This window comes from Williamsia herbipolensis (assembly GCF_000964005.1).
Lineage (GTDB): Bacteria > Actinomycetota > Actinomycetes > Mycobacteriales > Mycobacteriaceae > Williamsia_A > Williamsia_A herbipolensis.
Map to the genome: position 1 here is coordinate 1 of NZ_JXYP01000040.1, position 57,671 is coordinate 57,671.

The 57,671-nt window shown below is 69.0% G+C and carries 52 protein-coding genes and 2 pseudogenes (1 of these 54 running past the window's edge); 31 read left to right on the forward strand and 23 right to left on the reverse strand.

Annotated elements, in window-relative coordinates; all coding sequences use genetic code 11:
* The 6 genes from TU34_RS23995 to TU34_RS20670 all read left to right on the forward strand — a co-directional run.
* Positions 1-390: hypothetical protein (locus TU34_RS23995; protein ID WP_045824810.1), on the forward strand; the 390-nt coding region annotated here is incomplete at its 5' end.
* Between the two features lie 504 nt (positions 391-894).
* The gene (locus tag TU34_RS20650) at positions 895-1,539 is read left to right on the forward strand and encodes an HNH endonuclease family protein (protein ID WP_045824811.1); all 645 of its coding nucleotides are present in this window, start codon (positions 895-897) and stop codon (positions 1,537-1,539) included.
* Positions 1,540-1,541: 2 nt separating this feature from the next.
* Entirely contained in the window at positions 1,542-1,805 is a 264-nt protein-coding gene (locus TU34_RS20655) for a hypothetical protein (RefSeq protein WP_045824812.1), read from the forward strand.
* A 99-nt stretch (positions 1,806-1,904) separates the two neighbouring features.
* The gene (locus TU34_RS24155) at positions 1,905-2,072 is read left to right on the forward strand and encodes a hypothetical protein (RefSeq protein WP_203225509.1); all 168 of its coding nucleotides are present in this window, start codon (positions 1,905-1,907) and stop codon (positions 2,070-2,072) included.
* 28 nt (positions 2,073-2,100) lie between these two features.
* Complete coding sequence (locus TU34_RS20665; RefSeq protein ID WP_045824813.1) at positions 2,101-2,892, forward strand: putative protein N(5)-glutamine methyltransferase; 792 nt, start codon at positions 2,101-2,103, stop codon at positions 2,890-2,892.
* A gap of 61 nt (positions 2,893-2,953) precedes the next feature.
* The gene (locus tag TU34_RS20670; protein WP_045824814.1) at positions 2,954-4,417 is read left to right on the forward strand and encodes an SDR family oxidoreductase; all 1,464 of its coding nucleotides are present in this window, start codon (positions 2,954-2,956) and stop codon (positions 4,415-4,417) included.
* A 19-nt stretch (positions 4,418-4,436) separates the two neighbouring features.
* On the opposite strand, the gene TU34_RS20675 is transcribed toward TU34_RS20670, so the two are convergent.
* Together TU34_RS20675 and TU34_RS20680 are read right to left on the reverse strand one after the other, a co-directional pair.
* Positions 4,437-5,705 carry an APC family permease gene (locus TU34_RS20675; protein ID WP_045824815.1) on the reverse strand — a complete coding sequence of 423 codons (1,269 nt, stop codon included), beginning with the start codon at positions 5,703-5,705 and terminating at the stop codon, positions 4,437-4,439.
* Between the two features lie 73 nt (positions 5,706-5,778).
* Positions 5,779-6,711 carry an alpha/beta hydrolase gene (locus TU34_RS20680; RefSeq protein WP_045824816.1) on the reverse strand — a complete coding sequence of 311 codons (933 nt, stop codon included), beginning with the start codon at positions 6,709-6,711 and terminating at the stop codon, positions 5,779-5,781.
* 146 nt (positions 6,712-6,857) lie between these two features.
* Between TU34_RS20680 and TU34_RS20685 the strand changes: the two genes are divergently transcribed.
* The 4 genes from TU34_RS20685 (at position 6,858) to TU34_RS20700 (ending at position 10,066) form a co-directional block, all read left to right on the forward strand.
* Positions 6,858-7,319 (forward strand): MarR family winged helix-turn-helix transcriptional regulator, encoded by a 462-nt coding sequence (locus tag TU34_RS20685; protein ID WP_045824817.1) that lies wholly within the window; start codon positions 6,858-6,860, stop codon positions 7,317-7,319.
* A 59-nt stretch (positions 7,320-7,378) separates the two neighbouring features.
* Positions 7,379-9,232, forward strand: a complete 1,854-nt coding sequence (locus tag TU34_RS20690; protein WP_082080490.1) for an MFS transporter — start codon at positions 7,379-7,381, stop codon at positions 9,230-9,232.
* Positions 9,233-9,311: 79 nt separating this feature from the next.
* Positions 9,312-9,776 carry a hypothetical protein gene (locus tag TU34_RS20695; RefSeq protein WP_045824818.1) on the forward strand — a complete coding sequence of 155 codons (465 nt, stop codon included), beginning with the start codon at positions 9,312-9,314 and terminating at the stop codon, positions 9,774-9,776.
* The gene (locus TU34_RS20700; RefSeq protein ID WP_045824819.1) at positions 9,773-10,066 is read left to right on the forward strand and encodes a transcriptional regulator; all 294 of its coding nucleotides are present in this window, start codon (positions 9,773-9,775) and stop codon (positions 10,064-10,066) included. The genes TU34_RS20695 and TU34_RS20700 overlap by 4 nt, the downstream gene beginning before the upstream one ends.
* Positions 10,067-10,169: 103 nt before the next feature.
* Here the strand turns inward: TU34_RS20700 and TU34_RS20705 are convergent, their stop codons facing one another.
* Complete coding sequence (locus TU34_RS20705; RefSeq protein ID WP_045824820.1) at positions 10,170-10,382, reverse strand: TOBE domain-containing protein; 213 nt, start codon at positions 10,380-10,382, stop codon at positions 10,170-10,172.
* Between the two features lie 229 nt (positions 10,383-10,611).
* On the opposite strand from TU34_RS20705, the gene TU34_RS20710 reads away from it, so the two are divergent.
* From TU34_RS20710 to TU34_RS20730, 5 genes are all read left to right on the forward strand, one after another.
* On the forward strand, positions 10,612-11,757 hold the full coding sequence (locus tag TU34_RS20710; protein ID WP_045824821.1) for an acyl-CoA dehydrogenase family protein: 1,146 nt from the start codon (positions 10,612-10,614) through the stop codon (positions 11,755-11,757).
* Between the two features lie 48 nt (positions 11,758-11,805).
* Positions 11,806-12,567 (forward strand): SDR family NAD(P)-dependent oxidoreductase, encoded by a 762-nt coding sequence (locus TU34_RS20715; protein ID WP_045824822.1) that lies wholly within the window; start codon positions 11,806-11,808, stop codon positions 12,565-12,567.
* Positions 12,568-12,583: 16 nt separating this feature from the next.
* Positions 12,584-13,699, forward strand: a complete 1,116-nt coding sequence (locus TU34_RS20720) for a GmrSD restriction endonuclease domain-containing protein (protein WP_082080491.1) — start codon at positions 12,584-12,586, stop codon at positions 13,697-13,699.
* A 119-nt stretch (positions 13,700-13,818) separates the two neighbouring features.
* A complete protein-coding gene (locus TU34_RS20725; protein ID WP_045824863.1) occupies positions 13,819-16,746 on the forward strand; it encodes a DEAD/DEAH box helicase in 2,928 nt (975 codons plus the stop codon).
* Positions 16,743-17,513, forward strand: a complete 771-nt coding sequence (locus TU34_RS20730; RefSeq protein WP_045824823.1) for an SWIM zinc finger family protein — start codon at positions 16,743-16,745, stop codon at positions 17,511-17,513. Before TU34_RS20725 ends, TU34_RS20730 begins: the two co-directional genes overlap by 4 nt.
* A gap of 155 nt (positions 17,514-17,668) precedes the next feature.
* Here the strand turns inward: TU34_RS20730 and TU34_RS20735 are convergent, their stop codons facing one another.
* Positions 17,669-18,919, reverse strand: coding sequence for an FAD-dependent oxidoreductase (locus tag TU34_RS20735; RefSeq protein WP_045824824.1), 1,251 nt, complete (start codon positions 18,917-18,919; stop codon positions 17,669-17,671).
* A 46-nt stretch (positions 18,920-18,965) separates the two neighbouring features.
* A complete protein-coding gene (locus TU34_RS20740; protein WP_045824864.1) occupies positions 18,966-19,451 on the reverse strand; it encodes an SRPBCC family protein in 486 nt (161 codons plus the stop codon).
* Between the two features lie 29 nt (positions 19,452-19,480).
* Between TU34_RS20740 and TU34_RS20745 the strand changes: the two are divergent.
* Positions 19,481-20,039 (forward strand): annotated as a pseudogene (locus TU34_RS20745) (dienelactone hydrolase family protein).
* 50 nt (positions 20,040-20,089) lie between these two features.
* Here TU34_RS20745 and TU34_RS20750 read toward each other — a convergent pair.
* The 4 genes from TU34_RS20750 to TU34_RS20765 form a co-directional block, all read right to left on the reverse strand.
* Positions 20,090-21,961, reverse strand: coding sequence for an NAD-binding protein (locus TU34_RS20750; RefSeq protein WP_238981416.1), 1,872 nt, complete (start codon positions 21,959-21,961; stop codon positions 20,090-20,092).
* A 56-nt stretch (positions 21,962-22,017) separates the two neighbouring features.
* Complete coding sequence (locus TU34_RS20755; RefSeq protein WP_045824826.1) at positions 22,018-22,539, reverse strand: hypothetical protein; 522 nt, start codon at positions 22,537-22,539, stop codon at positions 22,018-22,020.
* 88 nt (positions 22,540-22,627) lie between these two features.
* Entirely contained in the window at positions 22,628-23,686 is a 1,059-nt protein-coding gene (locus TU34_RS20760; RefSeq protein ID WP_238981417.1) for a phosphotransferase family protein, read from the reverse strand.
* 11 nt (positions 23,687-23,697) lie between these two features.
* A complete protein-coding gene (locus tag TU34_RS20765; protein WP_045824827.1) occupies positions 23,698-24,795 on the reverse strand; it encodes a TIGR03857 family LLM class F420-dependent oxidoreductase in 1,098 nt (365 codons plus the stop codon).
* 119 nt (positions 24,796-24,914) lie between these two features.
* On the opposite strand from TU34_RS20765, the gene TU34_RS20770 reads away from it, so the two are divergent.
* Entirely contained in the window at positions 24,915-25,481 is a 567-nt protein-coding gene (locus TU34_RS20770) for a DUF305 domain-containing protein (RefSeq protein ID WP_045824828.1), read from the forward strand.
* Positions 25,482-25,485: 4 nt separating this feature from the next.
* Here TU34_RS20770 and TU34_RS20775 read toward each other — a convergent pair whose 3' ends face one another.
* Positions 25,486-25,944 carry a MarR family winged helix-turn-helix transcriptional regulator gene (locus TU34_RS20775; RefSeq protein WP_082080492.1) on the reverse strand — a complete coding sequence of 153 codons (459 nt, stop codon included), beginning with the start codon at positions 25,942-25,944 and terminating at the stop codon, positions 25,486-25,488.
* A gap of 134 nt (positions 25,945-26,078) precedes the next feature.
* Here TU34_RS20775 and TU34_RS20780 point away from each other — a divergent pair, with 134 nt between their 5' ends.
* Complete coding sequence (locus TU34_RS20780; protein WP_045824830.1) at positions 26,079-26,444, forward strand: DoxX family protein; 366 nt, start codon at positions 26,079-26,081, stop codon at positions 26,442-26,444.
* Positions 26,445-26,468: 24 nt separating this feature from the next.
* Here TU34_RS20780 and TU34_RS20785 read toward each other — a convergent pair whose 3' ends face one another.
* On the reverse strand, positions 26,469-27,944 hold the full coding sequence (locus TU34_RS20785) for a flavin-containing monooxygenase (RefSeq protein ID WP_045824866.1): 1,476 nt from the start codon (positions 27,942-27,944) through the stop codon (positions 26,469-26,471).
* A 224-nt stretch (positions 27,945-28,168) separates the two neighbouring features.
* Between TU34_RS20785 and TU34_RS24675 the strand changes: the two are divergent.
* Positions 28,169-29,065: pseudogene (locus TU34_RS24675) on the forward strand (AraC family transcriptional regulator); the annotation flags it as partial.
* A 72-nt stretch (positions 29,066-29,137) separates the two neighbouring features.
* On the opposite strand, the gene TU34_RS24425 reads toward TU34_RS24675, so the two are convergent.
* Positions 29,138-30,802, reverse strand: coding sequence for an ABC-F family ATP-binding cassette domain-containing protein (locus TU34_RS24425; protein WP_045824831.1), 1,665 nt, complete (start codon positions 30,800-30,802; stop codon positions 29,138-29,140).
* 121 nt (positions 30,803-30,923) lie between these two features.
* Between TU34_RS24425 and TU34_RS20795 the strand changes: the two genes are divergently transcribed.
* The gene (locus TU34_RS20795; RefSeq protein ID WP_052689138.1) at positions 30,924-32,273 is read left to right on the forward strand and encodes a lipase family protein; all 1,350 of its coding nucleotides are present in this window, start codon (positions 30,924-30,926) and stop codon (positions 32,271-32,273) included.
* Here the strand turns inward: TU34_RS20795 and TU34_RS22545 are convergent.
* Positions 32,224-32,712: a DUF4262 domain-containing protein gene (locus TU34_RS22545; RefSeq protein ID WP_338063022.1), complete on the reverse strand. Its 489-nt coding sequence runs from the start codon at positions 32,710-32,712 to the stop codon at positions 32,224-32,226. The two genes, TU34_RS20795 and TU34_RS22545, sit on opposite strands and share 50 nt — an antisense overlap.
* 639 nt (positions 32,713-33,351) lie before the next feature.
* On the opposite strand from TU34_RS22545, the gene TU34_RS23740 reads away from it, so the two are divergent.
* Positions 33,352-34,227: a hypothetical protein gene (locus TU34_RS23740; protein ID WP_150116641.1), complete on the forward strand. Its 876-nt coding sequence runs from the start codon at positions 33,352-33,354 to the stop codon at positions 34,225-34,227.
* A gap of 553 nt (positions 34,228-34,780) precedes the next feature.
* Here TU34_RS23740 and TU34_RS20805 read toward each other — a convergent pair.
* Positions 34,781-38,266, reverse strand: a complete 3,486-nt coding sequence (locus TU34_RS20805; protein ID WP_045824832.1) for a replicative DNA helicase — start codon at positions 38,264-38,266, stop codon at positions 34,781-34,783.
* A gap of 685 nt (positions 38,267-38,951) precedes the next feature.
* On the opposite strand from TU34_RS20805, the gene TU34_RS20810 reads away from it, so the two are divergent.
* The gene (locus TU34_RS20810; RefSeq protein ID WP_150116642.1) at positions 38,952-39,509 is read left to right on the forward strand and encodes a hypothetical protein; all 558 of its coding nucleotides are present in this window, start codon (positions 38,952-38,954) and stop codon (positions 39,507-39,509) included.
* Positions 39,510-39,516: 7 nt separating this feature from the next.
* Positions 39,517-40,566, forward strand: a complete 1,050-nt coding sequence (locus tag TU34_RS20815; RefSeq protein ID WP_082080495.1) for a DUF3089 domain-containing protein — start codon at positions 39,517-39,519, stop codon at positions 40,564-40,566.
* Positions 40,567-40,662: 96 nt separating this feature from the next.
* On the opposite strand, the gene rplI is transcribed toward TU34_RS20815, so the two are convergent.
* The 4 genes from rplI to rpsF all read right to left on the reverse strand — a co-directional run bounded on the left by rplI (position 40,663) and on the right by rpsF (position 42,438).
* Positions 40,663-41,115, reverse strand: coding sequence for a 50S ribosomal protein L9 (gene rplI, locus TU34_RS20820; RefSeq protein ID WP_045824834.1), 453 nt, complete (start codon positions 41,113-41,115; stop codon positions 40,663-40,665).
* Positions 41,116-41,132: 17 nt separating this feature from the next.
* Positions 41,133-41,393 (reverse strand): 30S ribosomal protein S18, encoded by a 261-nt coding sequence (rpsR, locus tag TU34_RS20825; RefSeq protein WP_045824835.1) that lies wholly within the window; start codon positions 41,391-41,393, stop codon positions 41,133-41,135.
* Positions 41,394-41,461: 68 nt separating this feature from the next.
* Positions 41,462-41,986 carry a single-stranded DNA-binding protein gene (locus TU34_RS20830; RefSeq protein ID WP_045824836.1) on the reverse strand — a complete coding sequence of 175 codons (525 nt, stop codon included), beginning with the start codon at positions 41,984-41,986 and terminating at the stop codon, positions 41,462-41,464.
* A 167-nt stretch (positions 41,987-42,153) separates the two neighbouring features.
* Positions 42,154-42,438, reverse strand: coding sequence for a 30S ribosomal protein S6 (gene rpsF / locus TU34_RS20835; protein ID WP_045824837.1), 285 nt, complete (start codon positions 42,436-42,438; stop codon positions 42,154-42,156).
* A 195-nt stretch (positions 42,439-42,633) separates the two neighbouring features.
* On the opposite strand from rpsF, the gene TU34_RS20840 reads away from it, so the two are divergent.
* From TU34_RS20840 to TU34_RS20850, 3 genes are read left to right on the forward strand one after another with little or no spacing between them, the layout of a single operon-like run.
* Positions 42,634-44,676, forward strand: a complete 2,043-nt coding sequence (locus TU34_RS20840; protein ID WP_045824838.1) for a phosphotransferase family protein — start codon at positions 42,634-42,636, stop codon at positions 44,674-44,676.
* A 3-nt stretch (positions 44,677-44,679) separates the two neighbouring features.
* Positions 44,680-46,104 (forward strand): membrane protein, encoded by a 1,425-nt coding sequence (locus TU34_RS20845; protein ID WP_045824839.1) that lies wholly within the window; start codon positions 44,680-44,682, stop codon positions 46,102-46,104.
* A 14-nt stretch (positions 46,105-46,118) separates the two neighbouring features.
* Complete coding sequence (locus TU34_RS20850; RefSeq protein ID WP_045824870.1) at positions 46,119-46,700, forward strand: GNAT family N-acetyltransferase; 582 nt, start codon at positions 46,119-46,121, stop codon at positions 46,698-46,700.
* Here TU34_RS20850 and TU34_RS20855 read toward each other — a convergent pair.
* The 3 genes from TU34_RS20855 to TU34_RS20865 form a co-directional block, all read right to left on the reverse strand.
* Positions 46,693-48,324 carry a glycosyltransferase family 87 protein gene (locus tag TU34_RS20855; protein WP_045824840.1) on the reverse strand — a complete coding sequence of 544 codons (1,632 nt, stop codon included), beginning with the start codon at positions 48,322-48,324 and terminating at the stop codon, positions 46,693-46,695. The genes TU34_RS20850 and TU34_RS20855 overlap by 8 nt on opposite strands.
* A 14-nt stretch (positions 48,325-48,338) precedes the next feature.
* Positions 48,339-50,501, reverse strand: coding sequence for a transglycosylase domain-containing protein (locus tag TU34_RS20860; protein WP_045824841.1), 2,163 nt, complete (start codon positions 50,499-50,501; stop codon positions 48,339-48,341).
* 113 nt (positions 50,502-50,614) lie between these two features.
* Positions 50,615-51,019: a DUF5318 family protein gene (locus TU34_RS20865; protein WP_045824842.1), complete on the reverse strand. Its 405-nt coding sequence runs from the start codon at positions 51,017-51,019 to the stop codon at positions 50,615-50,617.
* A 219-nt stretch (positions 51,020-51,238) separates the two neighbouring features.
* Here TU34_RS20865 and TU34_RS20870 point away from each other — a divergent pair, with 219 nt between their 5' ends.
* From TU34_RS20870 to TU34_RS20885, 4 genes are all read left to right on the forward strand, one after another.
* The gene (locus TU34_RS20870; RefSeq protein ID WP_045824843.1) at positions 51,239-51,835 is read left to right on the forward strand and encodes a PadR family transcriptional regulator; all 597 of its coding nucleotides are present in this window, start codon (positions 51,239-51,241) and stop codon (positions 51,833-51,835) included.
* Positions 51,828-52,925, forward strand: a complete 1,098-nt coding sequence (locus TU34_RS20875) for an inositol-3-phosphate synthase (protein ID WP_045824844.1) — start codon at positions 51,828-51,830, stop codon at positions 52,923-52,925. The genes TU34_RS20870 and TU34_RS20875 overlap by 8 nt, the downstream gene beginning before the upstream one ends.
* Before the next feature lie 144 nt (positions 52,926-53,069).
* Positions 53,070-53,633, forward strand: a complete 564-nt coding sequence (locus tag TU34_RS20880) for a dihydrofolate reductase family protein (protein ID WP_045824845.1) — start codon at positions 53,070-53,072, stop codon at positions 53,631-53,633.
* Positions 53,630-54,553 (forward strand): NADP-dependent oxidoreductase, encoded by a 924-nt coding sequence (locus tag TU34_RS20885; RefSeq protein WP_045824846.1) that lies wholly within the window; start codon positions 53,630-53,632, stop codon positions 54,551-54,553. The genes TU34_RS20880 and TU34_RS20885 overlap by 4 nt, the downstream gene beginning before the upstream one ends.
* Positions 54,554-54,645: 92 nt before the next feature.
* Here the strand turns inward: TU34_RS20885 and TU34_RS20890 are convergent, their stop codons facing one another.
* Positions 54,646-55,878 carry a lipase family protein gene (locus TU34_RS20890; protein WP_045824847.1) on the reverse strand — a complete coding sequence of 411 codons (1,233 nt, stop codon included), beginning with the start codon at positions 55,876-55,878 and terminating at the stop codon, positions 54,646-54,648.
* 98 nt (positions 55,879-55,976) lie between these two features.
* A complete protein-coding gene (gene dinB, locus TU34_RS20895) occupies positions 55,977-57,227 on the reverse strand; it encodes a DNA polymerase IV (protein ID WP_045824871.1) in 1,251 nt (416 codons plus the stop codon).
* Between the two features lie 110 nt (positions 57,228-57,337).
* Between dinB and TU34_RS20900 the strand changes: the two genes are divergently transcribed.
* Positions 57,338-57,671, forward strand: the beginning of a protein-coding gene (locus tag TU34_RS20900; RefSeq protein WP_045824848.1) for an LLM class F420-dependent oxidoreductase. The gene runs 479 nt beyond the window's last position; only the first 334 of its 813 coding nucleotides appear in the window; it begins with the start codon at positions 57,338-57,340; its stop codon lies beyond the right edge, outside the window.

Genomic DNA, 57,671 nt, shown 5'->3' on the forward strand with positions numbered 1-57,671 from the left:
GGACGCATCGCCCGCCCCGCCACCCCGGTGGACCCCCACACGCCGACGGTCGCCTACAGCGCGAACAACCCGTCGACCAGCCCCCTCGAGGGGCAGCCCGCACCCGCTGCGGCAGCACCGGCCGCCCCCACCGGGTCGCGCTGGTCGCGCGTCCGCTCACAGGCCGGCGCCAAGCCCTGGCTGCCGCTCACCGCGGTCGGTGTCGGCGGGGCGCTCATCGGCGCCGTCGTGGTGTCGGCGATCTTCCTCGCCAACCCGGTGGAGCAGAACGTGAACAACGCATCGTCGTCGAGCGCTGCCCCGCTCCGGTGGCGACCAGCCGCAGGCACCCGATGCCTCCGGCGCACCGTCGGCACCGGGTGGGTCGGGAGCACCCGCGGCCCCCGGTGACGGCGCCGGCCCCGGCGGCAAGGGCGGACCCGCGGGTCCCGACGCCAAGGGCGGCCCGGCCGGACCGGATGCCAAGGGTGGCCCCGACGGCGCGAAGTGCGCCCCGGGTGGTCCCCCCGCCCCGGGCGGACCCGACGCGAAGGGCGGCCCCGCCGGACCCGACGCCAAGGGTGGACCGGATGCGAAGGGCGGACCCGCGGGTCCCGACGCCAAGGGCGGCCCGGCCGGTCCGGACGCCAAGGGCGGACCCGACGGCAAGGCCCCGACCGACGGTGGGCAGCGTCCGCCGGCACCGAGCGGCGCGCCTGCACCTCCCGCCGGTTCCTGAACGACCGTCATCGACCACCGCGGGTGGCGCTCGTCGCACGAGCGTCACCCGCGGTCTCGTCGATCGACCGTAATGTTTAGTTAGCGTCACATCTGTGTCGCGGTCGCGTCGCGTCCACCCGGCACCCCTAGCGTCACCCCTCGCGGGGGTTCGGGGGCGAGCCGAGAGACCAACAGATGTTTGCGCACAATCGAATTCGAACGCTGATCGTCACCGCTGCGATCGGCGCCGCCGCCGCGGGTGTCGTGACCGCGCCCGGTGTCGCGGGCGCCACCCCGCCGGCGATCCCGTCGGCCGCGACCGCACGGTCGGAGTTGGCCGACCTGCAGGTCGCCACCGAGGGCTCGATGAGCGGGTACTCACGCGACCAGTTCCCGCACTGGATCGCGCAGTCGGGCACGTGCGACACCCGCGAGACCGTGCTCAAGCGCGACGGCAGCGGCGTGACGACCGGCTCGGACTGCTCCCCGACCGCGGGCAGTTGGTACTCGCCGTACGACGGCGTCACCATCGCCGAGTCGTCCGGTGTCGACATCGACCACGTGGTCCCCCTCGCCGAGGCGTGGCGCTCCGGTGCGGCGTCGTGGACCACCGCCCGCCGCCAGCAGTTCGCGAACGACCTCACCAACTCTCAGCTCATCGCGGTGTCGGCGAGTTCGAACCGCTCGAAGGGCGATCAGGATCCCTCGACCTGGCTTCCGCCGGTGTCGGCGTATCGCTGCACCTACGCCCGCATGTGGGTCGGGTCGAAGCACGCCTGGGGCCTGAGCCTGCAATCGTCGGAGAAGTCCGCACTCACCACCCTGCTGAACGGCTGCTGACCATGACAGGTGACATCGCTCCGGGGGAACTGTCCACCATCGTGACCGCCGCACCGGGTGGCGTGATGACCGACGAGGTCGGCGTCATCACCGGCTCGGTCGAGATCGCCTGTCGCTGCGACGACGGCGACCGGGGCATCGCCCGTGTCCGGTACCAGGACGCCGGCGAGTGGTACACGATCACCGACGTCGCCCGCGCCCTCTCGGGCCCCGATGAGCTCCCCGACTTCCACCGCTCGGTCGTCGACCGCTTCGCCAACCCCTGACCCACCCGAGTGCGGGGTCGGCGGCGGGAGGCGACGTACGGTGGGGCTGGCCGTGACACGGTGAAGCAGCGCAGACGCCACTCGAGGAGGCCGGCGACCATGAGCGATTTCCCGCACGACAACGAGACCCCCATCGGCGAGACGAAAGAGATCGCCGAGGAGGAGAAGGCCTACGCCGCGTCGCAGGAGCCCACCGACGACGACTCCGACACGACGAAGCCCGACCACGCGCTGGGCGGTTCCGAGGGGACGACCGACGGAACCTGACCGCGACACCCCCCTCGATCACCCCGCACTGGTCGCTGCGCTGCAGCGGGCCGGATGCGTGTTCGCCGACGACGAGGCGCGCCTGCTCACCGACGCCGCGGACTCGCCCGGCGCACTGCGCGCGCTCCTCGATCGCCGGATCGGCGGGGAACCACTGGAACACGTCGTCGGATGGGTCGCGTTCGACGGATTGCGAATCGGTGTGCGGCCCGGGGTGTTCGTGCCCCGGCGCCGCACCGAGCTGCTGGTCACCATCGCCTCGGCCCGGCTGGCACCTGACTCGGTGTTCGTCGAGATGTGTTGCGGCAGTGCCGCGGTCACGCGGGCGGTCACCGAGCGCACCGGTGTCCGATCGGCCACGGCGTGCGACATCGATCCCGTCGCGGTCGCCTGCGCGGCGGACAACGCCCCCGACGCCCACATCGTCTGCGGCGACCTCTTCGACCCCCTGCCCGGCGACCTCGCCGGCCGTGTCGACGTCATCGTCGCGAACGCCCCGTACGTGCCCGGGAACGCGATCGCCTTCATGCCGCGCGACGCCCGCGACCACGAACCCCGTCACGCGCTCGACGGCGGCGACGACGGTCTCGCGATCGCCCGCCGCATCGTCGCCGACGCACCACGGTGGCTTACCGACGGCGGCACCCTGGCGATCGAGACCTCACGCACACAGGCCCCGCATCTCGAGGCCGCGTTCGCCCGGGCGGGACTGACCGCCACCACGGTCACCGACGACGCCGTCGACGGGTGCGCCGTGGTCGGTGTCCGTCGCGGCGTCGGTTCGCCTCTTCGGGCCGGTCGGCCCGACGTCCGTCCGTAGGCTGGACGCCGAAGGCCATTACGTCGCGCCACCGCGCGAAGGCCACGACAACGGAGTAATCATGAATCCTCGGACCTGCCTGGTCACCGGCGCCACCGGATACATCGGCGGCCGCCTCGCGCCCCGGCTCATCGCCGCGGGCCACACCGTGCGCGCCCTGGCGCGGACGCCGGAGAAGCTCGCCGACGCCCCCTGGGCCGGCGACGACGTGGTGGTCAAGGGCGATCTCTCCGACCGCGACTCCCTCGACCGGGCTTTCCAGGGTGTCGATGTGGTCTACCACCTGGTCCACTCCATGGGCCTGTCCGAGGACTTCATGGCCGAGGAGCGCGAGTCGGCCACCAACGTCGCCAAGGCCGCGCAGCACGCGGGCGTCTCGCGGATCGTCTACCTCAGCGGCCTGCACCCGACGGGCAAGGACCTGTCGCAGCACCTGACCTCGCGGGTGGAGGTCGGCGAGATCCTCATGGCCTCGGGCATCGAGACGATCGTGCTGCAGGCCGGTGTCGTGATCGGCACGGGTTCGGCGTCGTTCGAACTGATCCGTCACCTCACCGATCGCCTGCCGGTGATGACGACACCGCGCTGGGTGCACAACAAGATCCAACCGATCTCGGTGCACGACGCGATGCATTACCTCGTCGAGGCCGCCACCGCCGGTGTGCCGGAGAGCCGAACGTGGGACATCGGCGGCACCGAGGTGTTCGAGTACGGCGACATGATGCAGATCTACGCCGAGGCCGCCGGACTGCGCCGGCGCCGGATGATCGTGCTGCCGTATCTGACCCCGTCCATCGCGAGCCGCTGGGTGCGCCTGGTGACGCCGGTGCCCGGCGGTCTGGCCCGTCCACTCATCGAGTCGCTCGAGTGTGACGCGGTGATGCACGACCACGACATCGACACCGTGATCCCCCGACCCGAGGGCGGACTGCAGACCTACCGCGAGGCTCTCGACGCCGCGCTCGACCGGGTCCGTCGTGCCGACACCGACAACGACTGGTCGAACGCCGACGCCTCCGTGGCGGCCGCCGAACCCCTTCCGTCGGATCCCACGTGGGCCGGCGAGGACGTGTTCACCGACACCCGCTCGCTGTCGAGTTCGGCGACGCCCGAGGCGCTCTGGGATGTCGTCGAGGGTCTCGGCGGCGAGAACGGCTGGTACTCACTCGAATCCGCCTGGACCGCGCGCGCACTGATCGACTCGGTGGCCGGTGGACCGGGCGTCCGCCGCACCCGCCCCTCGGGCACACCGGAGGTCGGCGACGCCCTCGACTGGTGGCGCGTGGAGGCCATCGAGCCCGGTGCGCTGTTACGTCTGCGCGCCGAGACCAAGATGCCCGGCACCGCATGGCTCGAGTTGCGGGTGGTCCCCGACGGCTCCGGGTCGCGGCTGGAACAGAAGACCATCTTCTACGCACGCGGCCTGGCAGGCCTCGCGCACTGGTACGGACAGCTGCCGTTCCACAAGGTGGTCTTCTCGCGCATGCTGCACAACATCGTCGCGAAGGCCGAGTCGCGCAGCTGATCTCGGACCTCGACCTTCCTCAGACCTCGGCGGCCGGGTCCCGACGCGCGAGGCGCTGCACCACCATGCGGTAACCGACACCGACGATCACCACACCCACCCCGACGGCGATCGACATGACCGGCAGCGTCGCCACCAACACCACGCAGCCGACGGCGCCGAGCGCCTGGAGTGCGCGCGGATAGCGTCGGTCGTGGCCGCGCTGGGTCCATGCCGCGGCGTTGGCGATCAGGTAGTAGAGCAACACCCCGAACGACGAGAACCCGATCGCGTCACGCAGATCGACGGTCAGCACGAGGACGACGACGACCGCGGCGAGCGACACCTCGGCCCGCAGCGGGACCTGGTGCCTCGGCGCGATTCTCGACAATGCCCGCGGGAGATCACCGTTGCGCGCCATCGCCAGTGCGGTGCGTCCGATCCCGGCGATGAGGGCCAGCAACGCGCCGAGCGCCGCCAGCGCGGCACCGACGCGGACCGGTGTCGCCCACCCACTTCCCCCACCCGCGGTCGCCAGATCGGCCAGCGGTGATCGGCTCGACGCGAGATCGTCGACACCGAGCACGGCCAACGCGGCGATCCCGACGGCGACGTACACGACGAGCGTGATCCCGAGCGCGGTCACGATCGCGCGGGGGATGGCCCGCCGCGGATCACGGACCTCCTCGCCGAGGGTCGCGATGCGGGCGTAGCCGGCGAACGCGAAGAACAGCAGCCCGGCCGACTGCGCGATGCCGTACCACCCGTGGCCGAGCAGATCACCGGTCAGATTCGACGCATCGGGGTCACCGCCGGCAACACCGACCACGACCACCGCGACGAGAACGGCCAGCACCACCGACACGATCACCATCGTCGCGGTGGCCGTGCGGGTCACACCGAAACAGTTCACGGTGGCCAGCGCGATCACGGCGGCCGCGGCGACCCAGGGCGCCGCCCCGGCCGGGACGGCATAGGTCGCGAACGTCAGGGCCATCGCCGCGCAGCTCGCGGTCTTGCCGATCACGAAGGTCCACCCGGCGAGGAACCCGGCCCAGTCGCCGAGTCGCTCGCGCCCGTAGAGGTAGGTGCCGCCCGACAGTGGGTACTGCGCGGCGAGTTGCGCCGACGACGTCGCGTTGCAGAACGCCACCACCGCCGCGATCGCCAGACCGATGAGCAGCCCTGATCCGGCGACCGAGGCGGCCGGGCCGAAGGCCGCGAAGATCCCGGCGCCGATCATCGACCCGAGGCCGATCACGATGGCGTCGCCGGTGCCCAGCCGCCGCGCCAGCCCCGCGACGGTCATCGGCGGTCCAGACGACTCCGCCCCGGTCACGTCGATCGCGATCGATGTGCCGGGGCGGAGGTGCGTCGGTGGGTCAGGCGCCGAGCGCCGGGCCGAGCGTCGAGAACCACGACTCGTGCAGGCGGGCCTGCCAGTAGTCCCAGAAGTGGACGCCCTCTGCGGTGATCTTCACGACCGGGTTCACACCGTTGCGGCGCAGGGTGTCGACGTACTGGACGCTCGCGATGGACGCGGCGACCTCGAGCGGGACGAGCTGCGCGAACTTCACCGGGTCGGAGACCGGGTTGATGTTCGAGCCGCCCGAACCGGACGAGATGTAGACGCGCTTACCGCGCAGCTTGCCGGCGTTGAGCGCCGGGTCGTTGGCGAGCCACTCGCCGCCGGGCCACACGCCCCACATGTTGTTCACGTCGCCGCCGACCTGGCCGACGGCCACGCCGATGCCCTGGGCGAAGCCGGGCTCGCTGGCGACGGGGTAGCCGCTGTACGAGGCGACACCGCGGTACATGCTCGGGTGGCGGGTCGCGAGGTTGAGCGCGCTGGTGCCGCTCATGGACAGACCGGCGATGGCGTTGCGGCCGGCGGGGCTGCCGAAGTTCTTGGCCATGTAGGCGGGGAGCTCGCGGGTGAGGAAGGTCTCCCACTTGTTCAGCCCGAGGCCCGGATCGCGACGCTCCCAGTCGGTGTAGAAGCTGCCCGCACCGCCGAACGGCAGCACGACGTTGACGTTCTTGTTGGCGAAGAACCGCACGATGTCGGTGTTGATCAGCCAACCGTTGTCGTTGTTGGGGGCGCGGAGACCGTCGAGCAGGTACAGGGTGGGCGCGCCCTGCTTACGGTTGAGGATCTGCACCGGGATGGTGCGCTGCATCGCTGCGGAGTAGACGGCGTTCGAGGCAGGTCGCGCCTGAGCGGGTGCCGCGGTGACGACGGTGGCGAACCCCGCAATGGATGCGGTTGCCAGAACGCCGGCCAACAGGCGGGTTCGGAGGCTGCGAATCGACATCGAATCTGGTCCTTAGGTTCTCGCGAGGCGGTAGACCCCAGCACAGTAACAGCCGGATAACGGGTCGGCAGAATCGCTGGTCTGCTATCGGACATATCGCTTTTACGATTCGATTACTTAGTACTACGCAACTAATATCCTTGCTCATGACCTCCGTTCACACCGCTGCCACCGGCACCGGCAGCGCGGTCGACGTCTACACCGCGCTCGCCCGGATCTCCCGAACGCTCCGCCACGAGGCGGGTTCGGGATCGCTCACGCTCGGCTCCACGTCGGCGCTCTGGGTGCTGGTGTCGAGCCCGCCGATGCGCCTGTCGGAACTGGCGGCACGTGAACGCGTCACCGCGCCGACGATGTCGCGGATCGTGAGTGGGCTCGAACGCGACGGGATGGTGGCCCGCACCGCCGACCCGCTCGACGGCCGGGCCAGCCTGATCACCGCGACCGACGCGGCGATCGAGCTCATCACCTCCACCACCTCGCGCCGTGCGCGACTGATGGAGGAGGCGCTCTCCCGCCTGTCCCCCGACGACCGCGCCGCCGCCGAGCGCTCCATCGCCCTGCTCGCGGAGTCGTTGATCGAGACGGTCCGGCCCCGACCCGACTGACCTACGGCGCAACCGCACACCACCGCTTCGTTCTTCACCGCGAGAGATCCGAGGAAGCCATGACCCGCAGCTCCACCCCCGTGCTCGACAAGGGCGCCGCACCCGAACCCTCGGGCCGCCGGCGCGTCCGTTCGCTCGAGGAACTCGGTCCGCACTACAAGTGGATCGCCCTGTCCAACACCACGTTGGGGATGCTGATCGCCACGATCAACTCCTCCATCGTGCTGATCGCCCTGCCCGACATCTTCAAGGGCATCAAGCTCAACCCGCTCGAGCCCGACAACACGAGTTACCTGCTCTGGATGATGATGGGGTTCCTCGTCGTCACCGCGGTGCTCGTCGTCAGCTTCGGTCGTCTCGGCGACATGTTCGGCCGGGCGCGCATGTACAACATCGGGTTCCTCGTGTTCACCGTGTCGTCGGTGTTCCTCGCCGCGACGTGGTTCGACGGCAGCAAAGCCGCGATCTGGCTGATCTTCTGGCGCGTCATCCAGGGTGTCGGCGGCGCCTTCCTCATGGCGAACTCGTCGGCCATCCTCACCGACGCCTTCCCGGCGCACCAGCGCGGACTCGCGCTGGGCATCAACGGTGTCGCGGCGATCGCCGGATCGTTCCTCGGCCTTCTCGTCGGCGGCGTCCTCGCCCCGATCGACTGGAACCTCATCTTCCTGGTGTCGGTCCCCTTCGGCGTGGTCGGCACCGTGTGGGCCTACATGAAGTTGCACGACACCGGAGTTCGGCAGAAGGCATCGATGGACTGGTGGGGCAACCTCACCTTCGCCGTCGGTCTGATCGCGATCCTCGTCGGCATCACCTACGGCATCCAGCCCTACGGTTCGTCGAACATGGGCTGGACGAGCCCGATGGTGTTGAGCTGCCTCATCGGTGGTCTCGTGGTCCTGGCGGCGTTCGCGGTGATCGAGACCCGTGTCGCCAACCCGCTGTTCAACCTGTCGCTGTTCCGCAACCACTCGTTCCTCTACGGCAACCTCGCCAACCTCATGGCGTCGATCGGCCGGGGTGGTCTGCAGTTCATCCTGATCATCTGGCTACAGGGAATCTGGTTGCCGCAGCACGGATACGACTACACCCGCACCCCGCTCTGGGCGGGCATCTACATGGTGCCGATGACGATCGGGTTCCTGCTCTCGGCGCCGGTCTCGGGATACCTGTCCGACCGCGTGGGCACGAAGTGGTTCACCACGAGCGGGCTCGCGATCACCGCCGCGACCTTCTTCGCGTTGATCGTGATCCCGGTCGACTTCAACTACTGGGCCTTCGCGGTCATCCTGCTGATCAACGGCGTCGGCATGGGACTGTTCTCGTCGCCCAACCGCGCCGAGGTGATGAACAGCCTGCCCGCCAACGCACGTGGGTCGGGCGCAGGCATGATGACCACGTTCCAGAACGCCGCGATGGTGCTGTCGATCGGCCTGTTCTTCAGCCTGATGATCGCAGGTCTGTCGAGCGACCTGCCGTCGGCGATGCACGGCGGCCTGGTGGCCAACGGTGTCTCGCAGGCCGACGCGAACTCGGTCGCGAACCTGCCGACCGTCGGCATCCTGTTCGCCGCCTTCCTCGGGTACAACCCGATCAAGGAGCTCGTGGGTCCGCACCTGTCGACGCTGTCGCAGACCAACCAGGACACGCTCACGGGGCTGAAGTTCTTCCCGCACCTCATCTCCGAGCCGTTCTCGAACGGGCTGTCGGCGGCGTTCACCTTCGCGATCGTCTGCTGCATCCTCGGTGCGATCGCCTCGGTGTTCACCGGGCGCTCGGGCGACAAGGCCGAGGTCGAGGTCGCCCCGGAGCAGCGGTCCGACCACCGCGAGACCGTCGGCGAGGAACTCGCGAGTGTCGGCTTCGGCGGGGTCGCGGGTCGCGACTCCGAACACGCCGAGGCGCGACGGTAGCCGATCTCCACGGGGAGACCTCTTGACTTTCCTGGTTGGAAAGTAGAAGCTACTTTCCAACCAGGAAAGAGAGGCTCCCATGAACGACATCGATCCCGAACAGGCTCGCGCAGCACTCGATTCGATCGGACGGGCACGCGACCACGTGGCCGCCGAGATCGGCCTCCCCCGCGCCTACTGGTGGATTCTCGCTGCGGCGTGGCTCGTCCTCGGTGTGATCGGGGCCTACGGTCCGGCCTGGGCGGCGACGGTCGCGACGATCGCCTTCGGTGTCGGGCACTCCATCGCGGCGTCGCGACTGCTCGAGGGACGGCGCCGCACCGCGCAACTCCAGGTCAGCCGCGAGGTCGCCGATCGGCGTGTGCCGGTGGTCGTCGTGGCGATGCTGCTGGCGCTGGTCGCCCTCACCGTCGCCGCCGCGCTGGCCCTCGACGCCGACGGCGCCCGCCACCCGCAACTGTGGGCGGCGGTGTTCGTCGCGGCGGTGGTCGGTTTCGGAGGACCCGAGATCCTGCGCACGCTGCGGCGCCGGCTGGGCGCATGACCGACGCGCGCTTCGACGAACTCATCCACCCCAGCACGCGGCTCACACTGATGGCTACGCTCGCCGCCGCCGACTGGGTGGAGTTCTCCTACCTCCGCGAGCGGCTGTCGATGTCGGATTCCGCTCTGTCGAAACAACTCTCGACTCTCGAGGGCGCCGGATACGTCGCCACCGAACGACCGACCACCGGTTCCCGTCGCACGGTGCGTGCCCGCATCACCGACGGTGGGCGCACCGCGTTCCGCGGTCACGTCGCCGCGCTGCAGGCGATCGTGGGCGGGGACAGCTGAGCGGCGACCGACGGCTCTGCTGAGAACTGCCCCGTGGCGGTGCCTCGAGGGGAATGTTCCCTCGGAGCGCCACCACGGGGCAGTTTTCAGCAACCACCGGCGGTCACTCCACGCCGATGGTGACCTCGGTCGACTTCACGAGCGCGGTCGCGGCCTGCCCGACGGTGAGGCCGAGTTCCTCGACGGCCTCCTTCGTGATCGACGAGACCACGGTCTGGCCGCCCGGTTCGAGCGCGATCTTCACCGTCGCCATCACCGATCCCAGGGTGATCTCGGTGATCACACCGGACAGCTGATTGCGCGTGGACAGTCTCATCGGTGTCGTTTCCTCTCGTCGCGTGGGAACCACGAAACCGCAGTTCACAGCGGCAATCTAGCAACCCCGAGACGGCCTCGGCCATCGTCTCCGCTCACGCGGGCACCGCGCGGTGCAGCGACCGCATCTGCGCGATGGCGCTGCCGTTTTGACGCTGGCTCCTCGGTCGCGCAGCATGGTCATACATGTGGTTACCCGTCGGTAACCCCGTGTCACCTCGAGGAGAACCATGCGCAGGACCCTGTACGGACCCGACCACGTCGCCTTCGGTGAGTCGGCCCAGGAATTCGTCGACCGCTACGTCATGCCGCGGCACGAGTCGATCATCGAGCAGCGCTACATCGACCGCGAGATCTGGAAGCGCGCGGGCGAATCGGGCTTCCTCGGTCTCGAGGTCCCCGAGACCTACGGCGGCTCCGAGGCCGGTGACTACCGGTTCAACGCGATGTTCACCGAGGTGCTCTCGGGCGTGAGCGCCGCCCTGCCGTCGGCGTTCGGCATTCACGTCGACATCGTCGCGCCCTACCTCACCCAGCTGACCACCGAGGAACAGCGCGAGCGGTGGCTGCCCGGTTTCTGCACCGGCGACATCGTCACCGCGATCGCGATGACCGAGCCCGCCGCCGGATCCGACCTCGCCGGCATCAAGACCACCGCCCGGCAGGAGGGCACCGACTGGGTCATCAACGGGTCGAAGACTTTCATCACCAACGGCTACAACGCCGATCTCGTGGTCGCCGCGGTCAAGACCTCGCCGGAGAAGAAGTCCAAGGGCATCACCATGTTCGCGATCGAGAAGGGCATGCCCGGGTTCGAGCGGGGCCGCAAACTCGACAAGGTCGGTCAGCCCGAGTCCGACACCGCCGAGCTCTTCTTCTCCGACGTCCGCGTTCCCGCGGAGAACGTGATCGGCGAGGTCGACCGCGGCTTCATCCACATGATGACGTTCCTGCCGCAGGAGCGCCTCAACTGCGCGGTGTCGAACCTGGCGCACGCGAAGGCGTTGTTCGGCGAGACCCTCACCTACGTCAGCGAGCGCAAGGCCTTCGGCCAGGCCGTCGGGTCGTTCCAGTTCAACAAGTTCACGATCGCCGAACTGGCCACGAAGATCGACGTGACGCAGGCGTTCGTCGACGCGTGCGTGAGCGCCCACGCCGACGGTGAGCTCTCGGCCGCCGACGCCGCCAAGGCGAAGTGGTGGACTGCCGAGATCCAGAACTCGATCCTCGACACCTGCCTGCAGCTGCACGGCGGCTACGGGTTCATGAACGAATACCGCATCGCCCAGGCGTGGAAGGACGCGCGCGTCACCAAGATCTGGGCCGGCTCCAACGAGATCATGAAGGAGATCATCGGCCGCGATCTCGGTTTGTAGTCTCCGGTAGCGTCCCTCGCAGGGGCCCGACCACACGAGGAGACATTGGTGTCCGTTCTCGACATGTTCCGACTCGACGGCAAGGTCGTCATCGTCACCGGCGCGTCCGCCGGTCTCGGTGTCGCGTTCGCGAAGGCGTCGGCCGAGGCGGGCGCATCGGTCGTCCTCGCCGCGCGCCGGGTCGAGAAGCTCGCGGAGACGAAGTCGCTGGTGGAGTCGGCCGGCGCGAAGGCGCTCACCGTCGCCACCGACGTCGCCGATCCCGAGGCGTGCGCCGCGCTCGTCGACGCCGCCATGGCGGAGTTCGGTCAGGTCGACGTGCTGATCAACAACGCCGGCGTCGGGACCGCGGTGCCCGCGACGCGGGAGACCGTCGAGCAGTTCCGCTCGGTCATCGACATCAACCTCAACGGCTCGTACTGGACGGCGCAGGCCGCGGGCAAGGTGATGGCCCCGGGCAGCTCGATCATCAACATCGCGAGCATCCTCGGCATCACCACCGCCGGTCTGCCGCAGGCCGCCTACGCCGCCAGCAAGGCCGGCGTCATCGGGCTCACCCGCGACCTCGCCCAGCAGTGGGGGAGCCGAAAAGGCATTCGCGTCAACGCGATCGCGCCGGGCTTCTTCGCCTCGGAGATGACCGACCAGTACCACGACGGCTACCTCGAATCGCAGCAGCCGCGACAGCTGTTGGGCCGCACCGGCGACCCGGCCGAGCTCGCCGCCACCGCGGTCTGGCTCGCCTCCCCCGCCGGCGGGTACGTCACCGGCCAGACCATCGTCGTCGACGGCGGCGTGTCGATCACCTGACACGCAGGGCCCACCGATGACCGAACCCGACTGGACCCGCCCCTCCGGCTACAAGTCCGGCCAGGGATCGCCGCCGCGCCGGCGGCGTCGATGGCCGTGGATCGCGGTCGGGGCGATCGGCGCGGTCGTCGCCGTCGGGTTGATCGCCCCCGATGACACCAAGCAGTCGTCGGACCAGGCCGCAGCAGTGGTCGCGACGCCGTCGTCCGGCGCCGAGTCGAGCGCTGCCCCATCGAGTTCGGCCCCGGTGATCACGACCTCGAATACGCCGGCACCGGCGCCGTCGAGCGCGGCGGCCGTCGGGTCGACCACCCAGGCCCAGGCGGCCCTGACGCAGCTCGACGGGTTGGCCGTGAAGGGCCGTGCACCCAAGACCGGTTACAGCCGAACCCAATTCGGGCAGGCGTGGAGCGACGACGTCGACGTCGACGGTGGCCACAACGGCTGCGACACCCGCAACGACATCCTGCGGCGCGACCTCACCGCCATCACCGTGCGGCCGGGCACACGAGGATGCGTGGTGCTGACCGGGACGCTCGCCGACCCGTACACCGGGACGTCCATCGCGTTCACCCGCGGCGCGCAGACCTCCGACGACGTCCAGATCGACCACGTGGTCGCGCTGAGCGACGCGTGGCAGAAGGGTGCGCAACAACTCTCGGCCGCCAAGCGTCGCGACCTGGCCAACGACCCCCGCAACCTGCAGGCCACCGACGGACCCACGAATCAGCGCAAGGGCGACGGCGACGCCGCCACCTGGCTGCCGCCCTCCCGGGCGTTCCGCTGCACATACGTGAGCAGGCAGGTGCAGGTGAAGTCGGTGTACGGACTCTGGGTCACCCAGGCCGAGAAGGACGCGATCACCCGCGTGCTCACCACCTGCGGCGCGGTTGCCGCCCCGGCCCCGGTTCCGGAGACCCGCACCCAGACGCCGGTGCCGCGACCCGTTCCCCGCTACACACCGCCGCCCCCTGCGCCGGCCGCGCCGGCAATTCCGGACGGGGGCGACGTCTACTACCGGAACTGCGCGGCCGCCAGGGCCGCGGGCGCCGCTCCGATCCGAGCCGGCGAGCCCGGCTATCGCGCGGGCTTGGACGGGGACGGCGACGGGACGGCCTGCGACAGGGGTTGATCGCAGAAGATCGACCGACATCGTCCGTCCTGACCGACAGCTCCGGCACATTGCCGGAGCTGGGCCCCGGCTCGGACGATCTCGGTCATGACGATCCGGCGTCGGTGGCCCGTGCCAGGATGGAATCCGTGACCTCCGCCGGATCGACGCACGCACTGTGGCGTCCCGGCATCGGATTGTCGCTGTGGTTCACCGACTCCGACGGGGCGCCCACCGCCACCCCGGACGAGGCCTCGATCCCCGGGCCGGTCGCCGATATCGTCTCCGGCCGCACCCTGCGGCGCACCATCACCGTGCACGGCCCCGGCGAGGGCACGGTGCGTCAGGTGGCGTCGTTGACGCTGGGGCCGGCGGCCGCGACCGACCTCCTCGACGCCCCCGGCCTGCCGTCGTCCGGTGAGCTCGGCTACTACGCGTACCTCGCGGCGTCGGTGCGGCGCTTCGTCTCGGCCGGTTCGGTGACGCCGGCGCTGGCGTGGTCGGCGGGCAGTTGGTCGACCCGATGGGCGCCGCTGCCCGGGATCCCGTGGCGAGCGTGGATGTCGGGGGCGGTCTCGGTGGCACCACCGGTGGTGATCGCGAACGGCGGCGCCGAGGCGGTGGCCGACTTCTGCCGCGAGATCACCGACCACGAGTGCCGACGACGCTGTGACGGCCTGTCGCACGGCGTGTTGCGATCGTCGCTGGTCCGCTCACTGCTGCCGGGTTCCGACGACGAGCTCCCGATGTCGTCCGACCGCGCCTCGGCGGCCTCGACCGCATGGCAGGAGTGGGCCGACGGCGTACGGGAGAACGAGAGCGCGCTGGTGCTCCGCCTCCACGAGCCCGAGTATCCCGATGACGACGACCCGTACACCGTTCCCGACGATCGGTGGCGGTTGCAGGTGTGTCGTCGCAGCAGCGACGGCCTCGACGTGCCCATCGATCTGCACCGGCTCGGCCCGCACGAGCTCGACGAGGTGACCACCGAGATCGCCGGTGCCGTAAGGGCTTTCGCCGGACTGTCCCGTGCCGGCCACGATCGCGCCACCCTCGACTTCCTGCTCGACACCGACCTCGTCACCGACCTTCTCGACACCGGGGCCGAGCAGCTCGGGCGCGCGGGCATCGTCGTGCTGCTGCCCCGCACCCTGGCGGCGGTCACCCCGGCGCTGTCGCTGCGGGGCCGCACCGGCGTCGGCGCCACCGTCGAGCGGACGGTGATGGTGGGGCTGTCGGAGATCCGGGAGTTCCAGTGGCAGTTGGCGATCGGTGAGGACGTTCTCGACGACGGCGAGCTCGCGTCCCTCGCCGAACAGAAGGGCGGTCTCGTCCGGGTGCGGGGCGTCTGGATCCGCGCGGAGGGATCCGCGCTGAGCCGGGCCGCGGAGTTCATCACCACCCAGCGGGCCCTGGCCGCCTCCGGCCATCCCGCCGACATGGGCGAGCTGTTCGGACTCGTCACCGGCGGTGCCGACCGCCTGGGCGTGCCGGTGACGTCGGTGTCGGGCCTGTCGTGGCTCGACGAGGTCGCGGCCGGCGGCACCCTCACACCCGAGCCGCTCGACGCCCCGTCGACGCTGGCCGCCGAACTCCGGCCCTACCAACACCGTGGGATGGAATGGCTTGCACACCTCGCGTCGCTCGGCATCGGCGCCGTTCTCGCCGACGACATGGGCCTGGGCAAGACCGTCCAGGTGATCGCGCTGCTGTGCAGTGAGCGCGAGGCCGTCGCTGCGGATGCAGTCGTTGACCGCCCGGGGCCGACGCTGATCGTCTGCCCGATGTCGGTGGTGGGCAACTGGGAACGGGAGATCGCCCGCTTCGCACCGCATCTGCGCGTGATGGTGCACCACGGCCCGGGCCGTGCGCGGCGTGACCCCTTCACCGCCGCGGCACTCGACACCGACGTCACCGTCACCACCTTCGCGATCGCCACCCGCGACGCGGAGTCGTTGCGAACGGTGGCGTGGCGCCATGTCGTGGTCGACGAGGCGCAGCACATCAAGAACGTCGCCACGGCCGCGTCACGCGCGGTCCGCAGCATCGATGCGCGGCAACGGATCGCGCTCACCGGCACGCCGGTGGAGAACCGACTCGAGGACCTGCGTGCGGTGATCGATCTGGTCAACCCCGGTCTGCTCGGGTCACCGTCGGTGTTCAAGGCACGATTCGCCGAATCCATCGAGCGCGAGCGCGATCCGGAGGCCGCGCGCCGACTGAACGCGATCACCTCGCCGTTCATCCTGCGTCGGGTGAAGACCGATCCGACGATCATCGCCGATCTGCCCGAGAAGACCGAGCTGACCGTGCGCGCCAACCTGACCGTCGAGCAGGCGGCGCTCTACCGCGCCGTCACCGACGACCTGATGCAGGCGCTCGGTCGGGAGCAGTCGATGGCCTCGGGCGACGAAGGACACCGGGTGCGAACGGTTCTCGCCGCGCTGACCCGGCTGAAGCAGGTGTGCAACCACCCCGCGCATTTCCTCGCCGACGGATCGGTCCTGGTCCGGCGGAACGCCCATCGGTCCGGCAAGCTCGAGTTGCTCGGCGACATCCTCGAGAACATCGTGGCCGACGGTGAACGCGCCCTGATCTTCACCCAGTTCACGGCGTTCGGCGAGATGCTCGCGCCGTGGTTGTCGAAGGTGTGCGGCGACGACGTGTCGTTCCTGCACGGCGGACTCTCGCGGACGGCCCGCGACCGGATGGTCGCCGAGTTCCAGGACGCGGCGGGCCCACCGGTGCTGATGGCGTCGCTCAAGGCCGGCGGGACCGGGCTGAACCTCACCGCCGCGAATCACGTCGTGCACCTCGACCGGTGGTGGAACCCCGCGGTGGAGGCCCAGGCCACCGACCGCGCCTACCGCATCGGACAGACCAAGCGGGTCGAGGTGCGCACATTCGTGTGCGTCGGGACGATCGAGGAGCGCATCGACGCGATGATCACCGACAAACGCGCGCTCTCCGATCTCACCGTCACCGCCGGCGAGAGCTGGCTCGGAAAAATCGACGACGACCAGTTGTACGACCTCATGCGCCTGCGCGACGAGGCGGTGGGCGAGTGAGCCCCCGGAAGAAGGACGCACCCGTCCGCGGATACGGGCTCACCGCGTGGTCGCGAGCGGTGCTCGCCGTCATCGACCGCCCCGAGGACACGCGTCGGGTCGGTAAGGCGCGCACCTACTTCCGCGAACGCACGATCCTCGACGTGCGCGTTCGACCCGGCACGGTGACCGCCCTCGTGCAGGGCAGCCAGGTCGAACCGTTCGAGACCTCGCTGACGATGCGGACCGTCGAACCCGACACCGTCGTCGCCCTGCTGCGCGAGAGGGACGCCACCGACGACCTGTTGGCCGTCGCGCGCGGTGAACAGCCGCGGATCCTCGGTTCGCTGGTGCTGCCCACCGAGCCCGCCGACGTCCGAGGTGACTGCAACTGTCCCGACGAGGAGCCGCGCTGCATCCACGTGTTGGCGCTCGGGTACGAGATGGCCGCGCAGATCGACAAGACGCCGTCGATCGCGCTGACGATGATGGGCGCCGAGATCGCCACGCTCCTGGCCCATCTGCGCGACGACACCGACGAGCCGACCCGACCGGTCCACGTCCGCACGCCCGAGGTAGTCGACTTCTACGGTTCCGGGTTCACACCGCCGCCCCTGCCGAGCCCGCCGTCGATCGACGTGTTCGCCGATCTCGACGTCGCCGGCCTCAACCGGGCGCTGCGGATGTCGGGCGTCGGTCCCCTCGACCTCGGCGAGGTCACCGACGAACTCGCCGAGCTCTACGCCCGCCTCATCCGCACCCCGCAGACACCCCCGTCGGGCACCTGACCACCCCAGTTGGGCACGTAACGACCGCAGTTGGGCACGTAACCCCATCGGTTGGGCACCACGTGTCCTCAGCCGCCCAACCGCGGTCCTTACCTGCCCAATCGGGGTCGTTACGTGCCCAACTGCGGTCGTTACGTGCCCAACTGGGGAAGGGGTCAGGCGATGAGTCGCGCGACCCGCGCGGCGGCGCGGCCGCCGGAGACGAGCGCGCCCTGGATCGACGGGGTGTCGCGGTGATCGCCGGCGAACACCAGCCGCTCACCCACCTGCAGCGGTCGCCGCAGGGGTGTTCCGGGTTCCTGTCTGGGCAGGGCGCGCCGGATGTCGTGGCGTGTGATGACCCGCCACGACGCGGTGGTGGTGCCCCAGAGGCGATCGAGTTCGGCACGCACCTGCGTCTCCGGCGCGGGGCCGGTGTCGTCGAGCAGGGTCGTCGCTTGCACGAGGGTCTTCCCCGGCGGCGCGTATCCCGCTGCGATGGAACTCATCTCGGCCGTGTTGACCACGACACCGCCTACACCCGACACCCGGAGGAAGGTGTCGGAGGCGAGGCCGTCGGCCTCGAACCACCACGTGGAGAGCCCGCGCATCGGTGACGTTGCCGAGCCGCTGAGGCTCGCCGCGTCGACCGAGTCGGTCGCCACCACCACCGCCCGTGAACGCACGACCGCGCCGTCGGCGGTCCGGACCGAGGGGTCGGCGCCGTCGGAGATCTCCTCGACGCGGGTCGAGAAGGCGATGTCGACACCGGCGGTGCGGGCGAGCTGTTCGGGGAACGCCTGCATGCCGGCGTTCGGCACGCCGGGTGTCGCCAGGAGGAAGCTGCGCAGCACGAGGCGGACGTAGCGGTCGGAGGTGTCACCGACGCCGTCGGCGAGGACACCACTGAGGAACGGCGCCAACAGCGAGTCGCGCAACGGTCCGCGCAGTCCGAGTCGATCCCAGTCGTCGGCGAGCGCGGCGTCGGGTGCGGCCGCCAGACGACGCACCGGTCCGACCGCGGGCAGCGCCCATCGCACCGCACCGGCGACCGCACGTGGTCGCAGCAGGCCCACGCCGAAGGCCGAGCGCACCGTCTCCGGCAACAGTCGGGGGTGTCGGGTCGGATCGGCGATCGTCCGCGCGTCGCCCGAGTCGTCGACGATCCGCACGCCGCGACCGGCCACCCGCAGGGCGAGCGCGTCGACGTCGACGTGCCGCTTCACGGCCGGGTACGAGGGGTTGAGCAGCTGAAAGCCGCGGTCGCAGCGGAATCCGTCGATCACGTCGGTACGGATCCGACCACCGGGCACGGCGTCGGCCTCGAGCACGCGGACGGACAACCCGCGCAACCGCAACGCCGCGGCACACCGCAGACCGGCGATCCCCGCCCCCACCACGATCACGTCCGCATCGATGCCACTCATGCCTCATCGATACCACCTCCCCGGAACGTGAGCCGGTCGCGCGGCGTCAGTTCGGGGTGATCAGTCGCTCCAGCTGTTCCAGGCCACGACGCGCGTAGCCGAGCCACACCCATCCGAGTGCGACGACCAGCGGTCGGACCAGGGCAGACCTGGGATACAACGTCCATGACCAGGTCACGACTGTCGATCCTGTCCCGGTGGCGTCGAACCGCCACCGGCCGTCCACATGGTCGACGAGGGGCGCCATGGCCCCGGTGATGTCGGTCAGCCGGTACTCGAAGGATCGTGGCGCGTCCGCGGAGACCAGCTCCTCGCGCATCGACCCTCCTCCGGTGAGGAGCACCGTGCGTCGCTGCGGAGCCGACGTCCACTCACCGGTCTGATCGCGCACCTCGCGGATCGGCGGGATGGGTCCGAACCAGCGACAGAACAACGCCGTCAGGTCGATCGGGATGGTCGCGGCGAACGCCGCCGACGGGCTCACCGGTATGTCTCGAGATCGCTGAACGACGACAGGATTCACGAACGCCATCATCCCCGCGGGCGGGTCACGGCGCGCCGGTGTTCGAGTACAGCGGACAATGTGCTCGACAGCTCTGGAGGCCTCCTGCCGCATCCGCACCGGCTCCTCTCATCCTGCTGGGCCAACCCGGTGGACTCGGTAATGGGTCGGATGTACCCGCGTCTCGTGGCACGAGCGCGCAGCGCCGCGGCGCACGGTTTCGCGGCGGTCTCCGTCGAGCTTCCCGGAGCGGGCGACCGAACCCCGCTGCCCGGCGCGAAGCGAGCCCGAGCGGATCTCACGCGTGCGATCGCCGCGGGGGAGCAACCCGCGGACGAGATCGACCCGCGCATCGCAGCCGCTGCGCTCTTCGCGGGAAGCCACGTTCCGGAGCGGACAATGCACGAGGCCCGGCGGGTCACGATCCCGCTGCACGTTCTCCTCCAGTGGAATGACGAGGGCAATGACCGAGCGCGGTCTCTCGATCGGTTCGACGCCTTCGGATCGACGCGGAAGACCCTCCACGCCAACATGGGTGGCCACACAGGCGTCCGGCAGTTCGCGGGCGACGATGCGACCCGCTTCTTCGTCCGCCATCTCGGCGCAGCCCGCGGTTGAGATGGGATCCGGACGACTGCACGATCGACGACGATGCGGACCCGGCGGGTCTACTGCCCGATCGACGGCGAATGCGGGGTGTCGATGACGGCGCGTTGGTGTTCGAGCACGGCGAGAAGCTCCTGGTAGGGGCCGACGACGAAGGCGTCGTCACCCGACGCGAACTTCGTGCCCCGGCGCGGCGGGTACTCGAGATCGCCCGCCCCGCTCGCACCGGACGCACGGCGGATGGCGATCACGCGGGTGTTCGCCGACAACTCGCGCATCTCGACCCCGACGAGTCCGCCGTCGGCCCGGATCCGGACCCGACCGACCATGAACGACGTCGACTGCACAGAGAACGTGCCGAGGATCTCCAGACCCAGCGCGGCGCCGATGAACCAGGGCGCGGCCAGCTCCGCGGTCGAGCGCACATGTCGGAAACCGAATCGCGCGGCGACGGCGTCACCCATGCCGCGGTCGAACACCCGCAGGACCACGGGGACGCCGCGACGGGACCCGTCGGCGAAGCGGTCGCCGAGCGCGCCGCGCACGGCGATGCCGGTCTCGATGTTGATCACGTCGTCGCTCGTGAGAACGGCGACGGCCGCCGCGCGATGCACGCGCGCGTCGGAGAGCGTCTCGGCGACGGTGGCGTCACCCACGATGACCGGTATCCCCGCCTTGGCGGCGGCGGAGAGGAAGCGGTTCGACGACGACCGTTCGATGACCACCACGTCCCGCCCGCGCGAGCGGAGTTCGCGGGCGACCCGGATCCCGAACGCTCCCAGCCCGATCACCACGACGTGTCCGGTCATGAACCGCGCACGTCGTCGTCCGGCCGCCTCGGCGATGCGTCGGGAGATGAGCAGTTCGGCGAGGAACGCCATGATCATCGCTGTCGTGGTGAGGCCCGCGAACATGAGGATGATCGACCAGATACGCAGAGCCGGTGGCTGATCGGCGAAGTTGAAGTCGCCGTACCCGACCGTGGCGACGGTCTCGGTGCTGAAGTACACGGCGTCGAGAACGCTCATGCCCGGCTTCTGATATCCCAGTCGCAGCACGGTGGTCGACAACGCGAGCAGGAAGAACAGCACGCCGATCATGCGGAAGAAGTTGGGGTTCGCATCTTCTCGGAATCCACGGACGGCCGCGCGCACGCGCTGCGGCCGCGACGGCCGACGTGCGGGCGCGACCGGGGTGTCGTCGGCGGCCGTGGCGATGCCCTGGGCGGCGAACTCGTGGGCGGTGCCGAGCAACGTCACGACATCGCCTGCGAGAACGGGGTGATCACGCCCCGGGCAGAGCACAGTCGCCGGTGTGGCTGCCTGCGACATCGCCGAGGTGTGGGTGGAGACCGCCAGCGGCGCGAGGTCTCCGAAGCGTTCGCGCAGCGTGCCCGCCCGGCCGACGGTGACGGTGGTCGCCACGAAATCGATGCCGGCGGCGTCGATGTGGTGGTCGCCGATGCCGAGGCATGCCTCGATCACCGAGGGCGCGGCGAGGTCGGCGACGTCGAGTACCGACCCCGGGGTCGACCCGTCGTCCATCGCGCCGGCGACCGTCGCGTTCGAGAGCTGGGTGATCACCCGGACGTCGGCGCGCAGTTGCCCTGCCACCAGGGCGGTCTCGAGGTTGTGGAGCTCGTTCTCCTCGACGCACACCACCGCGACGGCTCCGGCGATCCCGGCGTCGACGAGCGCGTCGGCGACACCGACGACCGCGGTGTGCACCGTGATGCCCCATCGGGCGACGGCCGCGTCGAGGGCGGGGTCGGCGGTGCGCACCACGACGACCACCTGTTCGCCGGCGTCGAGGAATCCGTCGATGATCGGCACCGCGATGCCGGCGAAGCCGCACACGATCACGTGCCCGGACGGCGACCCCTCACCGGCCGGCGACACCGTGTGCGGCCCACGCTCCGGTTGCCACTGCGCCACGTGCCCACCTCCGCCGTCACTCCCGGTGGAGTGACCTTACGACGGAACGTGGGTGATCAGCGCGGTGTGGAGGACGATTCGGCGATATCGAGCACGTGGGTGAACGCCAGCAGCGACGGGTCGTGACGCCACAGGAAGGTCGCCGCCGCGCGCGAGAGGGCGAGCGAGTCGCAGCGCCACGGCGCGATGTCGGCGCAGCAGGCCCGGCCGGTGAGCACGAGGGTGTGCAGACGCGGCGTGCCCGCGAGATCGGTGTCGCAGTGGCTCAGCAGGTGCCGGTCGCGCGTGGAGGCCAACGCGCCGAAGGTGAATCCCGTGAGGTCCGACGCCTCGAGGGCGGTGCGGAGCTCATCGGTGACGGCGTAGAGGTTGCGGGTCGCGACGACCGCGGTCGTGATCGGGTACTCGATCGCGACGTGACCCGACAGGGCGCGCGGCGGGTTGTGGGTGCGATCCCACGACGCGGTGAGCAGCCGGATCGGTGCGGGCGGGCGGAGCCGGAAGTGCCGCGGGCCGTCGGCGGCGGCGAGGACGCGGTGGATGTTCGGCGAGACGGCGGGGGCGACCGAAGATGTCATGTCTCATGGGTACGCGGACGCCGACGCCTCCGGGAGGCGTCACCGCGTAAAGAATCCGCGGTCGACGTCAAGAATCCGCAAAGCCTGTTCAGCCGTAACGGGCGAGGTCGAGCGTGCCGAGGTCCCGGATCGCCGCGCACGAGCGGCGCATCATGGTCGCGAACATCTCGTCTCCGCGCGGGGACCGGGTGCCGTACGCGCAGCCGAACACCGAGACCAGCGGTCCCTGGATCATCGCGAACCGGTAGTCGTCGTGGCATTCGTCCCGGTCGTGGTCGGTGACGCCGTGCCCGAGCAGCGCCTGGTGGTAGGCGTCGACCAGATCGGTCTCCGCCGCCCTCCGCGCATCCGGCTCGAGGGCGGTGCCGACGAAGAACGCGAGATCGCGCGCGGGGAGACCGATCCCGACGGTCTGCCAGTCGACGGCCAGTACCTCGGTGTCGCCGGCGTCGAACATGAGGTTGTCGAGACGGTGGTCGCCGTGGATGAGCGCGAACCGTTCCGGACGCGCGAGGCTCCACCGCTCGATGACGTCGCCGACCTCGCGCAGGGTCTCGACGTCGGCGGCGGTGAGCTGCTCACCGACCGCATCGAGGAACAGATCGACCGTCGAGGGGTAGAGCTCCGCCAGCATCGCCGCCTCCGCGGGACCGTTCACGGTGAGTGCGGGGACATCCGGCGCGGTCGGGGCGAGCAGTGTCGGGTCGCACCACCGGGGGCCGTGCAAACCGGCGAGATTGCGCACGGCGACGAGGGCCGCGGCGGTGGAGCACCCGGCGATCTGGTCGCCCTGGTGGTGGGCGTAGAGGTCGGTCAACACCAGGGTGAACTCGCTGCCGGTGTCGTTCATGACCGCGAGATGGCATGCGGGGACGGCGATCTCGACCGTGTCGGCGAGGTGGGCGTAGAAGCGGACCTCCGCGGCGTAGGCCCCGGCGAGCATCTCGCGTGCGGCGGGGTCGGCGGCGGGGAGTTTCGCGACCACGGCGCGTGGCACCACACCTGCGTCGACGCCGGCTCCGGTCATCGTGATGCGGTGGCACGACGCGATCTGTCCGGTGCCGATGCGGTGCGCCGTCGCGGTCTCGATGGGTGCGCCGAACAGGTCGGTGAGCCAGTCCGGCGTCATGGCGTCGACGTCGGTCACGAGGGGGACGGTCATCGCAGCCGCCCCGGGTTCGCTGCGGCGCGGGCGCACTTCTGGGGTGCGAGGGTCGACCACGACGGCAGCAGCGGCGCGATCTCGGCCGGTGTGGCGCCGTGGAGGATCACGCTGTCGACGCCGGCATCGAACTGGTCGAGGATCCGGCGGGCGCAGTGTGTGGCCGATCCGGTGGCCGCGGCCGAGGTCCACTCGGCCGGGAGCAGCGTACTGAGATGGGCGATGTCGTCGGGTGTGGCGTCGGCGTCGAACGCGCCACGGAAGGCCTGCACCCGTTCGTCGGCACGAAAGTCCGCCAATCGCTGCCGATCCCACCCGTTGGTGCGTACGAGCAGATCGCCATAGCCCTGCAGATAGGTGGCGAGCCGACCGACGATGCGGCGGGTGCGGTCGGGCTCGGGCACCCAGTCGCCGACGGTCGCCAGTACCGACCAGATGCGGATGGCACCCGGATCACGTCCGGCACGCAGGGCGGCGTCGCGGATGACACCCACCTGCCGCGCGACGGTGTCGTCGGTGAGGAAGGTGTGCAGGACGACCCCGTCGGCGATCTGTCCGGCGAGGCGCAGCGTCGCGTCGCCGATCGCGACGAGCACGATCGGGATGTCCTCGTCGGCGTCGATCTGCAACCGCAGGAACGGGAACCGGCCGGCGGGCCCGTCGTGGTCGATGATCGACTCGCCCCGCCACAACCGCCGCAGCAGGTCGACGGCGTCGGTCATCTGCGCGGAGGTGATCCGCGGCAGGTTCATCAGGTCGAACAGGACGTCGAAGCCGCGGCCGAGGCCGAGCGCGAACCGCCCGCGACTCATGCGGTGGGCGGTGACCGCCATCGTCGCGGTCACCAGCACATGGCGGGTGTTGTGGTTGGTGGCGGCGGTCGCGACGCCGATCCGCTCGCTCGAGGCGGCGGCCGCGCCGGTGAGAACGCCGGCCTCCTTCGTCGAATACCGCTCGGAGAGGAACACCGATCCGAGTCCGAGGTCGTCGGCGGTACGCACCTCGTCGAGAAGATCCCGCGGCGAGTCGGTGTGGCCGGCGAGACCGTAGAAGCCCAGTTCCGCGTGCTGGGGACGAGGACCGTCGATGGACACCCCGTACCTCCGTTCTCGTCACGTCCGACCGCGCATCGGACCCTGGACAAGCGACTGGACAGGAGTCTAGCGATGTCGGGGGCGAGCCACGGGCCTTTTCACGCGGGCACACTGGAGCCATGCGCACCGTCGGCCGTCCCGCCCGCAACCGATCGGCGTTCGCCGCCGCCGTCCTCGCCGTGATCGGCGTGATGCTGATGGCGGCGTGCGGGAGCGACCCCGGGCCCGCGGCCACCCACAACGCCACCGACGACGCCTTCGTCACCGCCATGGCCCGTCATCACCAGCGGGCCATCGAGGTCGGACAGCTCGCGGCCGATCGCGGAACCGACCCTCGGGTCGTCGACTACGGGAAGCTCATCGTGTCGCAGCAGACGCCGGAGCTGCAGAAGCTGAACGGGTGGAGTGGCCACTGGGCGCTGCCCTCGGCCGCCGCGGGCGAGGCGATGCCCGACGGGTACATCACCGACGCGACGTTGGCCGGGCTGCGAGCCCAGTCGGGGGTGGCGTTCGATCGCGCGGTCCTGCTCGCGTCGGCCGACAGCGAGACCGGGGCCGCGGCGATGGCTCAGCGCGAGCTGGCCGCGGGCGTGTACGACCCCGCCCGCGAACTCGCGACCTCGATCGCGACCGCGCCGACCACTCAGATCCCGAAACTGCGCGCCCTCGCAGCACAATTGGGCTGACGCGTCACCCCTTGAGCTGCGGGATCGGCCCTGCGAGCTCTTCGAGGGCCACCGCGAGGGCCTCGGCGTCGACGGCCCGCAGCGGATCGAGCACCCGCGCACGCACGCTCGCGAGGTGCGCGGGGTAGGCACGCTCGAGTCGCGCGAACCCGGCGTCGGTGAGCACGGCGCTCATCCCCCGTCGGTCGCACCCGTCACGCATCCGCGTGGTGTCACCGCGTACGGTCAACGCCGCGATCAGCCGCGTCATCCGGCTCGCCGACAGCCCCACCAGCGATGCGAGCTCGGTCATACGACATCGCCTCTCGGGCGACTCGGACAGGATGACGAGCACCTGGTACTCACCCAGGGTGAGGCCCGACTCCCTCTGCAGGTCGGTCTCCAGATCGCGGGGCACCACGACCAACGCCCGCGCGAGAGCACGCCACACCCGGCCCTCGACATCGTCGAGCGGTTCGGTCACTCCCACCACCTCCGGATCGTCGACCTGCGGTGCCGATCGTACTTGCGTGGGCAAGTATTTCCTGCGACAGTACTTGCCTACGCAAATACATGTGGTCGTGATCCCACGACCGACGTGCCGTCGACAGGAGTCCCATGTTCATCACCGCCGTCATCCTCAGCGTCGTGCTCGCCCTGGTCAGCCTGGGTGCGGGCGCGCCCAAGGCCCTGCTGAAGGGACCGGCGGTCGAGCAGCTCTCCGGACGGGGGCTCAGCGCGTCGCTCATCCGGTTCATCGGTGGAGCCGAGGTCGCCGGTGCGGCGGGCCTGCTGATCGGCCTCGCCTGGCATCCGCTCGGCATCGCCGCGGCGATCGGACTGCTCATCGTGTTCATCGGCGCCACGGTGTTCCACGCCCGCAACGGCGACTATGCCAACTCCGAGACCCGCGGCGCATCGCTGCCGTCGGTGGTGCTCGCGATCGTGTCGCTCGCGGTCATCATCACCCTCGCCGCCGCCTGACCGCCGCGGCGCCGCCGAGTCGGGTCAGGCACTCCGGTCGGTCGGGGTCCACTCGAACTCCGACTCGTCGAGCGAGCGCATGACCCGGATGTAGTGGGCGGTCGACGCCGGCCAGTTGTTGGTGTTGCGACCCGAGGCCGTGCGGTACCAGCTGGTGCAGCCCTGCTCCCACACGGTCTTCGACAGCGCCGATTGCAGAGCGAGATTCGACCGCCGCTCGACGTCGGCGCGCACCTGCACCGCTCGCGCCCGGCCGGCGTCGAGGCGTTCGACCGCCTGCACGACGTACTTCATCTGCGCCTCGAGCATCAGGATGATCGAGGTGTGGCCGAGGTTCGTGTTCGGTCCGTAGAGCAGGAACATGTTGGGGAACCCGTGCACGCTCACCCCGAGGTGGGCCTGCGCGCCGTCGTCCCACTCACGGTGCAGGTCTCGGCCTTCTGCGCCCGTGACCGTGATCCCGCGCAGGAAGTCCGTCGCATGGAAGCCGGTGCCGTAGACGATGGTGTCGGCCTCCACGGTCGACCCATCGGCGAGACGCACGCCGTCGGGGGTGATGCGGTCGATGCCGGTGGTGGTGACGGTGACGTTCGGTCGGTCCAGCGAGGCCAGGTAGTCGTTGGAGATGAGGATGCGCTTGCAGCCGATCGGATGATCGGGGGTCACCGCGGCCCGTGTGGCGGGGTCGGTGATCTGGCGCCGCATGTGCAGCCGTGACCGGAGGCCCACGATCTTGAGCAGCGCCGGGATCCTGGTGAACCCGATCGACCGTGGCTCCAGCGTCGCCCAGGTGAGCCAGCGCGAGAGTCGTTGCAGCGCAGGCACTCGCGCGAACAGTGTTCGAGCCCACCGGGGGTAGGCGTAGTCCGCCTTGGGGATCACGAACGGGGCGCTGCGCTGCAGCAGCGTGAGATGGCCGACATGCTCGGCGAGGCGCGGCACGAACTGGATCGCCGAGGCACCGGTGCCGATGACCGCGACCCGCGCGCCGGCGAGGTCGGCGTCGTGATCCCAGCGCGCGGAGTGGAACAGGTTGCCGCGGAACGACTCCGCGCCCTCGATCGCGGGGATCGCCGGGTTGCTGAGCTGTCCGCACGCGAACACGACGACGTCGTGCACGGTCTCGGTGCCGTCGTCGAGACGGACGGTCCACGACGCGCTCGTGTCGTCGAAGGTCGCCGCGGCGACCCGACTGCGGAAGCGGATGTGCGGACGCAGCGCGAAGGTGTCGGCGATCGACCGGAGATAGTCGAGGATCTCCGGCTGCGGCGCGAACCGCCGCGACCACGTCGCGCTCGGCGCGAACGAGAACGAATACAGATGGGAGGGCACGTCGCATGCCGCTCCGGGGTAGGTGTTCTCCCGCCAGCATCCACCGACGTCGTCGGCCGCCTCGAACAACACGAAGTCGTCGTGGCCGGCGCGGCGCAGGGTCGCGGCCATGCCCAGGCCCGCGAAGCCGGTCCCGATGATGGCCACCGACTGTCCTCGAACGCTCATCTGCTGCACCCTCGTCACGTAGACGACACCGCGTCGTGCGATGTCCCCTTCGAGGCTAGCCATCCGCGACCCGCCCGAACATGCGATTGGCGGCCAAGAAGTTACTAGAGTTGACCACCATGACCCGCCCCGCCGACGACGCCACCTGGACGGTGTTGCGGTCGGCGCCGGGATCGAGGCTGCTCCTGGACTTCGCGGCCGAGCACGGGATCGGCGAACAGGAGATGCTGGCCGCCGCCGGGATCGACGGCGACGACGTCGTCGGTGCGATCACCGCCCAGCAGGAACTGTCGATGCTCGCCACACTCGCCGACCGGCTCGGTGCGGTCGAGGGCCTCGGCGCCCTGCTCGGACAGCGCTACCACCTCACCACCTACGGGCTGTGGGGCTTCGCCATGATCAGCAGCGCGACGCTCCGCGAGGCCATCGCCGTCGGTCTCCGACTGGTCAATCTCACCTTCGCGTTCTGCCACATCCGGCTGCGTGACGCCGACGGACGCGCCGCATTGGTCCTCACCGTCGAACACGGCGTACCCGACCGGGTCCACCGCATCGTCTGCGACCGCGACATCGCCGCCATCCGGGTCATCGCGCACGAGATCATGGGACGCGAACTGCTCGCCGAGGAGGTCACGTCCACCTTCCCCGAGCCGACCGACACCTCCGCCTACGAGTCCGCCCTCGGTGTGACACCGCGGTTCGACGCAACCGAGAACGCGATCTGGTTCTCCGCCGAGCTGCTCGACACGCCGCTTCCGCAGGCCAACGCGTTGGTCGCCGCCGAGATCGACGAACAGTGCCGAGCGCTCCTGCAGGAGCGCAGGGTCCGCGTGGGAACGGCGGCGCGCGTGCGGGACCTGGTGTCGGGGGCGCCGTCGCAACCCCTCACCCTGTCCCGGGCCGCCCACGAGCTCCACACCTCCGAGCGGCACCTGCGTCGCCAACTCGCGCACGAGGGAACCACGTTGCGGCGCATCGTCAACGAGGTCCGTGAGGACATGGCCGATGAGCTGCTCTGCGTCACCGGCCTGTCGGTCGCCGAGACCGCACGGCGGCTGGGCTACGCGGAGGTGTCGAGCTTCTCCCAGGCGTTCCGACGCTGGAAGGGCATGAGCCCGAGGGCATACCGCCACCTGCAGGCGGCGGCTGTGGGGGCAGGGGCTGTGGGGGCGGCGGCCGTGGGCCGGCTCCGATCAGCGCTCGCTGACCCGGCCGTCGAGCACGGACCACGAACGGTCGCAGCGCACCGTGTCGAGCATGCGCCGGTCATGGGTGACCAGCAGCAGTGTGCCCTCGTAGCTGTCGAGCGCCTGCTCGAGTTGTTCGATGGCGGGCAGGTCGAGGTGGTTGGTCGGTTCGTCGAGCACCAACACGTTCGTACCGACGGCCTGCAGCAGTGCGAGGCCGGCGCGGGTGCGTTCCCCCGGCGACAGGTCGTCGACGGCGCGTTCGACGTGGTCGGCGCGCAGTCCGAACTTCGCAAGCAGGGTCCGCACCTCGGCGGTGGGCCAGTCGGGTACGTGGCTCTCGAACCGGTCGACCAGCGGTGTCGCGCCGGTGAACTCCGCACGGGCCTGATCGATCTCGCCGATCGCGACGTTCGCACCGAGACTCGCCCGACCGGAGTCGGGGGACTGCCGACCCAGGAGCAGACGGAGGAGGGTTGATTTCCCTGCCCCGTTGGGTCCGGTGATGCCGATGCGTTCGCCGGCGTCGACCTGCAGCGACACCGGGCCGAGGGTGAAGTCGCCCTGGTGCACCACGGCCTCGCTGAGAGTCGCGACCACCGAACTCGACCGCGGTGCGGCGCCGATGGTGAAGTGCAGCTCCCATTCCTTGCGGGGTTCGGCGACCTCCTCCAGGCGCGCGATCCGGCTCTCCATCTGCCGTACTTTCTGCGCCTGCTTCTCGCTCGATTCCGCGGCGGCCTTGCGACGGATCTTGTCGTTGTCGGGCGACTTCTTCATCGCGTTGCGGACGCCCTGACTCGACCACTCGCGTTGTGTCCGTGCGCGATCGACGAGGTCGGCCTTCTTCTCGGCGAACTCCTCGTACTCCTCGCGGCGGTGCCGGCGGGCGGTCTCGCGTTCCTCGAGATAGCTGTCGTAGCCGCCACCGAAGACCGTCGTCGTGTTCTGGGCCAGATCGAGTTCGAGCACGCGGTTCACGCTGCGGGCGAGGAACTCCCGGTCGTGGCTGACGAGGACGACCCCGCCCCGCAGCTCGCGGACGAGCGTCTCGAGGCGTTCGAGGCCGTCGAGGTCGAGATCGTTGGTCGGCTCGTCGAGCATCACGATGTCGAAGCGCGACACCATCAGTGCCGCGAGCCCGACGCGTGCGGCCTGACCACCCGAGAGCGAGGTCATGGTGGTGGTCGCGGGATCCACGGCGTGCGAGTCGAGACCGAGATCGGCCAGGACCGCGGGCAGTCGCTCCTCGAGGTCGGCGGCACCGGTGGCGAGCCAGTGGTCGAGCGCCACCCCGTACGCGTCGGCCGGGTCGACACCGGGGGTCGCCGCAGCCGGGTCCGACAGCGCCGCGGCCGCGGCATCCATCGCCGTGGTCGCCTCGGCACAGCCTGTCCGGCGGGCGATGTACGCCGCCACGGTCTCACCGGGGACACGGTCGTGCTCCTGCGGCAGCCAGCCGATGAACGCGTCGGCCGGGGCCAGGCTCACCGCGCCCTCCAGCGGTTCGAGGACCCCGGCGAGGATGCGCAGAAGGGTGCTCTTGCCTGCGCCGTTGGCCCCCACGACACCGACGACGTCGCCGGGGGCGACCGTGAGATCGAGGCCGTCGAACAGCGTGCGATGGGCGAAACCGCCGGCCAGGTCTTTCGCCACGAGCGTTGCGGTCATGGTCCCATCCTCACACCCGTTCGCCGGGCCATCACACAGCGATCGCGGTCAGGGGCGTGATGTGGGTTACCGTCGGACAGCCGACACGACCGAGTGTCCGATACACACCGAGGACGTACCCATCTCCGTTCACGACTCCGCCGCCGCCTCGCCCGAGCGCCCGTTCATCGCCTCGCACGACGACACCGCAGCGCACCGCAGGCCGCTGTTGCCCGCCGACGACCCGTTCTATCGCGCCCCCGGCGGGTTCGAGGACACGGTCCCGGGCACCGTTCTGCGCTCCCGTGACGTGACCCTCGCCTTCCTCGGCGTCGTCCGACAGCCGATCCGGGCCACCCAGTTGGCGTTCCGATCGACCGACTCCCAGGGCGACCCGATGGTCGCGGTGACCACGGTTCTCCTCCCGCCCGGACGGGAGCGGGGCGCGCAGTGCCCGATCGTGTCCTACCAGTGCGCGATCGACGCCATCACCGGCCGGTGCTTCCCCTCCTATGCGCTGCGTCTGCGGGCGCGGGCCGTGGGCGCTCTTCCCCAGTTCGAGTTCCTGCTCATCACCGCACTCCTCGCCGAGGGGTGGGCGGTGTCGGTCCCCGATCACGAGGGTCCCCGGGGTCTGTGGGGCATCCCGCGCGAACCCGGCCACATCGTGCTCGATGGTGTCCGGGCGGCACTCGACCACGCGCCGCTCGGTCTGCGCCACGACGCGCCGGTGGGTTTCTGGGGGTACTCCGGCGGCGGACTCGCGTCGGCGTGGGCCGCCGAGATGTACGCCGAGTATGCGCCGGAACTCAACGTCGTCGGCGCCGTACTGGGTTCGCCCGTCGGCGATCTCGGGAACACCTACATCCGTCTCAACGGCGGACTGTTCTCCGGGTTGCCGGCCCTCGTGGTGGGGGCCCTGCAGCACGTCTACCCCGATCTGCAGCGCATCATCGACCGGCACACGACACCACGCGGCAAGATCGCGCTGGCGCGTCTGCAACGCGCGACCACCGTCGAGGCGGTGCTGCGCTTCATGTTCACCGACATGGACGACATGCTCGACCGGCCGCTGGCGGAAATTCTCACCACGCCCGAGGTGCGTGCGGTGTTCGACGAGATCCGGCTGGGCCGTTCGGCACCGGCCATGCCGGTCCTCATCGTGCAGGCCGTGAACGATCGCATCGTTTCGGTCGACGACATCGATGCGCTCGCAGCCGCATACGCCGCGGGCGGCACCAGCGTCACCTACCACCGCGACCGGTTCAGCGAGCACATGCTGATGCACCCGATGGCGGCGCCCACCGCGCTGCGGTGGCTGCGTGAGCGCATCGAGGAACGTCCGATCGACGAGAACCGACAGCGCACCACGTGGCCGACGCTGCTCAACCCGAGCACCTTCCGCGGCATGCTGCGCCTCGGCACAATCGCCGCGCGCGTGATCACCGGCCGCACGATCCCCCGCCGCGAGCTGTCGGAACTCGACCGCTAGAGCTGCCCTGCGGACGCTCATCGCGGCGGTGGGCCCTTGAGTGGCTGCACGAACGGGTCGAGGGCGTACCCCGGCTGCCACGGGAATCGGTTGCGCCGGTCGGGAACACGACCTGCATCGCCGAGAACGCGGCATACAACGACCTGGTCTGGAACATGTCGGTGGTGTCGTCGGCGTCGATGACGACGACGTCGTGCTCGGCCAGTACCGCCGCCAGGGCGGACCCGTGCGTGATGTTCTCACCGGTGACTATCCGTTCGGCGACGGAGTTGACGACCAGCCCCGAGATCCGTTGCGGAAGTCCGTACACCATCAGTTCCGGCCGGCCCGGCGACGTCAGTCCGGTCGTGTAGGCGAAAGGCGGTTCATCGCGTTCGGTTCCCGCCATCACGGCCACAACATGCCAACCACCCTGTGCCACAATACGAAAGCACCTCACCTCGCAATGGGGTGGGAGCTCGCCGTGACTTCATGTCATATGGTCAATCATCCCGCGGCGGTCGCGATCGTCACGCCACCTCCGGGGACAGAACCGGACACACCGAACCACCCCTCGACGCGAGCACGGATATGGTTCTCGGCGGACCTCCTAGGTGACCTGCACGCCGCGGGCGTCGAGATCGACGCGTACCGCATTCGCTTCCAGAGGGAATCGAACTTCGACGCGAGCGCAGTGCTCACCACGACCGGCACGCCGAGAAGGCGATGCGCGCAGCGATCGACTGCCACGTTCCCAAGATCGAAAGTTGCAGATGGCATTGAAACGGGCAACCGCGGCAGATCCTCCGAACAGAGGATTGTCGCAAGTCGCGCACTCGGTATTGCATAGCTGCAGATCTCTGGCTTGTGACCTTATTGGTCGCCGGTGGCTGATGCCGGCTCGAACTCACTTTGGGGAATTATGAAACGTCTGTCCGCTACATGTCTCGGGCTTGTGCTCGCATCGACGGTCACGCTGTCGGGGTGCGGGTCGAGTGGATCGGACAGTGCGGGTCCCGGTGGAGGAGGCTCGAGCGCAGTTGCTCGCACTGATGACCAAGGCAGGTCCGGGTCAAGCGAACCGCAGCCAGAGGAGAGCTTGATCCCCGGACAGGTTGCGGTGCCGGCCGATTGTGCGGATTCGCGACTCGCGGCCAACCTCTCGTTCGCGCAGTACTCAGAGATAAGCGGCGACCCGGACCCGTACAGCAATGGCGTGCTGGCGAATGTGGTCGACGCGACTCCAGTTGGGGGACAGGCGAAGTTTGCCCAGGCAGCGTGCGCTGCCCTGGCAGCTGAGCGCTCAGCCAACCCAGTGTCGGCGGAGGCAGGCAAGGCACTCGATCAGGAGGGTGCCACCCTTGAGTACGGGTACGGGTTCGTTTGCGCGCTTGGTGATCCCAAGGGCAGGTTCGGCGGACCGGGATCATCTGCGCCCGCCAGCTTGGAGGGTTTGCAAGGCTCCATCTCGGCCGACATGCGAGAGACTCCCGGCTACATGGATTCGTCCAATCAGGACGGAATGCTCAATCGGCTATTGGCCTCCGACCAAGCTGTGTCGCTAGGTCGAACTGAGCCAGCGATAGCGGCGGCATACAAGTATCTGTGTCCGCAATTCACGCGATACCAAACCGGGCCGTCGCTGAAAGAGGAACTGGCCAAGCAATCCGATTTATTGAAACAAGCAAAGAAGTTAAATATCTGCGGTGCAGCGATTTTGGATCGAACGCGCGGGTACGTGTACTACCCTGCGAACGTCGTAGACAGCTGTGAGGCAGCGTCCAAGGTGCTCGTCGACTCGTACCCCACGATCGAAAGTCCCAACGCGCTCACGCCGTATCGTGGCAAATACTCGTGCTCGAAGTCGGACGCCGAGACCGAGCAGGCGTCGGGGATTGCTTATCGTTGCGCCGACGATCGCGGAACTATTGCTTGGCGTCGCGCGCTATTCATCGCCAGCCCTTCCGGCGGTTGACTTCGTCCAGTCTTCGTCTTCTGCTGGAATTGCCTCAGCCTGCTGCCGGTTCAGTTGCTTTCCGCTACGGGCCGACGTGGCTGCCGGTCAACGCTAATGACGGAGGCAGGTGATAGCAGACCCTTGGACTAGTCGGTATCAGGCGATGGGTTACCGCGGCAAAGGCCTACTGGCGAATGACCGCTGGTGTGGGTTGACGACTCGCGTCGTCTCGGCGGCGGCGCGCATCCATTCCCAAGAGACCAGCTGCCTGGGCCCATGTGTAGAGCACACCGTTGCGGCACCAGGACGACCACCAGCGCTGCTTTCGCCCGCGACGCACGCTCGAAGACGAGCCAGGAGGCACGCACTTGCCAGTCTTCAGCTGACCTGATCGGCGCGACGATCCCGACGCAACTAAGTCCTGCGATGCAGCAAGTCGAAGACGCCATGTTCGCTCTCTCTGCCCTCACGGCGATTCCGCATTAACCGAAAGGTCGCCGATACTAGGAGCGCCGTGAACAGCCCCGCCGACACCGCACGGGGCATGCGGCGTAAAAATTCACGTGATGGGTCAGCCGCGGGCCATGTTCACGAAACGGCTGAGGTGCAGCTGGTGGGCGACGGTGATGGTGGCGGTGGGGCCGTTGCGGTGTTTGCCGAGGATGATGTCGGCCTCGCCGGCGCGGGGGTCGTCGCGTTCGATGGAGTCGGGACGGTGCAGCAGGATCACCATGTCGGCGTCCTGCTCCAGTGAGTTGTGGACCGACACTCCGTCAGCGACGAAATTGTGTGTGCCGGGCACTGTTCCGTCAAACACTTCCTGGTCGCCCAGGCTGGTGATCTCCGCGATCTCGTCCCAGTAGACGTCGTTGGTGGCGAGCATCTCGATGTCGGCGTCGTCGAGAATCTGAGCCACACGCGCCAGACGTCCCCGGCTCGGCGAGTGCTTCCAGATCGTCGAGCCACAGAACCGCGAACCCATCGCCGCCGAGAACTCGCGATGCGTCATCCCGCGGTCAACGAGCAATTCCCGCACCCGGTTCCAGACATCGCGAGGAACCGTGTCCGAGTTGGTGTTCGCCTGCACCGCCGCCAGCCGCAGGAGGCACTCGTCCACCTTGACGCTGCGCGCGCCGTGAACGCCGATCTGGCTCAGGAACACCATCTGACTGTCGACGCCATAGATGAGGACGTGCCAACAGTCCCGATACCCGGGCTTCTTGGCGCACTTGACCCGTGAATAGATCCCGAACCGCAGGAGCGCCTGCATCAGATCGTCTGCGAGTCGACGCGAGGTACTCGCGTAGTAGACCCGCGCCTGACCGACCTTCGCATCCCACCGAACCGACCCGTCCGTCGCCCACAGGTGACGGATGAAGAGCGCGAGCTGATCGTTGGGGAGGGCGAACACCGACGGCGGCAGGAACTTGTCGTAGCTGCGGAGACCGAACAAGCCGTGGCCGTCGAGCCACGCAGCGACAGGATTCCGCCGGCCGTGAGTCAGATGGAACGGCGCCGGCAGACGGAGTGTGGTGACCCGTGCGGCGGCGTACTCGTCGCGGATCGGTGTGATGCCGAAGTGACCTGCCGCCTCCGACACCGCCGTCAGGTTGGCCTCGTCGACACTGGCGTACCGGATCGGCTGGCGCTTCACACACGAGCCGTCACCGATCATGTGCGCAAGCATCACGATCTCCGCCTCGTGCATCCGCTCGGTGTGCACTGGTTCGGGCACCGAACGCGGCGCGGCCACACGATCACCGACCGCGAGCTCATCCACCGGGATCCATCCGTCAACGGTCATCAACGGATGATTGCCGGTCGCGCACACGACGCGACCCGAGGTCATCCGCACCTCGAAGACCTCTTTCACGCCGCTGGAGAAGACCGCGGTCATCGGGCGCGCGACCACGCGCATCCGCTCGTCGAGACTCCAGACCAGCGGTCGCTCACCACTGGCGAGAAGTTCTCCGAGGGTGGTCTCGCCGCCGGTGTCCGCGCGCAGGATCCGCGTCGACGCCGGCAGGCACCCCGACTCACGAAGGTCCGACACCTGCGGGCGCTTGTCGGTGCGTTGCTCGGGGCCTCGGTTGAGCTGGCTGATCGCGACCACGGGAACCTCGAGTTCCTTGGCCAGCAGCTTGAGCTGACGGGAGAACTCCGAGACCTCCTGTTGCCGCGATTCGACCTTCTTGCCCGACGTCATCAGCTGCATGTAGTCGATGACCACCAGCCGCAGGTCGTGACGCTGTTTGAGGCGACGGGCCTTGGCGCGGATCTCCATCATCGTGAGGTTCGGTGAGTCATCGATGAACAGTGGCGCCTCGCTGATCTCACCCATGCGGCGCGCGAGGCGGGTCCAGTCGTCGTCGGTCATGCGGCCCGAACGCATGTCGGCCAGCTTGATGTTCGCCTCGGCCGAGAGCAGGCGCATCACGATCTCGGTCTTGCCCATCTCCAGCGAGAACATCGCCGAGGTCATCTGGTTCGCGATCGAGCAGCTGCGCAGGAAGTCCATGGCGAGGGTCGAGTTGTGGGTCGGCACCATCGACTCACCGGCGAGGTACATGTGCGCGTCGTTGTCGACCTGCACGCACCGGACCGGCACGCTGTCGACGGCACGGATGTCGACGATGCGGCGCAGACCCGACGGACGGCGCAGCTCCTTGTGGCGAATCGCCTTGCGGTGCACGGTGAAGACGTCGTCGTCGGCGTCGACGCGCAACCACCCGGTGGCGGCACGACGGTAGGAGTAGCCCAGCCCCGCCACGAGATCGGCGATCACCGCGCTCATGTGTTGGGTGGCGGCGGGAACGGTGATCCAGCCGTCCTCGTCGACGATGCCGCGGGCGTCGAGCAACCCGGCGAGCAGAGCCCGCCGTTGGGCGATCGAGCCGCGGAGGTACTCGTAGGGGATGCGTCCACCCAGATCCGACATCAACGCCATCACGTCGACGGGGCCCTCGGCGTCGATGCGCATCGCGATCTCGGGATCGTCGAAGGCCATGCCCGCCAACGCCGCAACGGTGTACGGGCCGTAGCCGAAACGGCGCCGCGGGAGCTCCAACGGCTCGGCGTTGCGCACCGACACCGCGCCGATCTGACCGATGAGCGCACAGGTGGTCTGTACCGAGCGCACACCGTCGGACTCGGTGAGCCACTGGTGTTCGGCGTCGGCGACGAGCACCGAACCATCGGAGAACTCGACCTCGTAGCAGGGACGTTCGGTCATCACGTCGGTCGCGGCCACCACACGGGTGGGCGTGCCGCTCGCGTCGATCAGCGAATCGCCGACCTTCACCTCACCCATGGTGGTCCAACCGTTGGGCGTGGGCAACGGGGTGTCGAGGGCGAGTGCCTTGCCGACACCGGGACGCGCGGCGACGATGATCATCTGCCCGGCGTGCAGTCCGTTGGTGACGGCGTCGAGATCGGTGAAACCCGTTGGCACACCGATGGATATACCACCGCGGGAGGCGATGGAATCGATCTCGTCCATCGTGGGCTGCAGCAGTTCCTCGAGCGGGACGTAGTCCTCGGCGGTACGCCGCTCGGTGACCTCGTAGACCTCGGCCTGCGCGCGGTCGACGACCTCGGCCACGTCCTGACCGTCGTCACCGCCGTAGCCGAACTGCACGATGCGGGTGCCGGCCTCCACCAGACGCCGCAGGATCGCCTTCTCGGCGACAATCTGCGCGTAGTAGCCGGCATTGGCGGCGGTGGGGACCGTGGAGATCAGCGTGTGCAGATACGGTGCACCGCCGACCCTACGGAGCTCTCCGGCCCGTTCGAGCTCGGCGGAGACCGTGACGGCGTCGGCGGGTTCACCCTTGCCGTACAGCTCCAACACGGCGTCGTAGACGGCCTGGTGGGCCGGGCGGTAGAAGTCGCCCGGACGCAGCACCTCGAGGACGTCGGCGATCGCGTCCTTCGACAGCAGCATCCCGCCGAGCACGGACTGCTCGGCCATGAGGTCCTGCGGCGGCTGCCGGCCGAAGTCCTCCGAGGGCGGCGGCTCGTCGCGCGGCGAATGCCCGCGATCGTCCACTACTGCCACGACTCATCCTCCCGACGTCTCACTGCGCTACCACTACACCGGCGGGGTCCCGCCGTGGGCGATCATCGTCGCCCCCCACCTCGAGGTCACCTGTGGGTGAGTAGTACACCGCCGGTCCGACAGCTCCACACGGGAGAACACCCCAGCCCTGTCGACCGGGTCACGAAAGCGGTCGGAGCGGGCGGGCGAACAGCGGCTACAGGCACGGTGAGAGACATTAGGGCCGGTTGTGACCGGCCACAAACCGGCCTGTGGACCAACTTGTGAACTACCTGTGGACCGAGTGGGCATAGATGCCGTGTTCCTGTGCATGGAGCTGGGGAACACGAACGGCGCCGCTGTGGTCCGCGCTGGTCATCACGCACTTTTGGCCCTCAGGTCATGTGGATCGAATTCTTTTCGGCGTGTCGCGATTTGCGCGTTTTCGGGCGTGTTCGCCGAAACGCAACTGCGAGCGTCGGTCGATTGGGTGAACCGTGCACGAATGGCAGGTTGCGCGACGGTGGTCGACACATCGCCGGTCACGGCCCCTCTCCCACACAGTACGCGCGTCCTGCGGGCATCCGGCAACCCCGCTGCCGAAACCGTGACGCCCGTATGGTTTTCGTCAACATCCGCAGGTCACCGCGTAGAGAACTCGTCATCGCGGGGCGGCCGGCGCGTGCACGCGGGTACACCGGTGGATGTGACACTCACCGACATCATGCCCACGTTGCGCATGTCGATCCCCGATCCCATCGACCTCCGTCAGTGGCCGCCGGGAACCTCCGTGACGATCGATGACGTTGCGGTACAGGGCTTCTCCCTGTCCACCGCATCGGCGCTGTTGGGCAGCCCGATGCGCTGGGCGCCCGACGATCGCTCGACGACGATCGTCATCGTGTGCTCGGTGAGCGCAGTACTCGACGACCCGGTGGATCCGATCCTGTTGCTGGACTGCGATGTTCGCCGCGGTATCCCCACCGACACCGACGCGCCGGTCACCGACATCGCCTGGGATCACGCGCGTCTCATCGGCCGGGTGTCGGTGGCCCACAAGCACCGGGTGCAGCTGCTGGGCGACGGGACGCACTCACGACTGCCACACACTCTCGCGGCCGACACCGACACCGCCGCGGTCACCGCACCCCTCCCGAAGGACCTCGCCGTCGGCGACCGCATCGCAGTGCCCTGCACGGTCGGCGCCACACCGCCGCGCACATCGGCCGAAGGGGTGGTGGCGCACACGGCGCGTGCGGTCTAATCGACCGATGGCCCGTCTGCGTGTGATCCGCTCGTCGTTCGGCATCGTCGCGGTGCTCGCAGTACTCGCCACCGTGCTCGGTGTGGGGGCCGCCGCGGCCGCACCGAGCGCGAGCGGGTCCACGGTGTGGCTGTGTCGTCCCGGTCAGCCCGGCGACGCCTGCGGGGGCCGATCGGGCGCGCCGATCGACTGCTTCTACGTCTATCCCACCGTCTCCCTGCAGCTCGGCCAGAACGCGAACCGCGTGATCGGGCCGGAGGAACGGGTGATCGCCGCCGAGCAGGCCGCACCGTTCGGCGCCCGCTGCAACGTGTGGGCGCCGATGTACCGCCAGAGCACGCTGCGCGGACTCTTCTCCGCCGGCAGCGGTCCGCAGCGCAATGCCGCACTCGCCGTGGCGTTCTCCGACATCCGCGCGGCGTGGACGGACTACCTGGCCCACCACAACGCCGGCCGGGGCGTGGTCCTCATCGGCCACTCACAGGGCACCCTGATGCTGCGTGCACTCATGCGCGAGTCCATCGACGGCACGGCCACCCGTGACCGCATCGTCTCGGCGATCCTGCTCGGCGGCAACGTGCTCGTCCGCTCCGGCGCGACCACCGGCGGTGACTTCTCGACGATCCCGCTCTGCACCGCACGAAGCCAGTTCGGCTGTGTGGTGGCCTATTCCACGTTCGGCAACACGCCTCCCGCCGACACCCGCTACGGCCGGGTGCCAGCCACAGGCAGCGCACCCACGCCCGGTGCGCCGTTCCCCACGGGCCCCGACTTGTCGGTGGCGTGCACCAACCCGGCCGCCCTGGGCAGCACCGCGACCGCACCGATCCGCGGCCTGATCGCCGGGCGCGAGGTCGACGGCTACCGGGCGCGCTGCACCACCGGGGCCGGTCCGCACGTGCTGCAGGTGAGTGGCGCCGCGCCGGTCCCCGCCTCCGCGCTGCCGCGACTGCCCAACCCGACGTGGGGCACGCATCTGCTCGACGTCAACCTCGCGCAGCGCGACCTGATCGACCTCGTGGGTGCGCAGACCGCCGCCTACCTCGCCGCCCGCTGACCCGGCATCGGGAGATACGGCGCCGACAGTCACCACACAGAACGCACTCGGCCCCCGACACCAGGTGTCGGGGGCCGGGGCGTGTGGTGCGTGGGGTCAGCCCGCGACGACCGTGAGGTCGACCGACGCCGAGACGTCGGGGTGCAGGTTCACGACCACCGGGAAGCTGCCGGTGGACTTGATGTGTCCCTTGGGCAGCTCGACCGAGCGCTTGTCGACGGCCGGGCCACCCGCGGAACGGATGGCGTCGGCGACGTCGGAGACGGTGACCGAACCGAAGAGCTTGCCGGAATCGTGGGTCTTCACGGTCAGGGTGACCGCGTCGAGGCCCTCGATGGCCTGCTTGAGCTCGTTGGCGTGCTCGAGGCCGCGCACCGCACGGGCCTCCTGCGAGCGACGGATGCCGTCGACCTGCTTCTGGGCTCCGCGGGTGGCCGGGATGGCCAGGCCGCGGGGCAGCAGGAGGTTCCGGCCGTAGCCGTCCTTGACCTCCACGGTGTCGCCGGCGACGCCGAGGTTGTCGACCTCGGTGGTGAGGATGAGTTTCATTGTGTTGTCCTTTCCGCTCAGCGGGCCGTCGAGGTGAACGGCAGCAGCGCCACTTCGCGCGAATTCTTGACTGCGACAGCGACGTCTCGCTGGTGCTGCACGCAGTTACCGGTAACCCGACGCGAACGGATCCTGCCGCGGTCGGACAGGAAACGACGCAGCAGCGACGTCTCCTTGTAGTCGATCTGAGTGTCTTTCTCCTTGCAGAAGGAACAGGCCTTGGCCGTGACGTCCTTCTCGGGACGGATCGTGCGTCCGCCTCCCGATGCCTTGGGCATGTACGTACTCCGCTGTCTCGCTTGCCGAGAACCACCGGTGGGACGAGGTCCCGCCCGGTGGTGACTCGTCAGAAGGGTGGTTCGTCGTCTCCGCCGCCGAACGATCCGGTCGCGGGGGCGCTGCCCCACGGATCGTCGTTCTGCGCGGCGCCGCCGCCGCCGCCGGAGCCGCCGCGGTTCCCACCGCCACCGCCCGACGACATCGAGCCGCCACCCCCGCCGCCGCCGCGCGATGCGCGGTTGACCTTGGCGGTGGCGTACTTCAACGACGGACCGACTTCCTCGACCTCGAGTTCCACGACCGTGCGCTTCTCGCCCTCGCGGGTCTCGTACGAGCGCTGCTTGAGCCGACCGGACACGATGACGCGTGCGCCCTTGGTCAGGCTCTCGGCCACGTTCTCCGCCGCCTCGCGCCAGATGCTGCACCGCATGAACAGTGCTTCGCCGTCTTTCCATTCGTTGGTCTGACGATCGAACATCCGCGGGGTGGAGGCGACGGTGAAGTTGGCCACCGCAGCCCCGGACGGGGTGAAACGCAGCTCGGGATCCGCCGTCAGGTTTCCGATGACGGTGAGGATCGTGTCGCCGGCCATGTCTGCTCCCTAAACGTGAGTGTGGTTGTCGAAGTCGATGCGCACCGATCGCGGTGGCGTCGTGATGACGCCGACCCTATTGATCGGTACCGACATACGACGCGGCTTCGCGCGATCCGGTTCCGTCGAGACGAGAACCGGTCACGCGAGGCTGCCGAGTCGGGTGTCTACTTGGCCTTCATGACCTTGGTGCGCAGCACCGACTCGTTCAGCTTCAGCTGACGGTCGAGCTCGGACACCGTCTTGGGCTCGGCATCGATGTCGATGACCGCATAGATCGCTTCGGTGTGCTTGTCGATCTCGTAGGCGAGACGACGCTTTCCCCAGATGTCGACCTTGTCGATCTTCCCGCCGTCCTTGCGGACAACGTTCAGAAATGTGTCGAGCGAGGGGGCAACGGTGCGCTCATCCAGGTTCGGATCGAGGATCACCATCAATTCGTAATGACGCATAAGACCACATCACCTCCTATGGGCTGATCGGCCACGGACTGTCCGTGGCAGGAGGGTCGCCTGCGTCGGCAACCGGCCCAGGCTACCGCAGGCACCCGTGACCAGCGAAATCGTCGACGGTCGCGTGCGAATCGATTCACGGACGTATCCGAATCGGACTCTGACAACCGTCGGGCAACTCCTAGAGTCGTACCGATGGCGTGGTGGCGGATCGAGGAGCTGACGGCCCCGTGGCTCTCCGAGGCCCTGGGCGCCCCCGTCGCCGGTGTCGACGTCGAGCCGTTCGCCCGCTCCGGCGCCACGGTCACCGTGCGCGTCGCGATCGATGCCCCCGACGCCCCGGACCTGCCGGCCTCGGTCCTGGTGGTCGCGGCCGCACCGTCGTGGCAGGGCACCGACCAGCCCTTCCGCCGGCTCGTGGCGTTCCACACGCTGCCCCGGACCGCGGCGATCCCCACGGTGGCTAGGTGCCTCGCCGCCGAACTCGACCACGCGACCGGTGACTTCTGGCTGGTACTGCACGACTCGGGTCGGGCCACCGTCGGTGACGAACTCGCCGGCATCACCCGCGGCAAGGCACAACTGGTGATCGCGGCGCTCGCCGACGTGCACACCACCCTCGACGACCGCGCGGTGGTGCCCGGCACCATCACCGAGCCGATGCCGATTGATCGACGGGGCCTCGGCGAGCTGTACGTGCGGTTCGTCGAGAACTTCGGCGAGCAGATCGCGCCCCACGCGCTCGGCGTCGCCAACCGGGTCGTCTCCTCGGTCGAGTCGATGATCGCCCATCAGCGCCAGTCGACCTCCCCGCAGGCGGTGGTGCACGGCGACTTCCGTCTCGGCAACGTCCTGTTCGGCTGGTCGGGGACGCGGAGGCCGATCACGATCGTGAACTGGCAGCACGCGCACTGGGGGTCGCGCGCCACCGACCTGTCGACCTTCCTGGGTACGGCGCTCGACCCGAGGATGCGACGCGAGTTCGGCGTCACCCTCCTGTCGGCCTACCACCGGATCGTCGGCGGCGACCTCGAGGCGCTGCGGCGCGACGTGCGCGACGCGGCCTTCCACTGCGTCGTCAACGCCATCACCTCGTGGGCCGATTCGGTCGGTGCACGCACCGCCGACACCGAACGCCTCTGGCTGACCCACTTCCATCGGGCGTGCGGCTACCTCATCGATCTCGAGTCGACGACGAGTCCGCACGCCGCGACCCTCGCCGCGGCCACCGATCTGTCCCGGGCCGGCGCGCGGCGTCACCCGGCTCCCCGGGGTGTCCCGCCCGACGACGAGTTCGGGGCCGACGGGGACTCGCACACCGTCGTGTCCCCCGTCGACGAGGGACCGCACCCGCCGGCGCCGGGCGACGGGTGGAACGAGACCTGGTACCTCGACGTGGCCGACCCGACCGCCGGTGTCGGGGCCTCGATGCGGTTCGGTGTGGGGCCCGACAACCCCACCGGGTGGTTCAGTCTCACCGTCTGCGGACCCGACCTGCCGACCATCACGCTGTCGGAACCGAGCATCGACATCGGGCGGGTGCTCGCCGGTGCACCCGGCACGGTGACCTGCTCGGTGGTCGATCCGCTCGCGCACATCCACATCGGCGTGGACGGCGTCGGACACGTGGTGCCCGATGCGTCGGTGGCCCGGTCGACGATCGGCGGCGAGGTCGGTGTCCGGCTCGACCTGCACTGGTACACCTCGGCGCGGCCCTATCAATACGACCTCACCCGGGTGTACGAGGTCGGCTGCATGGTCACCGGATCGATCACGCTGCGCGGCGCGGGACTGCCCGACACCCCGATCGCCATCGACGGGCCGGGTCAGCGCGATCACGCCTGGGACGCGCAGAACTGGTGGCACACCGAGTGGTACTGGCTCGCGGCCCGCTTCGACGACGGCTCCCACGCGCACGGCGTCGACATCCGGCTCCCCGGGCTCCCACCGGTCTCCACCGGCTACCTCCAGACTCCCGGGGCACCGATCGTCGCGATCGACAGCTGCCGGATGGTGGACGCCGACACCGACGGCCATGCGATCACCGCGATGACGTTCGCCCTCGAACCGGGCTCGCTGACGGTCACGTTCCGCGCCCTCGGGCAGGGACCGCAGCTGCTCCGCCAGACCTCCGGAGCGGTCGCGGTCATGCCCCGGGCGTGGGGCGAGTTCACCCGGTCCGACGGTCGCCGGGGAGTCGGCTGGGTGGAGTGGAACACGGGATCACCTAACCTGTAGCCCATGCCCGCGATGTCCACGTCCGATCGGTGGCGCCTGCGATGGCACGCCGCGAAGGGCAACCTCGCGGTCGTCCTGCTCGTCCTCGTGGTGCTCAGCCTGGTGTTCATGTGGCTCGGCTACCTAGGCAAACTCGACTGCGGCGGCGCGCCGTACTTCCCCGACGGCCGCAGCAAACACTGGCCGGTGGGCAAGAACGAACTGCTCATGCCGTGCTACTCGGACCTGCAGTTCCTGTGGGTCGGACGCGACATCAACAACCACGTGTTCCCCTACATCCACGGCGGCATCACCGACGACGGCGTGCTGTACGGCGGGGTCGTGGAGTACCCGGTGCTCTCGGGGCTGCTGATGTACCTCGGTGCGATCGGCGCCCACACCGACACCCAGTTCTTCATGCACTCGGCGCTCATCCTGCTGCCGTTCGGCATCCTCGTGACGGTGCTGCTCGGCCTGCTGGTCCGCTGGTGGGCGCTGCTGTGGGCCGCGACGCCGCCGCTGATCCTCTACGCGTTCCACAACTGGGAACTGCCGGTGGTCGCCACCGCGGTCGGCGCCGTGGCGGTGATGGTCTCCGGCGCGCAGACCTCCCCGCGGACGGGCGCACCACGCCTGTCGTTGCGGACGAGCAGCGTGATCGCGTCGGTGCTGCTGGCGATCGGCTTCTGCCTCAAGCTCTATCCGGGCCTGTTCGTGCTCCCTCTCGCGGCCTATGTCCTGACCCGGGGCACACCACGCGACGCCGCCGCGCTCGGCCGCCGGGCCCTCGACCGCGTCGGGGCGGCATGGGTCATCGGCGCCGCCGTCGTCACCGTGGTGGCCATCCAGCTGCCGTTCATGATCGGCGGATTCGACGGGTGGAAGGCGTCCCTGTCGTTCCAGGGGCGCCGCAAATCCGACGTCGACACCAACTCTGTCTGGTACTGGGGTGTCCGCCATCTCACCGGCGGGATGAACTCCACCTACAACTCGATCGTCGGTGTCGCGTCACCCCTGCTGATCCTGGCGTCGTTCGCCGTCGTGATCTACCTCGGGGTACGGGTGTGGCGCAGCGGTGAGGCCTACCCGTGGATCGGCGTCAGCGCGGCCATGTTGGCCGGTTTCATGCTGTTCCACAAGGTCCACTCGCCGCAGTACACGCTGTGGATCCTGCCGTTCTTCGTGCTCCTGCGGGTGGCCTGGCCGATCATCGCGCTCTACCTGCTGGCGGATCTGTCGTTGGACCTGACCATCTTCCGGCTCTTCGGCATCTACACCTCGGGATCGCCGATGAAGTGGTGGGTGATGGGTGGCGTGCAGTTCGGGGTGTGGACGCACGCGGTGTTGCTGGCCATCCTCATGGTCGCCTTCGTGCGCGCGCCGCTGCGGGTACGCACGCCGAAACCCGATGGCTTTCTCGAACGGGTCCCCGCTACCGTCGCCGTGTGACTGCGCACAGCGACATCTCCACCTGGATCGGCGCCCCGACTCTGCCCGGCACCCGTGTTCGGTTGCGCCCGTTGACCGACGACGACGCCGCAGAGCTGGCCGCGGCCGTCGACGAGCCCGACGCCTTCCGCTGGACCACCGTCCCGGGCGACGAACCCGCGGCACACGGTTACATCGCCACCGCCGACGCCGATCCCGCGCGGGTGGCGTTCGCGGTGGTCGACACCCTCGACGGCACCGACGCGATCGTCGGCACCACGAGCTTCTACGACATCGACCCCCGCAACCGCTCGGTGGCCATCGGCTACACCTGGTACTCGCGTCGCGTCCAGGGCACCACGGTCAATCCCGAGTCCAAACTACTTCTGCTGCAGCATGCTTTCGAGACGTGCGGCGCCGTGCGGGTGGTGTGGCACACCGACGAGCGCAACGCCCAGTCGCGTGCGGCGATCGCGAAGCTGGGCGCCCAATTCGAGGGCCTGCTCCGCAAGCATCGCCCGCTCCCCGACGGATCGTGGCGCACCACAGCGCAGTTCGCGATGACCGACGACGACTGGCCGACCGCGCGCTCGGGTCTGCGGGACCGGATCAGCTGACCGCGTCGGCCTTCGCGCGGCCTCGGGTGGCCGGGGCCGCGGCGCGGGGCCGCAGACTGATCGTGTCGACGGCGTCGTCGAGGACGCCGCCACCCGGGTCGTCGTAGAACTCGCCGTCGGGTCCCCTGCGCACCAGATCGCGCTCGGGGTGGTAGATCTCCCAGATCACGACCGCGCACAGTCCGATCACGGTGAACGCACGGATCACCACGGCTCCCGTGAACCATTGATCGGGAAGCCATTTCACGTCGGCGGGGAGATAGAGACCCATCCGTGGGATCCACACGAGGGCGTCGAGGACCATCCACGCGACCAGCAGACGGGTGCGCGGGAGTGCCAGTACGGCCAGTGGCACGAGCCACAACGAATACTGAGGACTCCACACCTTGTTCACGAGCAGGAACCCCGCGACGGTCAGGAACATCAGCTGCGCCAGACGCGGTCGCCTCGGGGCGTGCAGTCCGACGAACACCACACCCACGCACACGGCGACGAACGCACCGAGGGAGATCCCGTTGACGAGGTCGGACCTGCCGTTCGCGTCGGCATCCCACGCGTACCCGCTGACCTTGCTGACCACCGTGAACCAGGTGTCGGGGTCGGTACCGCGATCGGAGTTGTAGCGGAAGAACTCCCACCACCCCGTCGGGACGGTCACCATGAACGGCAGGTTCACCGCCAGCCACGCCGCGACCGCGACCGCGACGGTCACCGCGAACTCGCGGATACGACCCGCCCGCAGACACAGCACCGCCAACGGGATGATCATCAGACCCGGATACAACTTGGCCGCGACGCCTATCCCGAGGAACAGCCCTGTCGCCCAGGGGTTCTTGCGTGCCCAGGCCAGCATCGCCAGCGCGAGCAGCGCGGTGGCGATGGCGTCGAAGTTGGTGAAGATGTGCACGATCACCAGCGGCGACAGTGCCGCGATGGCGGCCGACCAGATCCGCACACCCGCTGTGAGAGCGGTCGCCCAGATGGTCAGCAGCCAGAACAGCGCGAGACCGAGGGCGACGACGTTGAAGAACAACACGACGTCGAGCGCACCGGGCACGCCCCAGTTGTCGTGGGCCCACCGCCAGCCGTGCGAGACCTCCATCGCGGCGTACATGTACATGCCGGTGAGCACCGGGTACTCCATGTAGCGCGTCTCGGTGGAGCCGTCGGGACGCTTCTGCTCCCACGACGACTTGTACGGCAGCGCACCGGTGTCGAGCCGTTCGGCGGTGTAGAGCGGGATCGTGTCGGAGTAGCACAGCGCGATGTACTGCCGGTGGTTGCTCCAGTCCAGTTCGAATCGCTCGGTGCCCGAGGCGGCCGACCCGGCGGCGGGCGCCTGCTGCAGACACCCCGCCTTCCCGTACCACCCCAGCGCCAGGGCCACGAGGGCCATCAGCAGGATCACCCGCAGCGGGGTCAGGTAACGCGACCGGCCGACCACGGCGTGCAACCCCAGCGGGCCGCCCACGGCGATCGAGGCCTCGCGGGCGACGGAGTCGGTCCGCGACGGCAGATCACGAGAGGTGTTCTCCCGCAGATCGTCCGACAGGCGGGTCGGCGAATCCCAGAAGTCGGGATCCGTCGACTCCGGTGTCCTCGGATCGGTCTCGCGATCGCCCATCGGCCGGTGACCCGTCAGGGCCCGTTACCGGCGCCGGCGGGATCCTGCGGTGTCGGGGTGATCACGGTCTCCGTCGGCGGACCGGGGAGCGGGATCGTGACACCGGGGGCCAGCGTGGCCGACGGCGGCGCGAAGGTGGTGACCGGCGCTTCCGGTTCGGTGGTCTCGCTGTCCTGTTCCCGCGACCGGCGCGTGGCGGTGGTGCGCGGCGCCTCCTCGGGGACGCCGGCGACGCCACCGATGGCGGCCGGTGTCGGGAACTGTTCGATCGGCTCGTCGGCCAACGCCCCGTCCATCGCGGCCTGCCAGATGTCCGACGGCAGGCCCGATCCGTAGACGATCGCGCCGTTGTAGTTCTTCAAAGCCACACCGGCGTCGGTACCGACCCACACCGCGGTCGAGAGCTGCGGGGTGTAGCCGACCATCCAGGCGTCCTTGTTCTGGCCGGTGTCGCCGAGCTGGGTGGTGCCGGTCTTGGCCGCCGACGGCCGCTGACCGTCGTCGAGGGAGTGACCGTTGGAGTACGCCGCGATCGGCTGCATCGCGGCGGTGGTGTTGTTGGCCACCGCAGCGGAGAAGCGACGCTCGCCGCTGTCGTTCTTGCGCTCGTAGAGCACCGTCCCGTCGGAGGTCTCGACCTTCTGCACGAAGTGCGGTGCGTGATAGACGCCCTGGTTGGCCAGGGTCGCGTACGCCGAGGCCATGTCGATCACCCGCGAGGGGTACTGGCCGAGCACCACGCCACCCTCGACGCCGGTGCCGTCGGTGTTCTGCAGCGTCTTCTTGATGTCACCGAAGCTCTCGGCGACGCCGGCCTGGTGCGCGGCGTCGGCCACGGCCTGGGCCTGTCCGTCGAGATCCATCATCAGGCGGTAGTAGACGGTGTTGAGCGACATCTTCAACGCGGTCGCGAGGTTGCACGAGCCGCAGCTCTCGCCGTCGGAGTTGGTGACGGTGAGGCCACCGGGCGCGTCGAACGGCGCCGAGGAGTACACCTTCGACAGCGGCACGCCCTGTTCGAGCGCCGCGATCAGCGCAAACACCTTGAACGACGAACCGGTCTGCAATGCGGCCTGCGCGTAGTCGTAGCCCTGACCGTTGTTGCCGCCGAAGTAGCCCTTCACCGCGCCGGTGTTCGGATCGATCGACACGACCGCGTCGCGGACGTTGCTCGGCTCACCCTCGAGTTGGCCGTTGGCCGCCGAGACGACCGACCGCTGCACCTTCGGGTCAATGGTGGTGGTGATCTTCAGACCCTCGGTCTGGACGTCCTGCTCGGAGATGTTCAACGAGCTGAGCTCGGCGAGCACCTGCTGCTTGATTAGCCCGTTCGGTCCGGTCGTGGTCGTGCCCGAGGAGTCGCGCGGGGCGGCGACCTTCGGGTACTGCAGCGTCGCCTCGTCACTCGGGGTGAGTGCACCGATGGTGACCATGCCGTCGAGGACGTAGCGCCAGCGCGCCTGCGCGGCCGCCAGATTGGTCGCCGGGTCGTAGAAGGACGGCGACCGGATCGACGACGCCAGCACCGCGGCCTCGGGCACGTTGATCTGGGTGATGTCCTTGTTGAAGTACGCCCGCGCCGCCGCGGAGATGCCGTAGGCACCACGACCGAAGTAGATGGTGTTGAGGTAGGCGGCCATGATGTCGTTCTTGGTCCACTCGTTGGACATCTTGGTCGCGATCGCCAGTTCCTTGAACTTGCGGGTGTAGCTGCGCTCGTCGCCGACGAGCGCGTTCTTCACGTACTGCTGGGTGATGGTCGATCCGCCGCCGGCGTCGTCGTTGTTGGTGATCTGACCGATCACCGCACGCGCCAGACCGGTGGGCGAGAACCCCGCGTTGGTGCGGAACTGCCGGTCCTCGGCCGCGATGACGGCGTCCTGCACGGCCTTGGGGATCTTGTCGATCGTGACGTCGGTGCGGTTGCCCTCCGGCGGCACGATGCGGGCGATCTCGCCGCCGTTGGCGTTGAGGATCGTGGCGACCTGGTTCTGCTTGATCGAGTCGGGACCGGGCACCGAGGCGCCGAGGTAGGTGAAGAGGAACACCACGGCCATCACCACGACCCCGAGGGGGACCAGGCTGCCGAGGATTCCGAGGGTCCACGCCACGACATTCAGCCGCGAGCGCTTCTTCTCGCGGACCGTGCGCGGCTGGGCGCCAGTTCCGTTGCTCACAACACCGTCTCCATACTCATAGTTCGAGCCCGCCACCGACGTCGGGGCGGGCAGGTCGCCGCGGTCGTCCCGCGGCGGTCACATCGTTCGGGTCACCGTGGCCGTTTCCGGCGTCACTCGCCGGTACCGGCCACCCGCCGCGACCGGCGGGCGCGCGGTCGTACGGGCAGCCCGGCAACGAAGGACTGCACCAGGTGGTTCCACCGGCAGCTCCGGCAGACCTCCACCACGTGCACCGAGAACTCCTCGGTGCTCGCGGCCAGGCGCGTGATCTCCTCGGTCGACCGGGCCGAGCCGTTGACGGTACCCATCTTGTCCCCGAACACCCAGGAGACCAAGGTCAGCTGCTCCTTGCGGCACACCGGGCACAGCACGGTGCTGGGGCGGCCGTGGAACTTGGCGGCACGCAACAGATACGGGTCCGCGTCGCACACCGCACCGACGGCGGTCCGTCCGGCGTAGACCTCGGACAGCAGGGATCTGCGCTGCAGCGCGTAATCCACCGTCTGTCTCTGCACAAGCACGATCTCAAGAGTACGTGCAGCCGCGCGGCTGCCCACGGGTTCGGGTGCACCCGGCCACCAGCGCCGGCACGACCCTTGCCGGACACCCGCACACCCGGTCGCGGTAAACCCCAGTTCACACGCGGTTTCCTATCCCGATTATATCGGCGCGATACATTGCGGGTAGTGTCAGTGCCACACGTTCGTTCGACAGGTCGGGAAAGGGGTCACGCAATGCTCGAGTTGGCGGTGTTGGGTCTGCTCCTCGAGGCACCCATGCATGGCTACGAGCTGCGCAAGCGCCTCACCGGACTGCTGGGCGCATTTCGCGCCTTCTCCTACGGATCGCTGTATCCGACACTCCGCCGGATGCAGACCGACGGCCTCATCGAAGAGGACGCCGGACCGCAGGGAACTCTCAAGCGACGTGCGCGCAGGGTCTACAAGATGACCCCCGCGGGACGGGAACGTTTCGCCGAACTGGTCGCCGACACCGGTCCGCAGAACTACACCGACGACGGCTTCGGGGTGCATCTCGCATTCTTCAGCCGCACGCCGGCCGTGGCTCGCATGCGGATTCTCGAGGGTCGTCGACGCCAGGTCGAGGAACGCCGTGAAGGACTGCGTGAGGCGGTGGGTCGGTCCAACCGGGCCGTCGACCGCTACACACGACAGCTCCACCAGCTGAGCCTGGAGTCCAGCGAACGCGAGGTCCGCTGGCTCAACGAGCTCATCGCCGCCGAATCGGCGGCCGAGCCCGATTCCCAGCTGCTCGAACCGGATACAACATCAGTTTCACCACAGAAAGAAGGAGATCCCGACCATGGGTGACACAAACTCAGTCCGCGTGGCCATTGTGGGTGTGGGTAACTGCGCCTCATCCCTGGTCCAGGGCGTGCAGTACTACAAGGACGCCGACGAGACCGCCACGGTCCCCGGCCTCATGCACGTGACCTTCGGCAAGTACCACGTCCGCGACGTCGAGTTCGTCGCCGCGTTCGACGTGGACGCCAAGAAGGTCGGCTTCGACCTCTCGGAGGCGATCTTCGCCTCGGAGAACAACACCATCAAGTTCGCCGATGTCGAGCCCACCGGCGTGACCGTGCAGCGCGGCCACACCCTCGACGGCCTGGGCAAGTACTACCGCCAGACCATCACCGAGGCCGACGGCGAGGGCGGCGACGTCGTGCAGGCGCTCAAGGACAACAAGGTCGACGTCCTCGTGTCCTACCTGCCCGTCGGGTCCGAGCAGGCCGACAAGTTCTACGCGCAGTGCTGCATCGACGCGGGTGTCGCCTTTGTCAACGCCCTGCCGGTGTTCATCGCCTCCGACCCCGAGTGGGCCGAGAAGTTCCGCGCCGCGGGCGTCCCCATCGTCGGCGACGACATCAAGAGCCAGGTCGGTGCCACCATCACCCACCGCGTCATGGCGAAGCTGTTCGAGGACCGCGGCGTCGCGCTCGACCGCACCTACCAGCTCAACGTCGGCGGCAACATGGACTTCAAGAACATGCTCGAGCGTGAGCGTCTGGAGTCGAAGAAGGTCTCCAAGACCCAGGCCGTCACCTCGAACCTGCACGGTTCGCTGGCCAACAAAATCGAGGACAAGAACGTCCACATCGGCCCCTCGGACCACGTCGCGTGGCTCGACGACCGCAAGTGGGCCTACGTGCGCCTCGAGGGTCGTGCCTTCGGCGACGTGCCCCTGAACCTCGAGTACAAGCTCGAGGTCTGGGACTCGCCCAACTCGGCCGGCATCATCATCGACGCCGTGCGTGCGGCGAAGATCGCGCTCGACCGCGGCCTCGGCGGACCCATCCTCCCGGCCTCGGCCTACCTCATGAAGAGCCCCCCGGAGCAGCTCGCCGACGACGTCGCGCGCACCCAGCTCGAGGAGTTCATCATCGGAGCCGATTCCTGACGAGCAGAATCGGGATCGGAGCCGACGCCTGATCTGATCAAGATGATCTGATCGCGTGACTCACGAAGAGCCCGCATCTGTTTCGACGGGTGCGGGTTCTTCGCGTTCGGCCCGCGACACCACGGGTGGGGGTATCACTGAGGAATGCGCCCGCTCCTCTACTCGATCAACGTCACACTCGACGGATGCTGTGACCATCGCGGCATCACCCCCGACGCCGAACTCCACCGGCGCGCCGCCGACAGGCTGTCGCAGGCCGACGCGCTGCTGTTCGGTCGCGTCACCTACGAGATGATGGAATCGGCCTTCCGCGGCGCGGACGATGACGCCGACCCGTTCGCCGCGGTCATCGACCCCGCGAAGAAATACGTCGTCTCATCGACGTTGTCGGGCGTGGACTGGAACGCCGAGCTGATCCGCGGCGACCTCGCCGAGGCGGTGACCGCACTCAAGGCCGAGCCCGGCGACGGCATCTGTCTGGGCGGGGTGATGCTGCCGATGGCGCTCGCCGAACTGGATCTCATCGACGAGTACGAATTCGTGGTGCACCCCCGTGTCGCGGGACACGGGCCGCGCTTGTTCGACGGTCTGCGGGCACCGCTCGATCTGGAATGGGTGGGACGTCAGGAGTACGAGTCGGGCGCCGTCGCGATGCGGTACGTACCGCGACGAACGCCCGCATCACAGGACAGGGATTCGGCAGCATGAACGCGAAGCGATGGGAAGCCCACGGCGGCGGAGGTCTCGAGGACTTCCGCTTCGTCGATCACGAGGTGCCGCCACCGGAATCGGGTCAGGTGACCATCGACGTCCGCGCCGCGGGCGTCAATCCCGCCGATCTGAAACACACGATGCGCGAGGGCGCGCAGTTCCCGTTGCCGGTCGGGTACGAGGTCGCGGGTGTGATCTCCGCGATCGGCCCCGACACCGAGATCGGTTCGGGCCCGGTGTCGGTGGGCGACGAGGTCCTCGCCTTCCGCGTGCGGGGCGGGTACGCGACCGCGATCACCGTCCCTGCGCGTGACGTGTTCGCCAAGCCGCCCGGCGTGCCGTTCGAGAAGGCCGCCAACCTGTTGCTCGCGGGAACCACGGCGGCGGAGATGCTGCACGTGGTCGGTGCGGCCGAGGGGGAGACGGTGCTGCTGCACGGCGCATCGGGTGCCGTGGGTGTCGCGGTGTGCCAACTCGCCCGCGCGCGGGGGATCACCGTCATCGGCACGGCCGGTGAGTCCGGGGCCGAACGCGTCCGCCGGTTCGGTGGTGTCGCGGTCGCCTATGGCGACGGATTGCTCGACCGGGTCCGGGAGATCGGTCCGGTCGACGCCGCGCTCGACGCGGCGGGCACCGACGAGGCGTTCGACGTGTCGGCGGCGCTGGTCGATCCCGATCGGTTCGTCACGGTGGTCAACATGCCGCGCGCGGAACGCGAGGGGCTGCGCGCGATCGCCGGCGCCATGCCGGCCAGCGCGGCGTTCCGCGATGCCGTTCGCGCAGAACTCATCTCGATGGCCGGCCGCGGCGATCTCGACGTGCCGATGGCGCGCACCGTTCCGCTGGCCGACGCCGTCGACGCCCTGGCCTTCGTCATGGACGGCCACCCCGGAGGCAAGGTCGCCCTGCTGCCCTGATCGCATTGCACTCCCGAGTGCACCGCAACGCACGACGGCGCCGAACCCCTCGGTCGAGGAGGTCGGCGCCGTCGGCGTCGGTGTGCCCGCTATCAGTTCGGCGAGTTGAACCGATCGAACAGGAACTTGTAGGCCGGCACGGTGCTGAACAGGTACGGAAGAGCGTGGTTCAGCGCCAACCTCGACAGGATCGGCGGGGTGCGGTCGGTCGACACGATCACGTTCGCCCCCTGCGATCGCCAGCTGTTGACCATCGTCATCACCTGAGCATTCGGGATGATGTCGTCGTTGACACCCGTCTCGACGAGCACCGGTGCGCTCGGCTTCAACTTCCCGATCAGCTGATCGTTCAGCGCCTTCTGGATCACCGGGTACTTCTGCGAGATCTGGTACAGCGATTGCTTCGAGTTGGTCCATTCGCTGGTGTACCGGAAGCCGTACCGGAAGAAGGTGTCGCCGATGCAGTCGGTCGACAGGGTCTTCAGGATCTGCCGGCCGGCCGGGCTCGCCTCACGGTCGATGATCGGTCCCAGCTCGGGGTATCGGGCCACGAGACCGTTGATGGTGTAGCCGATCACGCCGACGATCGACGTCCCGTCGACCTTCTTCAGCACGCTCTCGAGATCCGCCGGGGGCGCACCCGCGTAGGTGCCCTTGATGTTCAGCTCGGGCGCGTACGTCGATGCCATCTCCGCGGCCGACGCCGTCGCGCCACCACCCTGCGAGTAGCCCCAGAACCCGACCGGCGAGTCCTTCGGCAGCTTGGCGAAGTTGAGGACCGCGCGGGCGCCGTCGAGGACGGCGTGCCCCTCCTCGACCCGGTTCACGTAGGTGTGGATCCCCGGGGTGCCGAGACCGATGTAGTCGGTCATCATGATCCGGTAGCCCTGGTACAACAGCAGATTGGCGAAGAGGCCCTCGTAGTTGACGCCGAGCGAGGGCTTGGCGAGGTCGATCGAGACCGGCAGACCGAACAGCTTCGACGGGGCGCACTGATCGCCCTGGCCGATTGTGCCGGGGGCCATCACGACGGTCGGCCGCGGCCCCTTGCCGCGCCACGGCGCGAACGGCTCGATGACCGTGCCGGTGACCGCGGTCGGCGTGCCGTCCTGCAGCTTCGAGGTGTACATGATGGTGCTGCCGTTGCCCGGGAACGCGCGGGGCACGCCCGGGATCTGGAGGAACAGCGGCGTCCCGCGCGACTTGATGATCGAGCCGGGTTCGGACGAATAGCTCGACGGCGGCGTGTAGAACGTGTCTCCGGGAGCGGCGGACGCGGTCCCGGTGGCGACGGTCCCGACACCGGCGACAAGGGTGATCGTCATGGCGATCGCGCGTAATTGTGACTTCACGCACTCACCATAGGACACTGCAACGCGTTCTTGTTACCCGGGTAGGCGTTGGAACGCACCACAACGGCGGGTCAGTCGGGCAGTTTCGGGACCTCACCGTGATCGGCGCGACCGAGAAGGACGCCACGGGTCAGCGCACCGGCGCCGAACCGCTCGCGAAGGCCGTCGACGGCGGCGTCGAGCGCCGAGGTGTCGAGGGTGACCTGGGCGCCGCTGGTCGATTCCCGGTGCTTCTCCTGCTCGCCGAACGGCAACGCCAACTGCACCGAATCGGCGTCGTCGAGATTGGCCAGGGAGATGCCGATCAGGGTGCAACCACGTTCGGTGAGGAGATCGGACGCGTCGGCGAGCAGCCGTCGGGCGCCGACCATGATGATCTGCGTCGAGGCCGTCGCCTCGTCGAGGGTGTGCGACCGCGTCGCGCGGGTGAAGTCGTCGAAGCGCAATCGCAGCACAAGGGTTCGGCAGACCCGGTTCGCATGGCGAAGGCGTCGACCCAGCCTGTCGACGATGGCGACGACCGTCGCCTCGAGGTCACTCATCGCATGGGGTCCTCGCCCGATCGCCCGCTGCGATCCGATCGAGTGGCGGCGTTTGCCGACGTGGACCGGACGCGGATCGCGAGCCAGCGACAGCGCATAGAGGTGCGCTCCGGCCGATCGGCCGACCACCGAACCCAGCATCTCGTGGCCCATGTCGGCGATGTCGCCGACGGTGTGGACGCCGCTGTCGTGCAGCTTCGCCGCGGTCACGGTGCCCACGCCCCACAGGCGTTCGACGGGCAGCGGGTGCAGGAACTCCAGTTCGGCGTGCGGGGCGACCTCGAGCAGCCCGTCGGGCTTCGCGACCGCGCTGGCCACCTTGGCGAGGAACTTCGTGCGGGCGATGCCGACGGTGATCGGCAGCCCGACCTCGGTGGCCACGCGGAGGCGGAGGCGTCGACCGATCTCCACGGGCGTCCCGCTGATCCGCCGGAGACCGCCGACGTCGAGGAACGCCTCGTCGATCGATATCCCCTCGACCAGCGGTGTCGTGTCATGGAAGACGTCGAACACCGCGCGACTCGCCTCGGTGTAGGCATCGAACCGCGGCGGGACGACCACCGCGTGCGGGCACAACCGCAACGCGGCACTGCCACCCATCGGGGTGCGGATGCCGAAGGCCTTCGCCTCGTAGCTCGCCGCGAGCACCACCCCGCCGCCGACGATCACCGGGCGACCACGCAGCCGTGGGTCGTCGCGCTGCTCGACCGAGGCGTAGAACGAGTCGAGGTCGGCGTGCAGGATCGACGCCGCACCGTCGGTCGACACCCGCTCCCTCACGAACACATGTTCGCACCCGGCTCTGACATCGGCGCAGCGCCGGGCGGCTGCGGTCGCGCCGGCTCGTGCGATCGGCGGCGCCCGGATGCCGGAGCCGGTATGACTGAGGCATGGCAAACAAGGTGCGCATCGGTGTCCAGCTCCAGCCACAACACTTCAGCGACTATTCGCAGATCCGAGACGCGGTGCGCCGTGCCGAGGACATCGGCGTCGACGTCGCCTTCAACTGGGATCACTTCTTCCCGCTCTACGGCGACCCCGAGGGTTCGCATCTCGAGTGCTGGACCATGCTCGCCGCGTGGGCCGAGCAGACCTCGACCATCGAGATCGGCGCGCTGGTCACGTGCAACAGCTACCGCAACCCCGAACTGCTCGCCGACATGGCACGCACGGTCGACCACATCTCCGGCGGTCGACTCATCCTCGGCATCGGTTCGGGATGGT

Bases quoted from the DNA above. Each gene is read 5' to 3' on its own strand.
- TU34_RS20650 (WP_045824811.1), top strand. From the start codon at position 895: ATGTTTGCGCACAATCGAATTCGAACGCTGATCGTCACCGCTGCGATC.
- TU34_RS20655 (WP_045824812.1), top strand. From the start codon at position 1,542: ATGACAGGTGACATCGCTCCGGGGGAACTGTCCACCATCGTGACCGCC.
- TU34_RS24155 (WP_203225509.1), top strand. From the start codon at position 1,905: ATGAGCGATTTCCCGCACGACAACGAGACCCCCATCGGCGAGACGAAA.
- TU34_RS20670 (WP_045824814.1), top strand. From the start codon at position 2,954: ATGAATCCTCGGACCTGCCTGGTCACCGGCGCCACCGGATACATCGGC.
- TU34_RS20675 (WP_045824815.1), bottom strand. From the start codon at position 5,705: ATGACCGTCGCGGGGCTGGCGCGGCGGCTGGGCACCGGCGACGCCATC.
- TU34_RS20680 (WP_045824816.1), bottom strand. From the start codon at position 6,711: ATGTCGATTCGCAGCCTCCGAACCCGCCTGTTGGCCGGCGTTCTGGCA.
- TU34_RS20685 (WP_045824817.1), top strand. From the start codon at position 6,858: ATGACCTCCGTTCACACCGCTGCCACCGGCACCGGCAGCGCGGTCGAC.
- TU34_RS20690 (WP_082080490.1), top strand. From the start codon at position 7,379: ATGACCCGCAGCTCCACCCCCGTGCTCGACAAGGGCGCCGCACCCGAA.
- TU34_RS20695 (WP_045824818.1), top strand. From the start codon at position 9,312: ATGAACGACATCGATCCCGAACAGGCTCGCGCAGCACTCGATTCGATC.
- TU34_RS20700 (WP_045824819.1), top strand. From the start codon at position 9,773: ATGACCGACGCGCGCTTCGACGAACTCATCCACCCCAGCACGCGGCTC.
- TU34_RS20705 (WP_045824820.1), bottom strand. From the start codon at position 10,382: ATGAGACTGTCCACGCGCAATCAGCTGTCCGGTGTGATCACCGAGATC.
- TU34_RS20710 (WP_045824821.1), top strand. From the start codon at position 10,612: ATGCGCAGGACCCTGTACGGACCCGACCACGTCGCCTTCGGTGAGTCG.
- TU34_RS20720 (WP_082080491.1), top strand. From the start codon at position 12,584: ATGACCGAACCCGACTGGACCCGCCCCTCCGGCTACAAGTCCGGCCAG.
- TU34_RS20725 (WP_045824863.1), top strand. From the start codon at position 13,819: ATGGAATCCGTGACCTCCGCCGGATCGACGCACGCACTGTGGCGTCCC.
- TU34_RS20735 (WP_045824824.1), bottom strand. From the start codon at position 18,919: ATGAGTGGCATCGATGCGGACGTGATCGTGGTGGGGGCGGGGATCGCC.
- TU34_RS20740 (WP_045824864.1), bottom strand. From the start codon at position 19,451: ATGGCGTTCGTGAATCCTGTCGTCGTTCAGCGATCTCGAGACATACCG.
- TU34_RS20755 (WP_045824826.1), bottom strand. From the start codon at position 22,539: ATGACATCTTCGGTCGCCCCCGCCGTCTCGCCGAACATCCACCGCGTC.
- TU34_RS20770 (WP_045824828.1), top strand. From the start codon at position 24,915: ATGCGCACCGTCGGCCGTCCCGCCCGCAACCGATCGGCGTTCGCCGCC.
- TU34_RS20780 (WP_045824830.1), top strand. From the start codon at position 26,079: ATGTTCATCACCGCCGTCATCCTCAGCGTCGTGCTCGCCCTGGTCAGC.
- TU34_RS20785 (WP_045824866.1), bottom strand. From the start codon at position 27,944: ATGAGCGTTCGAGGACAGTCGGTGGCCATCATCGGGACCGGCTTCGCG.
- TU34_RS24425 (WP_045824831.1), bottom strand. From the start codon at position 30,802: ATGACCGCAACGCTCGTGGCGAAAGACCTGGCCGGCGGTTTCGCCCAT.
- TU34_RS20815 (WP_082080495.1), top strand. From the start codon at position 39,517: ATGGCCCGTCTGCGTGTGATCCGCTCGTCGTTCGGCATCGTCGCGGTG.
- rplI (WP_045824834.1), bottom strand. From the start codon at position 41,115: ATGAAACTCATCCTCACCACCGAGGTCGACAACCTCGGCGTCGCCGGC.
- rpsR (WP_045824835.1), bottom strand. From the start codon at position 41,393: ATGCCCAAGGCATCGGGAGGCGGACGCACGATCCGTCCCGAGAAGGAC.
- TU34_RS20830 (WP_045824836.1), bottom strand. From the start codon at position 41,986: ATGGCCGGCGACACGATCCTCACCGTCATCGGAAACCTGACGGCGGAT.
- rpsF (WP_045824837.1), bottom strand. From the start codon at position 42,438: ATGCGTCATTACGAATTGATGGTGATCCTCGATCCGAACCTGGATGAG.
- TU34_RS20840 (WP_045824838.1), top strand. From the start codon at position 42,634: ATGGCGTGGTGGCGGATCGAGGAGCTGACGGCCCCGTGGCTCTCCGAG.
- TU34_RS20845 (WP_045824839.1), top strand. From the start codon at position 44,680: ATGCCCGCGATGTCCACGTCCGATCGGTGGCGCCTGCGATGGCACGCC.
- TU34_RS20855 (WP_045824840.1), bottom strand. From the start codon at position 48,324: ATGGGCGATCGCGAGACCGATCCGAGGACACCGGAGTCGACGGATCCC.
- TU34_RS20870 (WP_045824843.1), top strand. From the start codon at position 51,239: ATGCTCGAGTTGGCGGTGTTGGGTCTGCTCCTCGAGGCACCCATGCAT.
- TU34_RS20875 (WP_045824844.1), top strand. From the start codon at position 51,828: ATGGGTGACACAAACTCAGTCCGCGTGGCCATTGTGGGTGTGGGTAAC.
- TU34_RS20880 (WP_045824845.1), top strand. From the start codon at position 53,070: ATGCGCCCGCTCCTCTACTCGATCAACGTCACACTCGACGGATGCTGT.
- TU34_RS20885 (WP_045824846.1), top strand. From the start codon at position 53,630: ATGAACGCGAAGCGATGGGAAGCCCACGGCGGCGGAGGTCTCGAGGAC.
- TU34_RS20890 (WP_045824847.1), bottom strand. From the start codon at position 55,878: ATGACGATCACCCTTGTCGCCGGTGTCGGGACCGTCGCCACCGGGACC.